Raw genomic sequence first — 57,671 nt, 5'->3', positions numbered from 1 at the left:
CGATGTTGAAACCTTCGAGGTACTGCTTGACCCGATTGGTGTCGGGCTTGACGTTGCGCGAGCCGTGTTTCTGGCCGGCAAGATCGACCTTGACCTGTCGGGAAAACGGGCTTCGCAAATTGGCAGCGTTGTAGGTGAATGTGGGGTAAGACCGGAATGTCGGCGTTGGTTCAATCTTGCCCGGCGCACGCAAACGCATTTCGTTCATGTACGCGTCCAGGTCACTGAAGTCATTGCCACTCCCGCAACCTGCCAGGCTGGCGAACAACACAAGCATCGAAAAGCAACGGATCGGGCTCATTTTTGCAGCCCTTTGTCGTTGTAACGGTAGGTCTTGGCCAGGATGCTCATGCGCAATTTCGGCCCGCCCTCGGGGTTGGCCGGCGCAAGGTCAAAGTCATGCAGGGTGACGATTCGCGGCAAACCGGCCACGCCACTGACGAAAGTGGCCAGGTCGTGATAGGCGCCGGTGACAGTGATCTGGATCGGCAACTCGATGTAGAACTGCTGGGTGACCTCGGGCAGCAGTTTGATCTCTTCGAATTCGAGGCCACTGCCCAGGCCCGTGCGAGTGATGTCCTCCAGCAATCCGGGCACTTCAGTGTCACTCGGCAATTGGCGCAGCAGCACGCCAAAGGAATTTTCCATCTCCTTCATTTGCTGGGTATACAGCTCCAGGTTCGCCGCCATGTGCGCTTTGTTGGCAAATTGCTCCTTGAGCGTTGACTCTTCCTCGCGCTTTTGATCGAGCTGGCCCTGAAGGTCGCTCGTGGAAAAGCTGTAGCCCAGCGCCAACACCAGAGTCATCAGCAGGACACCCGCCAACGCCTTGATCGCCGGGGGCCAGGAGCCGATGTTGTTGGTGTCCAGGTCGTTGATATCAATTTTGCGCAGCGCTTCTAACCAATTGGACAGACTCATTGGCCGCCCTCCACAGCGGCAGGCTGAGTCTGACGAACGGTCAACTGAAAGACGTTGGCCTGATCCAGCTGACCTGCCGTGGTCGCTTTGACTTCCGTGAGACTGGGTGCGTCGAACCAGTCGGAAGCATCCAGGTTGCGCATCAAGTCAGAAACACGATTGTTGGATTCCGCGGCGCCGGCGATGGACAGCGTCTTGCCGACCATTTTTACCTCGGTGAAATACACGCCGTCGGGCAGGGTGCGCGCCAATTGATCAAAAATCCGCCCGCTGATCGGCCGGTTGCCTTGCAGGTCCTGGATGATGCGCATGCGCTCGACCAGTTGTTGGCGACGAGCCTTCAAATCGCCGATCTGCTTGATCCGTTCGTCGACCACGGAAATCTGCTTGCCGATGTAATCGTTACGAGCGACCTGCCGGTCAATGGCGCCGTCAATGACCTGGTTCGCAATCAGGACCGCCGCGACCGAGCCCGCCAGGACACCCACCAACACCAGTAAAAAACGCTTTCGCCGTTGCTCACGCTGTTCTTCGCGCCAAGGTAGAAGGTTGATTCGCGCCATCAGTCGAAACTCCTCAGAGCCAGGCCGCAGGCGATCATCAGTGCCGGCGCATCGCTGGCCAGGGCGCCAGCGTTGACCTTGCTGCTCAGGGCCATGTCGGAGAAGGGATTGGCCACCTGTGTTGGCGTGCCCAATCGCTGCTCGATCAAGCGATCGAGCCCCGGGACTGAAGCGGTACCGCCGGCGAGCAGGATGTGATCAACCGCGTTGTACTGGCCCGAGGCAAAGAAAAACTGCAACGATCGCGATACTTGCTGCACCAGCGCATCACGAAACGGCTGTAATACCTCGCTGACGTAATCGTCCGGCAAGCCGCCCTGCTTCTTTGCGAGCCCCGCTTGCTCGAGGGTCAGGCCATAACGACGCTGAATTTCCTCCGTCAGTTGTCGGCCGCCGAACAATTGCTCACGGGTGTAGATGATCTTGCCGTTATGCAGCACGCTCAGGGTGGTCATGGTCGCGCCGATGTCGACCACCGCCACCGTCAAACGCTCCTGGGACGCTGCCAGCTGGGTCGCCAGCAAACCGAACGAGCGCTCCAGCGCGTAGGCCTCGACGTCGACCACACGCGCCGTCAGGCCGGCGAGTGCCAGGGCAGCTTCACGGACTTCGACGTTTTCTTTGCGACAGGCTGCCAACAGCACATTGACGCGCTCGGGGTTGCGCGCCGATGCGCCCTGGACCTCGAAATCGATGGCGACTTCGTCCAATGGATAGGGGATGTATTGATCGGCCTCGATCTTCAGCTGGTTTTCCATCTCTTCGTCGGAAAGACCGGCATCCATCTCGATGGTCTTGGTGATCACCGCCGAACCGGCGACGGCCACGGCGACGTTCCTGAGGCTGGTCCGGGCCTTGAGCAGCACGCGCGCGAGTGCCTGGCCCACGCCTTCGAGCTCGGCAATGTTTTTCTCAATCACAGCGCTGGCGGGCAGAGGCTCAACCGCGTAGGCCTCGACCCTGTACCGGCCGCCCTGACGGCTTAACTCCAGAAGCTTCACCGAGGTGGAGCTGATGTCGATTCCCAGAAGCGTATTGGCCTTTTTATTGAAGAGTCCTAGCACTACCAATTCCCTATGACTATCCGTGAGTTACGGACTCTGTAATGTCCATTGCGTTCAATCCACCCGTCTTGACAGCAGCGCAAATGACGCTCCCGGCGGAAAAATGCTTATAATGCCCAGCGTTTTTTTCCGGTTTTTACTTCAGGCGCGGGTCGTTCTCCTTTAAACCTGAACCCTGATGCCTCATTCATTCTTTGCCCTGGATATCCAAAAGCCTTGATTCGTCTGCTGAAATTTTTCGGTTGGTCCATCGTCGCCGTTTTCTGCGGACTGCTCCTCGGTCTGAGCGGCGCGTATCTTTACCTTAGCCCTGGATTGCCGTCAGTGGAGGCGCTGAGAAGTATTCAGTTGCAGATTCCTCTACGGGTATACAGCAGCGATAACAAGTTGATCGCAGAATTTGGCGAAATGCGCCGTACACCCATCCGGTTCGCCGACATTCCCCCCAATTTCATTAATGCGTTACTAAGTGCTGAAGACGACAACTTTGCCAACCACTATGGCGTCGATCCCAGCAGCCTGATGCGCGCCGCGACCCAATTGGTGAAAAGCGGACACATCCAGTCCGGCGGCAGCACCATCACCATGCAGGTCGCGAAGAACTTTTTCCTGACCAGCGAACGCAGCTTCTCGCGCAAAACCACCGAAATCCTCCTGGCCCTGCAGATCGAACGGCAGCTGACCAAGGACGAGATCCTCGAGCTGTACGTCAACAAGATCTACCTGGGTAACCGCGCCTACGGTATCGAGGCGGCCGCCCAGGTCTATTACGGCAAGTCGATTCGTGACGTCAGCCTGGCGCAGATGGCGATGATCGCCGGCCTGCCAAAAGCCCCGTCCCGCTTCAACCCGCTGGCCAATCCGGCCCGCAGCAAGGAGCGTCGCGACTGGATCCTTGGCCGCATGTACAAGCTCGGCAAGATCACTGAAGCCGACTACACCACTGCCATCAACGAGCCGCTGAACGCCAGCTACCACGTGCCGACCCCTGAAGTGAACGCGCCGTACATCGCCGAAATGGCCCGAGCCGAAATGGTCGGTCGTTATGGCAGCGATGCGTACACCGAAGGCTTCCGTGTGACCACCACCGTGCCGAGCAATCTGCAGGAGATGGCCAACTCGGCAGTCCACGAAGGCTTGATGACCTACGATCAGCGCCATGGTTACCGTGGTCCCGAGTCGCGCCTGCCGGGCAAGACTCGCGAAGCCTGGACCACCGAGCTGACCAAACAACGCACGATCAGCAGCCTGGAACCGGCCATCGTCACCCAGGTCGACAAGAGCGGCCTGCAAGTGATGACCCGCACCGGTGATGAACACGTTGGCTGGGACAGCATGAAATGGGCACGTCCATTCCTGAACACCAACAGCATGGGCGCCAATCCGAAGCAGCCGTCGGATGTGGCCCAAGTCGGCGATCTGATTCGTGTGCAGCGTCAGCCGGACAACTCGCTGAAATTCAGCCAGATTCCGCAGGCCCAGGGCGCACTGGTTTCCCTCGACCCGCAGAACGGCGCGATCCGCTCATTGGTGGGTGGTTTTGCTTTTGAGCAAAGCAACTACAACCGTGCCATGCAGGCCAAGCGTCAGCCAGGCTCCAGTTTCAAACCATTCGTCTACAGTGCCGCGCTGGATAACGGCTATACCGCCGCCAGCCTGGTGAACGATGCTCCGATCGTGTTTGTCGACGAGTATCTGGACAAGGTCTGGCGCCCGAAGAACGACACCAATACCTTCCTCGGCCCGATCCGCCTGCGTGAAGGGTTATACAAGTCGCGCAACCTGGTCTCGATCCGGTTGGTCCAGGCATTGGGCGTTGATCGCACCATCGACTACATCAGCAAGTTCGGTTTCAACAAGCAGGACCTGCCGCGCAACCTGTCGCTGGCCCTGGGCACCGCGACCCTGACGCCAATGGAAATCGCCACCGGCTGGAGCACCTTCGCCAACGGCGGTTACAAGATCAGCCCTTACATCATCGACAAAATCGAAAGCCGCAATGGCGACACGCTGTTCGTCGCCAACCCGCCGAGCGTGCCCAAAGGTGATGTAGCCAGCAGCGGTATTGCGGCTCCGGCGGCCACTACCTTCACGGTCAATGCAACACCGGGCGAAACGCTGAACGCCCAGCCAGCGCCGCAAGCGCCGGCGGTGGCTGAACGCATCATCGATGGCCGCACCACCTACATCCTCAACAGCATGCTTGAGGACGTCATCAAACTCGGCACCGGCCGCCGCGCCCTGGCCCTGGGCCGCCCGGACATTGCCGGCAAGACCGGTACGACTAACGAATCGAAGGACGCGTGGTTCTCCGGCTACAACGCCGATTACGTGACCACCGTCTGGACCGGTTTCGACCAGCCGGAAAGTCTTGGCAAACGCGAGTTTGGCGGCACCGTCGCCCTGCCGATCTGGATGAACTACATGGGTGCTGCACTTAAAGGCTTGCCGCCCCATACGCAGCCTGAGCCAGAAGGCATTCTCAGCCTGCGCGTCGACCCGGTCAGCGGCCGTGCAGCCAGCCCGGGCACGCCAGGCGCCTACTTCGAGCTGTTCAAGGCCGAAGATACGCCGCCGTCGGTCAACGAGATAGGTAACGGCAATGCGCCGGGCAGCCCGCTGCCGGCGGATGAGGCGGCGCCGATCGATTTGTTCTGATCGCATGGCGCAACGCCAAAGCCCCGCCTTCGCAAGAAGCGCGGGGCTTTTTGTTGCAGGGCCAAGATCAAAAGATCGCAGCCTGCGGCAGCTCCTACAGTTGGAATGCGTACCCCTGTAGGAGCTGCCGAAGGCTGCGATCTTTTGATCTTGGCCCAATAAAAAACCCGGCCATGGCCGGGTTTTTCATAAAACGGCTACTTAGCCGTTGAACACATCATCCACGCTTTTCAGCGGGTAGTTCTTCGGATACGGCAGGGTCGCTACGCCGGTCTCGATGGCGGCTTTAGCCACGGCATCGGAGATCACGGTGATCAGTCGTGCATCCATTGGTTTCGGAATGATGTACTCACGACCGAATTCCAGCTTGATGCCGCCGTAGGCGTCGCACACTTCCTGCGGCACTGGCAGTTTGGCCAGTTCACGCAGGGCGTTGGCCGCAGCCACTTTCATTTCTTCGTTGATGCGCTTGGCGCGAACGTCCAGGGCACCGCGGAAGATGAACGGGAAGCCCAGTACGTTGTTGACCTGGTTCGGGTAGTCCGAACGGCCGGTGGCCATGATCACGTCATCACGGGTAGCGTGCGCCAGTTCCGGGGAGATTTCCGGATCCGGGTTCGAGCACGCGAACACGATCGGGTTGGCCGCCATGGATTTCAAGCCTTCAGGGCTGAGCAGGTTCGGGCCGGACAGGCCCACGAACACGTCAGCACCGGTCAGGGCGTCAGCCAGGGTGCGCTTGTCGGTCGCGTGAGCGAAGACAGCCTTGTACTGGTTCAGGTCGTCGCGGCCGGAGTGGATCACGCCAGTACGGTCAACCATGAAGATGTTTTCGATGTTAGCGCCCATGCTCACCAGCAATTTCATGCAGGAGATGGCGGCCGCACCGGCGCCCAGGCAGACGATCTTGGCGTCAGCGAGGGTTTTGCCAGCGATTTCCAGGGCGTTGATCATGCCGGCCGCGGTAACGATTGCGGTGCCGTGCTGGTCATCGTGGAACACCGGAATGTCGCACTGCTCGATCAGGGCGCGTTCGATCTCAAAGCACTCAGGGGCCTTGATGTCTTCCAGGTTGATGCCACCGAAGGTGATGGAGATACGCTTGACGGTGTCGATGAAGGCTTGCGGGCTTTCGGAGTCGACTTCGATGTCGAACACGTCGATGCCGGCGAAGCGCTTGAACAGCACGCCTTTACCTTCCATCACAGGTTTGGAAGCCAGTGGGCCGAGGTTACCCAGGCCGAGAATCGCGGTGCCATCGGAAATGACTGCAACCAGGTTGCCTTTGCCGGTGTATTTGTAGGCCAATTCAGGATCGCGGGCGATTTCGCGTACTGGTTCGGCTACGCCGGGGCTGTAGGCCAGCGACAGGTCGCGGGCGGTAGCGGTGGCCTTGGTGAGCTCGACACTCAGCTTACCTGGACGAGGATGGGCGTGATATTCGAGAGCGGCAGTTTTCAGATCAGACATGGGGGCATTCCGCTTTTTACTGTTGGACAGACTGGTCAGCGAGGATACGCGCCTCGCAAAATCCCCACAAGACTGACCGGTCACCCCTGTCAAGCGCCCTGCCCTAAGACTTTGGCCCAAGAGCCACGGAACACAAGGGATAGACTGTTCACAATTGACAGAAAAAATGTCTACAATTTTTTATCAGGGCGCCGCTTGAAGCATTGCCGGGTCGGTCAACGGTAACAGCCAGCGCGCCTGCCCTTCTTTAAGTCCACCGCGACGTGATCGATCCAGCACCCAGCCGCGCGCCTCGATCCGCTTGCCCTTCAGCTGCTCAAGCGACGCGCCATCGAACCGCCCCAATACATTGGGGGCAACGCGCAATACAACCGAATCCTGCAATTCGATCCAAACCCCGCCGCGATTGCGCTGGATCTTGCTCACACGACCACTGAGCACGGCAAAACCGGACGCGCTGATCTGCTCCGCTTTCAGTACAGGTGATTGCCGCCAAACCCCGAGCCCGGCCTGGCGGGCGCTGCGCTCAGCGGTTTGCTGGCAACTGACCAAATCGACATTCGGCGCGACCGCCACTTGAAACCCCAGGCCTTCAGCAAGCATCTGCGCTTCGAGATTGGCTCCATCGGCGCCGTAGACATGGGCCAGCGTGCGGCCGTAGCGATCTCTGCCCTCTTTACCCGGCAGTAAACCGACCCGCCCGTCGCTCGAGGCCACCAGCGCTTCCAGGCGTTTGCGCGCGACCACCGCAAAGGGCTCGTCGGAACGCCCCTGCTTGCCCAGTTCCGGCGTATTCAAACCGATCATGCGCACACTGCGGCCATCGGTCAGGCGCAACGTGTCGCCATCCACCACCCGCAACACCGTGACCGACGCCAGCCCGCTCGGAGCCGGACAGAAGGCCTGGGCGCCGGAAAGCCAAATCGCGGACACAAAAAAGGCGCCCACCAGGGACGCCTTTTTTATCAGCCTGGAAAAGCCCATCGGGCTTTTCAGCCTTACTCTGCAGCAGCAGGAGCTTTCTTGCCGAAAGCGCCAAAACGGTCTGCGAAGCGCTGTACACGGCCGCCAGTATCCAGAGTCTTCTGCTTACCGGTGTAGAACGGGTGGCACTCGTTGCATACGTCAGTACCCAGTGGCTTGCACAGGTTCGAACGAGTTTCGAACTTGTTGCCGCAGCTGCAAGTTACTTCGATGGTTTCGTATGCTGGATGGATATCGGCTTTCATGGTGTATTCCTCAGGCTAGCGTGCCGCCACTCAACACTATTGTTGAATACCGCACGTAATTAGGCCGCGGATTCTACCAGACAATGCCAATCACGCAAGCTGTCGCTTCTACCGACCGTCTGCTAGGCTCCCGGTCCAAAGCACATCCCCCCTGTGGGAGCGAGCCTGCTCGCGAATGCGGTATATCAGCGGCATAAATGCTGACTGACACACCGCATTCGCGAGCAGGCTCGCTCCCACAGGACATGCCTTCTATTATTCGCTGACCGAGATCCCCCCGCGTGCCCGACGCCATTTTGCGCCTCGCCCTCCCTTCGCCGCTGCGCCGCCTGTTCGATTACCGTGCCCCGGCCGGAGTCCTGCGCGCCCAGTTGCAACCGGGCATGCGCTTGCGAGTGCCGTTCGGGCGACGGGAGATGATCGGGATTCTGGTCGAAGTCACCGACACCAGCGAAGTGCCGATAGAAAAGCTCAAACCGGCCATCGCTCTGCTCGATGCAACGCCACCGCTGCCGCCCGCGCTGTTCAAGCTGTGCCTGTGGACCTCTCAGTATTATCAGCACAGCCTTGGCGACACGTTGAGCTGGGCGCTGCCGGTGTTGCTGCGCCAGGGTGAACTGGCCGAAGCGCGCCAGGAACGTTTCTGGTCCGCCGCCCCCGGCGCCAGCCTTGATGACCCGCGCATCGCCCGCGCCCCGCGCCAGCGTGAAGCGCTGGCGACCCTGGCCCAGCATCCCCACGGCGTCGCCCATCAGTTGCTGAGCAAACTGATGCTGAGCAAGGACAGCCTCGATCTGTTGCTGGCCAAGGATCTGGTGCAGGTGGAAATCCGCAAGCACGCTCCCGGCGCACGTCACGAACATTGGCTGGCCCAGCCGGAGTTGCCGCTCAACCCCGAACAGCGCGCAGCCTATGAAGCGATTCGCGCCGGGTTCGACAGTTATCACGCGTTCCTGCTCGCCGGTGTCACCGGCAGCGGCAAGACCGAAGTCTATTTGCAGCTGATTCGCGAAACCCTTGAATCCGGCAAGCAAGCACTGGTGCTGATCCCGGAAATCAACCTCGGCCCGCAGACCCTGGCGCGCTTCGAGCAGCGCTTCAATGCACGGATCGCGCTGATTCATTCGGCGGTCAATGATCGCGAACGCCTGGAAGCCTGGCTCGCCGCCCGTGACGGCGATGCCGACATTATTATCGGTACCCGTTCGGCGCTGTTCACGCCAATGAAAAATCCCGGCCTGATCATCATCGACGAAGAGCACGATGGCTCCTATAAGCAGCAGGAAGGCTTGCGGTATCACGCCCGCGACCTGGCATTGGTCCGCGCCCGACAGGAGAACATCCCGATCGTGCTCGGTTCCGCCACGCCTTCGCTGGAAAGCCTGCATAACGCCTACACCGGCCGCTACGGCCTCCTGCGACTGAATGAGCGCGCTGGTGGCGCGAAGCAGCCACGCTTCCTGCGTCTGGACGTGAAAAGCCGTCCGCTGGACAGCGGCATTTCCGGGCCGATGCAGCAAGCCATCGGTCAGACGCTGGCGGCCGGCCAGCAAGTACTGGTTTTTCTCAATCGCCGCGGTTTCGCCCCGACGCTGTTGTGCCACGACTGTGGCTGGATGTCCGAGTGCCAGCGCTGCGATGCACGGATGACCGTGCACCAGCGCTCCGGCGAACTGCGCTGCCACCACTGCGGCTATGTCGAACGCGTGCCACGGCATTGCCCAAAGTGCGGCAAGGTCGATTTGCGACCCGTCGGCGCGGGCACCGAGCGCGCCGAAGAGCGATTGGCGATCCTGTTCCCGGACGTCCCGGTGCTGCGGGTCGACCGTGACAGCACCTCGCGCAAGGACGCGATGAATCAGCTGTTCGCGACTATTCAAAAGGGCCAGCCGTGCATTCTGGTGGGCACGCAAATGCTCGCCAAAGGGCATCACTTTCCACGGGTGACGCTGGTGTCGATTCTCGATGCCGACGGCGGGCTGTTCTCGGGTGACTTTCGCGCCAGCGAGCGCATGGCGCAGCTGATTGTGCAGGTGGCCGGACGCGCCGGACGCGCCGAAGAACCAGGCAAAGTGATTATCCAGACACACCTGGCCGACCATCCGCTGCTGGTGCAACTGACGGAACAAGGTTATTTCGCCTTCGCCGAGCAGGCGTTGAGCGAACGCCGCACTGCCGGCCTGCCACCGTTCGCGCATCTGGCGCTGCTGCGCGCCGAAGCGCACAAACCCGGGCAGGCTGAAGGTTTTCTCGATGAGGCGTGCAGTGAGGCCGAGCGTTTGCTGGCGGAGCAGAACTTAAGCGGGATCGAGTTGCTGGGGCCGGTGCCGGCGCCGATGGAACGTCGGGCCGGGCGTTATCGGGCGCAGCTGTTGTTGCAGGCTACGGCCCGGGCGCCGTTGCATCGGTTGTTGAGCAGTTGGTTGCTGGTTTTGGAGCAGATGCCGAGTGGGCGGGCGGTGCGTTGGTCTCTCGATGTCGATCCTGTGGATTTGTATTAAAGATCAAGATCAAAAGATCGCAGCCTGCGGCAGCTCCTACAGGGGAATACGATCAATGTAGGAGCTGCCGCAGGCTGCGATCTTTGCCGCTTTTGTCACCACATATCCATAACCTGCCCGCTATAGTTGGCAAGCCCGCCTTCGCAACGGATAATGCCCAGTTTTTCCACTAGCGCATCGAAGCGCCGCCGCGCTTGCGGTCGAAAGAGAACACCATGAAAGACACCATTCGCCAGCTGATCCAACAAGCCATCACCCAACTCGTCAACGAAGGTGTGTTGCCTGAAGGCCTGTCGCCGGCGATCCAGGTGGAAAACTCCCGTGACAAGAAGAACGGCGACTTCGCCAGCAACATCGCCATGATGCTGGCCAAGCCTGCGGGCATGAAGCCGCGCGACCTGGCCGAGAAAATCATCGCCGCGCTGCCGGTTGACGAGAACGTCACCAAGACCGAAATCGCCGGCCCTGGTTTCCTGAACTTCTTCCAGAACACCCAGGCGCTGGCCTCGCGCCTGGACGCCGCCCTGGCCGATGAGCACATCGGCGTGCGCAAGGCCGGCCCGGTGCAGCGCACGGTCGTCGACCTCTCGGCGCCGAACCTGGCCAAAGAGATGCACGTCGGCCACTTGCGCTCGACCATCATCGGCGACGGCGTGGCCCGCGTTCTGGAATTCCTCGGCGACGAAGTGATCCGTCAGAACCACGTTGGTGACTGGGGCACCCAATTCGGCATGCTGATGGCTTACCTCCAGGAAAACCCGATCACCAGCGACGAGCTGTCGGATCTGGAAAACTTCTACCGTGCGGCGAAGCAACGCTTCGACGAATCCGAAGAGTTCGCCGATCGCGCCCGCGGTCTGGTGGTCAAGCTGCAGGCCGGCGACGCCGATTGCCTGGCGCTGTGGACCAAATTCAAAGACATCTCGCTGTCGCACTGCCAGAAAATCTACGAACTGCTGAACGTCAAACTGACCATGGCCGACGTGATGGGTGAAAGTGCCTACAACGACGACCTGATCAACGTGGTCAACGACCTCAAGGCCGCCGGTTTGCTGGTCGAAAGCAACGGCGCGCAATGCGTGTTCCTCGACGAGTTCAAGAATGCCGACGGCGACCCGCTGCCGGTGATCATCGTCAAGGCTGACGGCGGCTACCTCTACGCCACCACCGATCTGGCGGCCGTGCGGTATCGCAGTGGCAAGCTCAAGGCTGATCGCGCCCTGTATTTCGTTGACCAGCGCCAGGCGCTGCACTTCCAGCAAGTGTTCCAGGTCGCGCGCCTGGCCGGTTTCGTGACCCATCCGATGGAAATGGAACACATGGGCTTCGGCACCATGAACGGCGCCGATGGCCGCCCGTTCAAGACCCGTGATGGCGGCACCGTGAAGTTGATCGACCTGCTGACCGAAGCCCAGGAACGCGCCTACACCCTGGTGAAGGACAAGAACCCGGAGCTGGCCGAAGCCGAGCTGCGCAACATCGCCAAGGTCGTGGGCATTGGCGCGGTTAAATACGCCGACCTGTCCAAGCACCGCACCAGCGACTACAGCTTCAACTTCGACCTGATGCTGAATTTCGAAGGCAACACTGCGCCGTACCTGCTGTATGCCTACACCCGCGTGGCCGGTGTGTTCCGCAAACTCGGCAAGGACTTCAGCGAAGTCGAAGGCCAGATCGTCCTCGAAGCGGCGCACGAACACGAACTGGCGGCCAAACTGGCGCAATTCGGTGAAGTGCTGAACAACGTTTGCGACAAAGGAACGCCGCACATCCTTTGCACCTACCTGTACGATGTGGCCGGCCTGTTCTCCAGCTTCTACGAGAACTGCCCGATCCTCAGCGCCGACACCCCGGCGCAAATGCAGAGCCGCCTGCGCCTCGCCGCACTGACCGGCCGCACCCTCAAGCAAGGCCTGGAACTCTTGGGTCTGGAAACTCTGGAGCGTATGTAAGTTGGCTGCCAAGAAAAAACCTGCACCCAAGCGTGGCGCCAGCCGTTACCAAGCTCCTGCAAAGCAACCGATCCCGGGCTGGCTGTGGATGGCCATCGGCCTGACGGTCGGTGCGTTCATCGTGTTCCTGATGAAGCTGGAACCGGGCAAGGGCAGCGAAAGCGTCAAGCGCGAGAAGATCGAGCAGCAAAAAGCCACCAAGATCGCCGAGGCCAACAAGACCCCGCCGAGCCCGACGCAGCCGGTGAAGCCGAAGTACGACTTCTACACCCTGCTGCCGGAATCGGAAGTGATTGTGCCGCCGGATGCCGTGCCGGAGAAAACCCTGCCGACGCCACAAGTTCCGGCCGTTCCAACGACGCCGGTGACACCTGCGGAAGCAGCGAAGATCGACACTGCCCGCGCTCAGGCAGCCTTGGCCGGGATCACCCCGCCACCGCCACCGCCAGTGTCCAAAGCGGCGCCGGTGACCAGGTTCTTCCTGCAGGCCGGGTCGTTCCGCAAGGAAGCTGACGCGGACAAGGTCCGGGCACAGATCATTTTGCTGGGTCAGGCAGTGGCGGTCGAGTCCGGCACCGTGAAGGACGAAACCTGGTATCGGGTGCTGGTCGGGCCGTTCAGCAATCGCGAACAACTGACCACGGCGCAGAAACAACTGTCCGGCGCCGGCTTTAGCAACCTGTTGTTACAACAACGCCAAAACCGCTGATTTCGTCAGCGGTACCGCGTTAACGTTCTTCGCGGGCAAGCCTCGCTCCTACAGGTAATGCATCGTTCGCGATATTGTGAACGCCGTAAAATGCACCGTTCACCGTATTTGTGAACGATGCATGACCCCTAGGAGCGAGGCTTGCCCGCGAAGGCGTCAGAACAGATACCCCCGCTTGCAAAAACACCGCTCGTCCCCCACCGCGTCCTACAGTTGAAAAATGCTCCACCACCCCCATATGAGTTGGCATAAGGCATTTTCGCCCCGCTGCGTGGAGACTCTCCCTTGACCACCATCGTTTCAGTTCGCCGCCACGGCAAAGTCGTCATGGGCGGCGACGGCCAGGTTTCTCTGGGCAATACCGTGATGAAAGGCAACGCGAAGAAAGTTCGTCGCCTGTACCACGGCCAGGTCATCGCCGGTTTTGCCGGGGCCACCGCTGACGCCTTTACCCTCTTCGAACGTTTCGAAGGCCAGCTTGAGAAGCATCAGGGGCACCTGGTTCGCGCCGCCGTCGAACTCGCCAAAGAATGGCGCACCGACCGCTCCCTCAGCCGCCTCGAAGCCATGCTCGCGGTCGCCAACAAAGACGCCTCCCTGATCATCACCGGCAACGGCGACGTGGTCGAACCCGAAGAAGGCTTGATCGCCATGGGTTCCGGTGGCGGTTACGCCCAGGCCGCTGCCAGCGCGCTGCTGAAGAAGACCGATCTGTCGGCCCGCGAAATCGTCGAAACCGCCCTCGGCATCGCCGGCGACATCTGTGTATTCACCAACCACACCTTCACCATTGAGGAGCAGGACCTCGCCGAGTAAGCCTGTTCCGGCCTTTGCGCCACGGCTCACTTTTGCTTGAGGACCACCAATTACTATGTCCATGACTCCCCGTGAAATCGTCCACGAACTCAATCGCCATATCATCGGCCAGGACGATGCCAAGCGCGCCGTCGCCATCGCGTTGCGTAACCGCTGGCGCCGGATGCAGCTGCCCGAAGAGCTGCGCGTTGAAGTAACCCCCAAGAACATCCTGATGATCGGTCCGACCGGTGTCGGTAAAACCGAGATCGCCCGTCGCCTGGCCAAACTCGCCAACGCACCGTTCATCAAGGTCGAAGCGACCAAGTTCACTGAAGTCGGCTACGTCGGCCGTGACGTCGAGTCGATCATCCGCGACCTGGCTGATGCGGCGATCAAGCTGCTGCGCGAACAGGAGATGACCAAGGTTCGTCACCGTGCCGAAGACGCCGCTGAAGAGCGCATCCTCGACGCATTGCTGCCTCCGGCACGCATGGGTTTCAGTAACGAAGACGCCGCACCGTCGGCCGACTCCAACACCCGCCAGCTGTTCCGCAAGCGCCTGCGCGAAGGTCAGCTGGATGACAAGGAGATTGAAATCGAAGTCGCTGAAACGGCCGGCGTCGATATCTCCGCGCCACCGGGCATGGAAGAAATGACCAACCAGTTGCAGAGCCTGTTCGCCAATATGAGCAAGGGCAAACGCAAGAGCCGCAAGCTCAAGGTCAAGGAAGCGCTGAAACTGGTGCGTGACGAAGAAGCCGGCCGCCTGGTCAACGACGAAGAGTTGAAGGCCAAGGCCCTGGAAGCGGTCGAGCAGCACGGCATCGTGTTCATCGACGAAATCGACAAAGTTGCCAAGCGCGGCAATTCCGGCGGCGTCGATGTATCCCGTGAAGGCGTACAGCGCGACTTGCTGCCGCTGATCGAAGGCTGCACCGTCAACACCAAACTGGGCATGGTCAAGACCGATCACATCCTGTTCATTGCCTCGGGTGCGTTCCACTTGAGCAAACCGAGCGACCTGGTGCCTGAACTGCAAGGTCGCCTGCCGATTCGTGTCGAGCTCAAGGCGCTGACGCCTGATGACTTCGAGCGCATCCTCAGCGAGCCGCACGCATCGCTCACCGAGCAATATTGCGCGCTGCTGAAAACCGAAGGCCTGGCCATCGAGTTCCAGCCGGACGGCATCAAGCGCATCGCCGAGATCGCCTGGCAGGTCAACGAGAAAACCGAGAACATCGGTGCCCGTCGCCTGCACACCTTGCTCGAGCGCCTGCTTGAAGAGGTGTCGTTCAGCGCCGGCGACCTGGCCAGCGCGCATGACGGTAAAGTGATTTTGATCGACGCCGATTACGTCAACAGCCACCTCGGCGAATTGGCGCAGAACGAAGACCTGTCCCGTTATATCCTGTAGGTCTCCTGTTCCCCTGTAGGAGCTGCCGCAGGCTGCGATCTTTTGATCTTGCCATTAAAAGATCGCAGCCTGCGGCAGCTCCTACAGGGTGCTCCACCCAGACGGACGACCTTTCATGACTCAGTTGCCCACCGACATCAAACTGCACAAAGCCTCGAAAACCCTGTCGCTGAAATACGCCTCGGGCGAGGAACATCACCTGCCCGCCGAGTTCCTGCGCGTGCACTCTCCTTCCGCCGAGGTCCAGGGCCACGGCAAACCTATCCTGCAATTTGGCAAGATCGGCGTAGGCCTGACCCAGGTAGAACCGGCCGGTCAGTACGCACTGAAGTTGACCTTCGACGACGGCCATGACAGCGGCCTGTTCACCTGGGAATATCTGTACCAGCTGGGAGTCCGCCAGGAGGATCTGTGGAACGATTATCTTGCCGAACTCAAAGCCGCCGGAAAAACCCGCGACCCGAACCAGTCCATCGTCAAACTGATGCTCTAAGTCAGGCCTCTTGCTCATTAGAGGGCATTTTCTAATTCCATCTGTTTGAATGCTCCGCCTCAGGGTCGTCGAATGGCCCGCTTGCGAAAAAAATTAAACTCGGGTAACCAATGGAACTGGCAAGTTCCCTGCAGTGCTCTCTGCGATAAAAAAGCAGCGATGCAGTATTAACGGTCACCCGAGTAGTAGTACCTGGCTTTGGCTGTGTGACTGCACAGTTGGACTCAGGTATTCGTCTCAGGACAATGGAGCGTCGTAGATGAGTAACAAGAATAACGATGACTTGAAGTATCAAGCCTCGGAAAATACCTTGGGGCTGAATCCTGTCGTTGGGCTGCGTGGAAAGGATCTACTGGCTTCTGCTCGCATGGTGCTCAGGCAAGCGATCAAACAACCGATTCACAGTGCCAGGCATGTCGCCCATTTCGGCCTTGAACTGAAGAACGTGTTGTTTGGCAAATCCGAGCTGCAACCCACGAGCGATGACCGTCGCTTCGCCGATCCAGCCTGGAGCCAGAACCCGCTCTATAAACGTTATCTGCAAACTTACCTGGCGTGGCGCAAGGAGCTCCACGACTGGATCGACGACAGCAATCTCCCCCCCAAAGACGTCAGTCGCGGGCACTTCGTAATCAACCTGATGACCGAAGCCATGGCCCCGACCAACAGTGCGGCCAACCCGGCGGCAGTCAAACGCTTCTTCGAAACCGGCGGCAAAAGCCTGCTCGACGGCCTTTCGCATCTGGCCAAGGATCTGGTGCACAACGGCGGCATGCCGAGCCAGGTCAACATGGGTGCGTTTGAAGTCGGCAAGAGCCTGGGCGTGACCGAAGGCGCCGTGGTGTTTCGCAACGATGTGCTGGAACTGATCCAGTACCGGCCAACCACCGAACAAGTGCATGAGCGCCCACTGCTGGTGGTGCCGCCGCAGATCAACAAGTTCTATGTCTTCGACCTGAGCCCGGACAAGAGCCTGGCGCGCTTCTGCCTGCGCAATCATGTCCAGACCTTCATCGTCAGCTGGCGTAACCCGACCAAGGAACAGCGCGAGTGGGGCCTGTCGACCTACATCGAAGCGCTCAAGGAAGCGGTCGACGTGGTCACCGCGATCACCGGCAGCAAAGACATCAACATGCTCGGTGCATGCTCCGGAGGCATCACCTGCACCGCGCTGCTGGGCCACTACGCCGCGATCGGCGAAAAGAAGGTCAACGCCCTGACCCTGTTGGTGAGCGTGCTGGACACGACACTGGAGAGCGACGTGGCACTGTTCGTCGACGAGCAAACCCTCGAAGCGGCCAAGCGTCAATCCTATCAGGCAGGTGTACTGGAAGGCCGCGACATGGCGAAGGTCTTCGCCTGGATGCGCCCCAACGATCTGATCTGGAACTACTGGGTCAACAACTACCTGTTGGGCAATGAGCCGCCAGTGTTCGACATTCTGTTCTGGAACAACGACACCACCCGATTGCCCGCCGCTTTCCACGGCGACCTGATCGAGATGTTCAAAAGTAATCCACTGATTCGCCCCAATGCACTGGAAGTGTGCGGCACGCCGATCGACTTGAAACAGGTCACGGCCGACATCTTTTCCCTGGCCGGGACCACCGACCACATCACACCGTGGAAGTCCTGCTACAAGTCGGCGCAGCTGTTCGGCGGCAAGGTCGAATTCGTGCTGTCTAGCAGCGGGCATATCCAGAGCATTCTGAACCCGCCGGGCAACCCGAAGTCACGCTACATGACCAGCAGCGAAATGCCGGTCAAGGCCGAGGACTGGCAGGAAAACGCCACCAAACACACCGATACCTGGTGGCTGCACTGGCAGGCATGGCAGGCCGAGCGTTCGGGCAAGCTGAAGAAATCCCCGACCAGCCTGGGCAACAAAACCTACACCGCCGGTGAAGCAGCACCCGGCACCTACGTACATGAGCGGTAACTGACACCCCACCTTGTAGGAGCTGCCGAAGGCTGCGATCTTTTGATTTTGCTTTTAAAAACAAGATCAAAAGATCGCAGCCTGCGGCAGCTCCTACAAGGGATCGGGGATGAATTAACCCATAGGGCCTGAAGCATGCCGCAACCGTTTATTTTTCGTACCGTCGACCTGGATGGCCAGACCCTCCGCACGGCGGTACGCCCCGGCAAGCCTCACTTGACGCCCTTGCTGATTTTCAACGGCATCGGCGCCAACCTGGAGCTGGTGTTTCCGTTCGTCGCGGCATTGGACCCGGACCTGGAAGTCATCGCTTTTGACGTACCCGGTGTCGGTGGTTCTTCGACGCCGAATCGGCCGTATCGCTTTCCAGGCCTGGCGAAACTCACCGCGCGAATGCTCGACTATCTCGACTACGGGCAAGTCAACGTGATCGGCGTTTCATGGGGCGGCGCCCTCGCCCAGCAGTTCGCCTACGACTATCCCGAGCGCTGCAAGAAACTGGTGCTGGCGGCCACGGCGGCCGGTGCGGTGATGGTGCCGGGCAAGCCGAAGGTGCTGTGGATGATGGCCAGCCCGCGGCGCTACATCCAGCCGTCCCATGTGATCCGCATTGCGCCAATGATCTACGGCGGCGCGTTCCGGCGCGACCCGACCCTCGCCGCCAGCCACGCGGCAAAGGTGCGCTCGGCGGGCAAGCTCGGTTACTACTGGCAGCTGTTCGCCGGCCTCGGCTGGACCAGCATTCACTGGCTGCACAAGATCAATCAGCCGACCCTGGTGCTGGCCGGCGATGACGACCCACTGATCCCGCTAGTCAACATGCGATTGCTCGCGTGGCGAATTCCCAATGCTCAGTTGCACATCATCGACGATGGTCATCTGTTCCTGATTACCCGTGCCGAAGCGGTCGCACCGATCATCATGAAATTCCTCGAGGAGGAACGGCAGCGCGCAGTGATGCATCCGCATCCGGCGCCACTGGGCGGTTAACCCGACCCTACATCGCTCGGCAGGACGCCGCGCCGCGCAACAACCCGTTACAGCGTCTATGGTGTTCTGGTTCGGTGTGTTTTGTATTTGGCCTGAAGACGAAGGAGTGTTGATTCATGCGCGAAAAACCAGCGAGGGACTTCTTGCCCACTCCCGCCGCGTTCATCAACGCGCAGAGTGCGATTACCGGCCTGCGGGGGCGGGACCTGTTTTCGACCCTGCGCAGTGTGGCCGCCCATGGCTTGCGCAACCCGGTGCACAGCGCCAGACACGCCTTGAAACTGGGCGGTCAATTGGGCCGCGTGCTGCTGGGTGAAACCCTGCACCCGACCAATCCACAGGACACTCGCTTTGCCGATCCGGCGTGGAGCCTCAATCCTTTTTATCGCCGCAGCTTGCAGGCCTACCTGAGCTGGCAGAAACAGGTCAAAAGCTGGATCGACGAGAGCAACATGAGCCCGGACGATCGTGCCCGCGCCCACTTTGCGTTTGCCCTGCTCAATGACGCAGTTTCGCCGTCCAACAGCTTGCTCAATCCGCTGGCGATCAAGGAGATCTTCAACTCCGGTGGCAACAGTCTGGTGCGCGGCCTCGGCCATCTGGTCGACGACTTTCTGCACAACGACGGCCTGCCGCGACAAGTCACCAAACAGGCTTTCGAGGTCGGCAAAACGGTTGCCACCACCACCGGTGCCGTGGTGTTTCGCAATGAATTGCTGGAGTTGATCCAGTACAAGCCGATGAGCGAAAAGCAGTATTCCAAACCGCTGCTGGTGGTGCCGCCACAGATCAACAAGTACTACATTTTCGACCTGAGCCCGCACAACAGCTTCGTCCAGTTCGCCCTGAAAAACGGCCTGCAAACCTTCATGATCAGTTGGCGCAACCCGGATGTGCGCCATCGTGAATGGGGACTGTCGACGTACGTTGAAGCCGTCGAAGAAGCGATGAATGTGTGCCGGGCGATCACCGGTGCTCGTGAGGTCAACCTGATGGGCGCCTGTGCCGGCGGGCTGACCATCGCGGCGCTGCAAGGCCACTTGCAGGCCAAGCGGCAACTGCGGCGGGTGTCCAGCGCGACGTACCTGGTGAGCCTGCTCGACAGTCAGATGGACTCTCCAGCGACCCTGTTCGCCGATGAACAAACCCTGGAAGCGGCCAAGCGTCGCTCCTATCAGAAAGGAGTGCTGGACGGGCGCGACATGGCCAAGATCTTCGCCTGGATGCGCCCCAATGATTTGGTCTGGAGCTATTTCGTCAACAACTACTTATTGGGTAAAGAGCCGCCGGCGTTCGACATCCTCTACTGGAACAACGACAACACGCGCCTGCCGGCAGCCTTCCACGGCGACCTGCTGGACTTCTTCAAGCACAACCCGCTGAGCCATCCCGGCGGACTTGAAGTGTGTGGCACGCCTATCGATTTGCAGAAGGTCACGGTCGACAGCTTTAGCGTGGCAGGCATCAACGACCACATCACACCGTGGGATGCGGTGTACCGCTCGACATTGCTGCTGGGGGGCGAGCGGCGCTTCGTCCTGTCCAACAGCGGTCATGTGCAGAGCATTCTCAACCCACCGAGCAATCCGAAAGCCAACTTTGTCGAGGGTGCGAAACTGAGTAGTGACCCACGGGCCTGGTATTACGATGCCAAGCAGGTCGACGGCAGTTGGTGGACCCAATGGCTGAGCTGGATTCAGGAACGCTCGGGTGCGCAAAAGGCAACCCTGATGACGCTCGGTAACCAGAATTACCCGCCGCAGGAGGCGGCCCCCGGGACTTACGTGCGCGTGCGCTGACTTTCCAACCACCACGGCCGATGCCGGCCGTGGCATGACTCGACCACTAAGAAGACTGGATGAAAACCCGCGACCGGATCCTCGAATGTGCCCTGCAGTTGTTCAATCAGAAGGGCGAACCGAACGTCTCCACTATGGAAGTTGCCAACGAAATGGGCATCAGCCCGGGCAACCTCTACTACCACTTCCACGGCAAGGAACCGCTGATTCTCGGCCTGTTCGAGCGCTTTCAGGGCGAAATGGCGCCACTGCTCGATCCGCCTTCCGACGTGGAACTGGCACCAGAAGATTATTGGCTGTTCCTGCACTTGATCGTCGAGCGCCTGGCTCACTACCGGTTCTTGTTCCAGGACTTGTCGAACCTGGCCGGACGACTGCCGAAACTGGCCAAGGGCATACGCAACCTACTCAATGCGCTAAAGCGCACATTGGCTTCATTGCTGGCTCGGTTGAAGGCTCAGGGGCAATTGGTCAGCGACACGCAGGCGTTGGGGCAACTGGTAGAGCAGATCACCATGACGCTGCTGTTCTCGCTGGACTATCAGCGGATTCTGGATCGCGAAGGGGAAGTGCGATTGGTGGTTTACCAGATCATGATGCTGGTAGCGCCGCACTTGTTGCCGCCGATCAAGGTGGCGACCGAGCAGATGGCGATGCAGTATCTGGAGGAGCATTAAGATCAACAGATCGCAGCCTGCGGCAGCTCCTACAGGGGATGCGATCTTTTGATCCTCAAACAAAAACGCCCGACCTTTGCAGGCCGGGCGTTTTTTTGAGTCCTGGAATCAGGACTGACTGGTTGGCGTCGATGGAGCTGGCGCGGCAGTCGGGGTGACAGCAGGGGTCGGCGCGGCAGCAGAGTTCGTTGTGCTGGCCGGAGTCGACGGGGTTGCCGGTTTCGCGGCAGCCACTGCTGGTTTTGGTGCAGCGGCTTTCGGCGCTGCCGGTTTTTTCACCGCAGGCTTCTTCGCTGCGGCAGGTTTTGCCGCTGGCTTGGCTGCTGCGCTTTTCACTGCAGGTTTAGCCGCTGCGGTTTTGGCAGCCGGTTTGGCTGCGGCTTTGGCGGCGACCGGTTTGGCTGCTGCCTTGGCTGCGGCAGGTTTTGCTGCGGCAGTTTTAGCAACAGACTTGGCTGCGGACGCGACTTTCGCTGCGGTTTTGGCAACCGGTTTAGCGGCAGCTTTTGCCAGTGGCTTGACTGCGCTTTTGGTGGCCGGTTTGGCCGCCGCGGTTTTCGCCGCAACAGGCGCAACCTTGGCACCGGTGAGTTTCTCGATTTGCTTGGTCAGGGTATCGACCTTGCTGTGCAACGCTTTGACTTCGTTGCGGCTCGGTACACCCAGGCGCGAAATGGCGCTGTTCAGGCGCTTGTCGAAAGCGCCTTCCAACTCATCCCACTTGCCCAGCGCACGATCCTTCACGCCAGTGATGCGCGACTTGGCCGACGAAGCGGAGTCCTTGGCGGCATCGACTTTTTTGCCCACAGCGCTCTTGGTGAGCTTCTCGGCTTTCTCGCCGTCTTTAACCAATGTATCGAAGAGCTTGCTGCCGTCAGTGTCGATCTTCGAGTACACGCCTAAACCAGCCAGCCAGATTTTGCGGGAGTAGTCTTCGACTTTCCCGATCCACGAGCTGCCTTCTTTTTCGACGTTCTTTTTACCAGCCATCCCGTTCTCCTTAAGATTTACGCGCGACGCGTTCGAGCAATGCCGTCAGCTCATCGAGCTTAGCAGAGAGTGTCTCAACGTCATGTTTAGACGGAATGCCGATACGATTCAAGGCACTTGCGACACGCGAGTCAAAAGCCTTCTCGACCTTGTCGAGTTGAACTTCGACCTTGCCTTTGAAAGTACTGACTTCACTCTTGGCGTCATCGATCTCGGCGTTAGCGGCTTCAAGTTTCTCGGCAACTACCTTTTTGCCTTTAGTTTCAACAGTTTGACCAGCCTTGATCAACTCTTGAAAGTATTCGCTGCCCTCTTGTCCGACCTTGGTGTAAGCACCCAGGCCTGCCAGCCAGATCTTGCGGGCATAGGATTTGACGTCGCCCAGAGCAGTGGTCGATGCGTCGATTTTTTTCTTCAAAATAACTTTGGCCATGGTGCACCTCACGCGCAGAAGGTTTGAGGAACTGCCCGCGAAAGTGTCGGGCTCAGGCACAAAGTAGGGAGAAAAATTAGAAACGGCACCCTAACAACTGACATATACCGGTGGTGCCCTTGGGAAAAGATCGCAGCCTTCGGCAGCTCCTACAGGTGTACACCAATCCCTGTAGGAGCTGCCGAAGGCTGCGATCTTTTAACGATCAAGCCAACGCTTTATCAAGGGCCTTTTCAATTTCCGATTTGATCGTGCCGCTCATGGCGGACATCAACAGACCCAGTTCGACATCAACCTTGATCGAATTCTCGCCCACATGCACCGCCCCTTTCACACCGGTGCGCTTGAGGTTCAGGGTGTCGCCGGACCACTGCGGCTCCAGGCCATACTGATCGGACAGTTTCTGCGCCAGCTTGTCGGCCTTCTCGCGGGCCGCTTCCTTGCCCAGGCCGTGGGCACGTTCAACACTAATACGGGCCATCGAATGACTCCTGATTTATGGATACTTTCCTGAAGCATCTTGACCGCTGCTGCGGCAAAACGTCCCGGTGGTTGCCTATCTTACCTTCAGCCTTGCCAAGACAAAGCAGGCCACCGGGATTAGAATGTCCCGCATTCTCTTCTGGTGACAGCGATATGACTGATCAGCGCAAAGGCAGCGATGCCGAACCCACCACTCACTTCGGTTTCAAAAACGTTCCGGAAAGCCAAAAAGCGGAAAAAGTCGCTGAGGTTTTCCACTCGGTAGCCGCCAAGTACGACTTGATGAACGACCTCCTGTCGGGCGGCATGCACCGTCTGTGGAAGCGTTTCGCGATCGAACTGTCGGGCGTACGCACGGGCAACCGCGTGCTGGACATCGCCGGCGGTACGGGCGACCTGACCAAGAAATTCTCGCACCTCGTAGGCCCGACCGGCCAGGTGGTGTTGGCCGACATCAACGAATCCATGCTCAAGGTCGGTCGTGACCGCCTGCTGGACCTGGGTGTCGCCGGCAACGTCGATTTCGTCCAGGCCGATGCGGAAAAGCTGCCGTTCCCGGATAACCACTTCGACTGCGTGACCATCGCTTTCGGCTTGCGCAACGTGACGCATAAAGAAGACGCCTTGCGTTCGATGCTGCGCGTCCTCAAGCCAGGTGGCCGCCTGCTGGTGCTGGAATTCTCCAAGCCCACCAACGCGCTGATGTCCAAGGCCTACGACGCCTACTCGTTCGCCTTCATGCCGCTGATGGGCAAGTTGATCACCAACGACTCGGAAAGCTATCGCTACCTGGCCGAATCGATCCGCATGCACCCGAATCAGGAAACCCTGAAGTCGATGATGGTCGAGGCCGGTTTCGACCGCGTGACTTACCACAACATGACCGCAGGCATCGTTGCCCTGCACCGCGGCATCAAGCCCTGATGCTGCTGACCGGCCTGCTTGCCAGCGTCGAACTCGGCCTGAACCGGGTGCTGCGTCTCGACAGCACGGCGCTGCCGCGGCTGGCGCATTTGCGCGGCAGGGTGATTGCCGTCGACTGCCGCAGCCCGGCGCTGCAAGTGTTCATCCTGCCCAGCGACGAAGGCCTGATGCTGGCGTCCCACTGGGAAACCGGCGCCGACTGCACCTTGCGTGCACCGGCCTCCAGCCTGTTGAAACTGGCGATGAGCAAGGACAAGACCTCGATCCTGCATGGCCCTGAAGTCGAACTCGACGGCGACAGCGGCGTGCTGCTGGAACTGGCGGCCATCCTGCAGGACCTCGAGCTGGACTGGGAGTACGAACTCTCCCGCTGGCTGGGGCCTGTCGCCACGCATTTGGTCGGCGGTCACCTGCGCAGCCGCGCGCGCTGGTATCAGCAAGGGTTCGCCAGCCTCAATCAGAACCTTGGCGAATACCTGGCCGAAGAATCGCGCACCCTCGTCGGTCAGCGTGAAGCCGAAGCCCGATTCAGTGAACTGGACCAGATCAAACTCGATCTGGAACGTCTCGAGGCGCGTTTCGAGCGCCTTTCCCGATCCCTCGACCCAAGCGATAACGCATGAAGCTGCTTGCCGTCCGCCGTTTGTTGCGCATCCAGCGCGTTGTGATTCGCTACCGCCTCGATGACCTGTTGTTCGCCCTGCCGCTGCCGTGGTTTCTGCTGGCGCTGCGTTATGCCTTGCCGTGGCGCTGGTTCCCGCGCAAGACGCTGGACCTGAGCCGTGGCGCACGATTGCGCCTGGCGTTGCAGGACCTGGGGCCGATTTTCATCAAGTTCGGGCAGATTCTCTCCACCCGCCGCGACCTGCTGCCGGAAGACATCGCCGATGAGCTGATGAAACTTCAGGACCGCGTGCCGCCGTTCGACTCACAAGTGTCGGTCAAGCTGATCGAAGAACAGCTCGGCAAAAAAATCAGTGAAGTCTTCAGCCGTTTCGACGTCGAGCCCCTGGCCTCCGCGTCGGTGGCACAGGTGCATGCCGCGCAACTGAAAACCGGTGAAGAAGTGGTGGTCAAGGTGATCCGCCCGGGCCTGAAGCCGATCATCGCGCAGGACCTGGCGTGGCTGTTCATCCTCGCCCGCGCCGCCGAAAAACTCTCGGCCGACGCACGCTTGCTGCACCCGGTGGACGTGGTCCTGGACTACGAAAAAACCATCTACGACGAACTCGACCTGCTGCGCGAGGCTGCCAATGCCAGCCAGTTGAAGCGCAACTTCGAAGGCTCGCCGCTGCTGTACGTGCCGCAGGTCTACTGGGACTGGTGCCGGCCGAAAGTGCTGGTGATGGAGCGTATCTACGGGATCCAGGTCACCGACCTGACCACCCTGGCCGACCAGCGCACCGACATGAAAATGCTCGCCGAGCGCGGTGTGGAAATCTTCTTCACCCAAGTGTTCCGCGACAGCTTCTTCCACGCCGACATGCACCCGGGCAACATCTTCGTCAGCACCGTGAACCCGTGGAGCCCGCAATACATTGCGATCGACTGCGGCATCGTCGGCAGCCTGACCCCGGAGGACCAGGATTACCTGGCGCGCAACCTGTTCGCCTTCTTCAAGCGTGATTACCGTCGCGTCGCGCAGCTGCACATCGATTCGGGCTGGGTGCCGGCGGAAACCAAACTCAACGAATTCGAAGCGGCGATCCGCACCGTGTGCGAGCCGATCTTCGAAAAACCGTTAAAAGATATTTCCTTCGGTCAGGTGCTGATGCGCTTGTTCCAGACCGCCCGACGTTTCAACATGGAAGTGCAGCCACAGCTCGTGCTGCTGCAAAAAACCCTGTTGAACATCGAAGGCCTGGGCCGTCAGCTGTACCCGGACCTTGATTTGTGGAACACCGCCCAGCCGTTCCTCGAACGCTGGATGCGTGAGCGCGTCAGCCCCAAAGCCCTGCTTGGCAACGTGCAGAGCCAGTTTGAACAACTGCCGCACCTGGCCAACATGGCGCGCGACCTGCTCGAGCGCATGTCGCAGCCCCACGCCTACGATCCGCCGCCACCGTGGCATCGACGCCGGGATGATTGGTTCCTGCGGCTGCTCGGCACCGCTCACCTGGCCGGCGGCGCGATACTGGCCGTTGGCGGTCCGCTGAACGAACTGGCTTACTGGCCGGCCGGAATCATGATGGCTGTCGGTTTGTATCTGGTCGTTCGCCGATAGCCGGATTGAGCTGCAAGCGATAAGCTTCAAGCTTCAAGCGCTTCGTTCACACGACGCAGATAGTTTTTTACTTGCAGCTCGAAGCTTAATGCTCGCCGCTGCTCCGGGACGGAACATGAAAAACTGGCTGGACGAGATCAAGTGGGACGCCAACGGCCTGGTGCCGGCGATCGCACAGGATCACAAGACCGGGCGCGTCCTGATGATGGCCTGGATGAACCGCGAAGCGCTGGAGCTGACCGCTGCCGAGAACCGTGCCATTTACTGGTCGCGTTCCCGTGGCAAGCTGTGGCGCAAGGGTGAAGAGTCCGGCCACGTGCAGACCCTGCATGAGATGCGCCTGGACTGTGACGCCGACGTGATCATCCTGATGGTCGAGCAGATCGGTGACATCGCTTGCCATACCGGCCGCCAGAGCTGCTTCTATCGCGTCTTCGAAAACGGCGACTGGACAACCGTCGACCCAATTCTGAAAGATCCGCACGCTATCTATTCCGCAGGACACACACATGAGTGACACTCTGACCCGTCTGGCCCAGGTGCTGGAAGAACGCAAAGGCGCCGCCGCCGATAGCTCGTATGTCGCCAGCCTGTACCACAAGGGCTTGAACAAGATTCTGGAAAAAGTCGGCGAAGAGTCGGTCGAAACCATCATTGCCGCCAAGGACGCCGCCATCAGTGGTGACTGCAGCGATGTGATCTACGAAACCGCCGATTTGTGGTTCCACAGCATGGTCATGCTCGCCCAACTGGGGCAGCATCCACAGGCTGTACTTGATGAACTGGACCGTCGCTTCGGTCTGTCCGGACACGCCGAGAAAGCCTCGCGCCCGTCCGCCTGAACAATTATTAGAGAGGAGCAGCAACATGGGCATTTTTGACTGGAAACACTGGATCGTCATCCTGGTTGTTGTCGTGCTGGTGTTCGGCACCAAGAAACTGAAAAACCTCGGCACTGACGTCGGCGAGTCGATCAAGGGCTTCAAAAAAGCCATGAACGATGACGAAAAACCGGCTGATCCGACCGTCACCCCGGCCCAACCGGTTCCGCCTGTTCAGCCACAGACCACGCAGTCCGTGAACCAGCCGCACACCATCGACGTGCAGGCACAAAAAGTCGAAGAGCCGATCCGCAAAGACGTGTGAGCACTGACTAATGTTTGGTATCAGCTTCTCTGAACTGCTGCTCGTCGGCCTCGTTGCCCTGCTGGTGCTGGGTCCCGAACGTCTGCCGGGTGCTGCGCGCACCGCCGGCCTGTGGGTCGGGCGCCTGAAGCGCAGCTTCAACGCGATCAAACAGGAAGTTGAACGTGAAATCGGTGCCGACGAGATTCGTCGGCAACTGCACAACGAGCACATTCTGTCCCTGGAGCAGGAGGCGCGAAAAATCTTCACGCCGACCCAGCAGGAAGCCACACCGGTGCAGCCGGTCGAGCCCGTGGCAACGCCGACGATTCATTCGCCAGTGGTGGAAGCTGCGCCTGCCGAACCTGCGCCCGTTGCTGCACAGACAACGGTTGAACCTGTTACACCCGCGGCTGCGCCTGTTGCGCCGGCCCCTCATGACCCAACACTGCCGCCGCGAGCCCCATGAGCGATCTTCCTGAAAACGACCAGCACATGCCGCTGGTTTCGCACCTCACCGAGTTGCGTACCCGCCTGTTGCGCTGCGTAGCGGCGATCTTCATCATCTTCGCCGGGTTGTTCGCCTTTACCCAGCAGATCTACACCTTCGTCTCGACACCGCTGCGCGCCTACCTGCCGGCCGGCGCGACGATGATTGCCACCGACGTGTCGTCACCGTTCCTGACGCCGCTGAAGCTGACCATGATGGTCTCGCTGTTCCTGGCAATTCCCGTGATCCTGCATCAGATCTGGGGCTTCATCGCGCCGGGTTTGTACAAGCACGAGAAGCGCATTGCCGTGCCATTGCTGATGTCCAGCATCGTGCTGTTCTACACCGGCATGGCGTTCGCCTATTACCTGGTCTTTCCGCTGATCTTCAAATTCTTCGCCGCCGCCACCCCGGCCGGCGTGGAAATGATGACCGACATCACCAGCTACCTCGATTTCGTCATGACGCTGTTCTTCGCCTTCGGCGTGGCGTTCGAAATCCCGGTAGCCGTGGTGCTGCTGGTGTGGATCGGCGTGGTCGACGTCAAATACCTGAAGAAGATCCGCCCGTACGTGGTCATCGGCTGCTTCGTGGTCGGCATGATCCTGACGCCGCCGGACATCTTCTCGCAGACGTTGCTGGCCGTGCCGATGTGGTTGCTGTTTGAAATCGGCGTGCTGTTCGGCGGCCTGATCAGCAAACGTGGCGAGCACCCGGACGACCAGCCGGCTGACGATCACAACGACCAGCCGCCAGCGACCCAGCCGTGAACCTGCTACTCCTCGAAGAGGCCGACTTCATTGCGGCTGACCGGGCGATCCTGCGCGATCGCCGGTTGACGCACATGCAGGAAGTTCACCGCTGTGAAGTGGGTGACAGCATGCGCGTCGGGCGAATCGGCGGTCTGATGGGATCGGCCGAAGTGCTGCGCCTGGACGCCGATGAAGCCGAATTGCGTGTCGTCCTCGACCAAGCACCACCGGCCAAGCTGCCGCTGACCCTGGTATTGGCCCTGCCACGCCCGAAAATGCTGCGCAGGGTGTTTCAGACTGTCGCGGCCATGGGTGTGCCACGGATCGTGCTGGTGAACAGCTACCGCGTCGAGAAGAGCTTCTGGCAAACGCCGTTCCTGGAGCCCGAGGCGATTCGCGAGCAACTAATCCTCGGCCTCGAGCAGGCTCGGGACAGCGTGCTGCCGGAGATTGTCATCGAGAAGCGCTTCAAGCCGTTCGTCGAAGATCGCCTGCCGGCGATCACCGAAGGCACCCTCGGCCTGGTCGGTCATCCCGGCAATTACCCGCCCTGCCCCCGTGGACTGGACGAACCGGTGACCCTGGCCATCGGCCCCGAAGGCGGGTGGATTCCTTACGAGATCGAGCTGCTGGGCAAGTCCGGCCTGCAACCGGTGCAACTGGGCGAACGCATCCTGCGCGTCGAAACCGCCGTCACCGCACTGCTCGCCCGCCTCTTCTGATTTCACACCTCCCGGTGCTGCTCGCCCGCCTCTCCTGATTTCATACCGACCGGTACTGCTCGCCCGCCTCGCCTGATTTCACACCGACCCTGTGCTGCTCGCCCGCCTATCCTGATTTCATACCGACCTGTGCTGCTCGCCCTCCTATCCTGATTTCATACCGACCTGTGCTGCTCGCCCTCCTATCCTGATTTCACACCGACCTGTGTAGGAGCTGCCGAAGGCTGCGATCTTTTGATCTTGGCGATCGTGAGATTGCCGAAGATCAAGATCAAAAGATCGCAGCCTTCGGCAGCTCCTACAGAATCCCGCCCGCCTGCCGATACAGACCCCATAAATCCAATTTGTGGTCCTGGGGAGTTGCAGCATGTACCGATGGCTAGCCGAGAATCTGGGGAACATCAGCGTTAATCGCAAACTAAGCGTCGGCTTTGGACTCGTGCTGTTGCTGACCTTGTTGATCACCTTCACCGGCTGGACCGGGCTGACGGGCGTAATGAGTCGCGGCGATAAGCTGGGCTTCATTTCCGATCTCAATGGGCTGACCAAAGACCTGCGCATCGCCCGCATGGATTACGAAATGCGTCGTGGCGAACAGGGCCCGGGCGCCGTCAACGAATTGCTCGGGCAACTCGACACCGGCCTGCAAACCGCACGCAAGATGATCGAGCAACCCGCCGATGTGGCGATGATTGATCAGCAACTGGCGGCCGTCAGTGAATACAAGCAAGCCTTTACCGTCATGACCCAGGCCGGCGCCAACCGCGAAGATGCTCGCAGCAAACTCGGCGCCACTGCCGACAACGCCGTGGCCCGCGTCGCTGAAGTCGAGAAGTCCATGTTGCAGGGCGACAGCGTCGCCGACTTCAACAGCGTGATCGACCTTAGCAAACTGATCCAGCAGGCGCGTTTCCAGGTCCGCGGCTACACCTACAGCGGCAAGACCGAGGCCGAGCAACCCGCACTGGATGCCATCGACAGCGCGCTGAAAAACCTTGATAGCCTGCCGTCCAAACTGCCGGAACAGCATATTGCCAACCTGCAACAAGCTACCAACTCGCTCAAGGCTTACCGCGCCGCCGTCAGCCAATACCGTGATTCTCAGGTAGCCAGCGCTGCGTCACTCAAACGCATGGCTGAGCAAGGCGACATCCTGCTCGACGTCAGCAACAAACTCACCGTCTCGCAAACCAACGTCCGGGATACAGACGCCGCCAGCGCCAAGAACATGCTGCTGCTGGCCACCGGCCTGGCGCTCGCCTTTGGCATGCTCGCCGCCTGGGCCATCACCCGCCAGATCGTGATCCCCCTGAACCAGACCCTGAAAGTGGCCGAGCGCGTCGCGGCTGGCGACCTGACCCAGAACCTTATTTCCCAGCGTCGCGACGAACTCGGTCAGCTCCAGCGTGCCATGCAGAGCATGACCCTGGGCCTGCGGGAACTGATCGGCGGCATCAGCGATGGCGTCAGGCAAATCGCCAGCGCCGCCGAAGAGTTGTCGGCCGTCACCGAACAAACGAGTGCCGGGGTCAACAGCCAAAAGGTCGAGACCGACCAAGTGGCCACCGCCATGAACGAAATGACCGCCACGGTGCAGGAAGTCGCGCGCAACGCCGAAGAAGCTTCCGAAGCGGCCGTTGCAGCGGACCAGCAGGCTCGCGAAGGCGACAAAGTGGTCGGCGAAGCCATCGCCCAGATCGAGCGCCTGGCCTTGGAAGTCGGCAACTCCACCGCCGCCATGGGCGACCTGAAGCGTGAAAGCGACAAGATCGGCAGCGTGCTCGACGTGATCAAATCCGTGGCCCAGCAAACCAACCTGCTGGCCCTCAACGCCGCCATCGAAGCCGCACGTGCCGGTGAAGCCGGTCGCGGTTTTGCCGTGGTCGCTGACGAAGTTCGCAGCCTCGCCCAGCGCACCCAGAAGTCCACCGAAGAAATCGAAGAGCTGATCGTCGGCCTGCAAGCCGGCACCCAACAAGTCGCAACCATCATGGACAACAGCCGCGCCCTGACCGACAGCAGCGTCGAACTGACCCGCCGCGCCGGTGGCTCGCTGGAAAGCATCACCCGCACGGTGTCGGCGATTCAGACGATGAACCAGCAGATTGCTGCCGCCGCCGAACAGCAAAGCGCAGTGGCCGAAGAGATCAACCGCAGCGTGCTGAACGTGCGAGATGTGTCCGAGCAGACTTCGGCAGCGAGTGAAGAGACAGCGGCGTCCAGCATTGAGCTGGCGCGGTTGGGGACGCATTTGCAGATGTTGGTAGGCAAATTCAGGACCTGAAGTGTGCACTTTCTAAAAAGGGGATAGTTCTGAACAACTACCCCCTTCGTTGAGGCGGCACTAGCAGAAAATCTGTTAACCGCCACTATCAGTTCTGCTAGTTACGCCAGCAATCAAAACGGCGCAGGATTAACTATCCATACATGCGGCGAGAAAATTGTCATGGACAACGACACAACCGACACGCCCTCAAATTCGCTGGCAACCCACTCTAACGATGCCGGGCCAGATACCAACTATAACTACAATCGGTGGATGACGCAGATAGCGCTGAATATTGCGCACATGAAAATGCATCAACTCGCCATTCCTGGCGCGCATAACGCGGGTGTTGACCTAGATGGTAAGTTTGATATCGGATTGCGGTTTGGGGCTTGCCAATACAAAAGCTTTCCCGAACAACTGGCCGCCGGCGCACGTTATTTAGACTTGCGACTAGTGGATAGCAGTTATAAAAAAACAATAGGAAACAAATTTCCAACTTATAAATTTATAGAAGTCTTTGAATTCAAGCATGGACCCGTTAGCGCAGGTCGAAGCCTGGATTACCTAATCACTACGGTAAAAAATTTTACCACCGCCAACCCAGGCGAGATTGTATTTCTAGACTTCCACCACTATGACAAAGGGGCTAATTACTCCTATAACAGTCTTGAACGCTGCCTACCTAAATTCAACCCTATCAAAGATCGTTTAATTCCGCCTTCAGCTAAAGACTTAAGTATTGCAGAAATTCGTCAGAAGCATCCGGGCTGTAGCATAATTTTGGCCCTTGCCCCAGGCCCTGTTGATAATTGGCCAAGCGGGGTAGTACGGAGAGATCAGTTATGGTCCCCTCTTCCACATGCATGGCGCGAGCACGATTCCGATGAAGAGATATTATCGCTCACCGTTGAATCCATGATCGCTCCCCTAACAAGCCAGTATTGGGTACTTTCTGCTGCCACGTCCAATTCGCTACGAATACCACAGAATCTGAGCCGGAATAGCTCAATACGAATAGAAGCGTTTAAAGCAGGGTATCAAAATGTAAAAACCCTCATGGTCAACTTCATTGAGAGCGAAGATTCCAGAATCAGCGTAGTAGATCGCTGTATCGAATTAAATATAAAAAGATCCGTCGACACCTCTCCGCCGACCATTCCTACCAATTTTGTTGTAACACCAGTGGACGAAGATATTATTGATGGTGAGCGCCAAAACACACTGCGGTTTACATGGAACGCTTCCACCGATAATCTGGGCATGAAATATTATGAAGTCTTTCGTGATGGTGTATTCTATTTTGAAACAGGCAAGACAACCGCTGAAAAAAAGAACCTACCTCTTAAAAACTATTCGTTCGCAGTCAGAGCCATTGACAACTTAGAAAACAAATCTGACTTTGCCAGCTTCGAATTAATACAAGACAAGACTCCCCCGACCCTTCCAGAAAACTTGAGATTCGGCAGAACAGGATTCACCTCAGTGGTTCTGGAATGGGAGCCTTCGTTCGATGAAGCAGGCGTAGAGTCTTATGAGATATATAAAAATGGAAAATACATTACAAACACAACCGAGCTTACGTTTCGGCCCGATCTGCTAGATCCTGCTGAAAAAGTTGAGTTTTCGGTTCGTGCCAAAGACATGAACGGACTCTACTCAGAGTATACAAATTTAACACTTTGGCCACGCCCGCGACTTATAAACCCTAGAATATCTATAATTGACTACGACGATGATAACTTACTATATACTGTGCTTTATATGTGGGACATCGATACACCTTCTCAATTTATTCTATATTACGTAGGCGAAATCAAAAGCCATCTTAGTTATTTTATTAGCAAGCATATTGATGGGGTAACTCCTAGCCTCAGCCTCAAAATCAAGCAGGGTGAACTCATATCTTTCAAGTGCTCTCTTCGGCTATGGGACTCTCAAGATTACGCTCCAACATATGAATATGATGTTGTTTTCGAAGGCTTCCCCCCTTCACCTATCCCCAATTTGAAACTAACTTCTCAAACACCAACCGAAACCTCGATCTCCTGGACACCCTCAACCAGCAAAAGTTTAACAAACCAGGCAATTTCACTTAATGAAGGGCCTCCGATACTCATCTTACCGACAGTACGTGAATTTGTATTTGAAGGGTTGCCAATAGACGAGGCATTCACCATCGAAATTTGGGTCATTAACGCCTTTGGTGCAACCTCAACTATAGAATCCATCACCTTTGATCCCATAGCCCCCAGCAAACCTGGCATCCCCCAAATCAACGATATTACCCACGCATCGGCAGAAATTCGCTGGGCGGCCGCAAGCGGCCTGGAGGTTCAGTACAAGGTTTCTCTAAATGGATACCTCGTTGCTCATACCAACGAACCACGCTACCTCGCAACCCACCTGAAAAGCCTGTTCGACTATCACGTAGAAATCCGTGCCTTCAACTCAAGTGGGGTGTCCGAGCCGACTACCGCGGCGTTCAAAACCTTGCTCAGTCCACCGGCCAACCTGAGGTTCAGCCACGTCAATGGAAATTGCAGGTTGGCGTGGGACCCTGTTTTCAGCAAATTCCCATCGCATGAGGTGTCGATCAACGACAAGAAGTTTACGACGGTCCCGGGGCGCTGGGGTTACAACTTCAGACTGTCGGATCTGTCTCCAGGTCCTGTCCCGCACCACTTCAAGTTTGCGGTTCGCGCTCATCTGGACGGCGCAAGTTCCGAAGTCAGCCTGTTGGAGAAAACGCTGGCTGATGGTGTGCCGCCAAGCCGGCCCGGAGCGCCTGACGCCAGCGAAATTACCGATACTTCGGTGTACCTGGCCTGGGAACCATCGAGCGACAACGTCGGGGTCGCTGGTTATCGGGTGGTCCTCAATGGATTGCTTCTTCTCAATACTCCGTATCCGTACATCAGGTTCACCGCGTTGACACCGGGGGCTCATCACTATGTGTTCGTGCGGGCCAAGGACGCGGACGGGAATCTCTCCTGCCGTAGCGCGATCACCACGTTCAAGACCACCGGGCAGGCGCCATTCCCGCCTCCTGTTGCGCCCGTCGTGAATATCGTCGATCAGACATCCACCTCCGTGAAAATTGGGTGGTATTTCATAGAAAACTCCGACACGTTCGCGTCGGGGGTAAGAATCATGATCAACGATGAGTTCTACCGCGACATCCTGTTCGCTTTGCAAACCGATACGTTATACGAGTTGATCCCTGGCAATGAGTACAAGATCAGCGTGTCGAGTTTCGATATGATTGGGCAGCTGTCTGAACCTGTAATCCTGACTTATGAACCCAAAGACACCACAGCCCCCAGTGTTCCTGGCAATCCGCGAATCACAGATAAGGCCCCAGACTCGATCACGCTGGCCTGGGAGGCATCGACGGATGATATCGGGGTCTGCGAATACGCTCTCTACAACGATCAGGTGTACTTCGACAGTACGCCACTTACCCAATACAGCGTCACAGGCTTGATGCCGGGAAGTTATTCTTTTGAGGTGCGCGCGCTGGACTATTCCGGCAATGCCTCTGAGCCTGCCAAAATCGCCGTTGAAGTCGGTCCGCCACCTGCCCCGCCCACCAACTTCCGCTTCACGCGTGGACTGATCCCGACATTGGAGTGGGATGCACCCGATGAGCCAGTAACCGGCTATCAAATCATCCTGACAGGCCCACAAGGGACCGATCTTCCTCCCTACGACTCGATACAACCCATCCTTAAACCGGTGCTGCTACCACTCACTCGCTATCAGGTACGGATTTCAGCACGTAACGCTGCGGGGTACTCGCTACCTTTGTTCGCTGAAATAACGACATAAGTAGAAAGACGATCATCCGCTCAAAAAAAACCCCGCTTTCGCGGGGTTTTGTTTTTTATCAGGCCGGTTGTACCTGCACGCTCAACGGTTTGAGCGGCAGCAGCGGCGCATGGGGATCGGCTTTCACCGATTTGCGCCAGGCTTCGAGCCACTCGGGGTGGCCTTCGCTCCAGACCTGCTCATGCAAGCGAGCCAAAGCCACCGGGTCACTCAATAGCTGCACACGCTCGTTGTTGGTCAGGCCTTCAGGCCCGACTTTCAACGCATGGCGAACCCGCTCGACCCGCAACCACTCGATCGGCTCGGCCTGACCGTGGCGCGATGTCGCCAGCGAACACGCTAGAGCGTTCTGCTGCGGATCAACCACCGAACGGACAAAGCCGTCTTTCAGCGCATGCCAGCGGTTTTCATGGGTGTACTGGTCAGTGGCCAGCAACGCCTGTGGCGGATTGTATTCCTCGGGAATCAGGAACAGGCTCTCGTCGCGGGACTTAAGGCCCAGGCCGACACGGCTGGAAATCACCGACACCGGGATCGACAGCATCAACGAACCGACGATCGGCACCAGCCACCAAAGGAAGCTCGGGTTCAGCCAGATCACCAGCAGCGCCCAGAAGAAACCCAGCAAGGTTTGTGGACCGTGGCGCTTGACCGCTTCGCTCCATGGCGTGGAGTCGTCGTCACGTTGTGGCGAGTTCCAGGTCGCGGCCCAGCCGAGGAACGCGGCGAGGACGAAACGGGTGTGGAAAATCATACGCACCGGCGCCAGCAGCATGGAGAACAGCATCTCCAGCAGCATCGACAACGTCACCTTGAACTTGCCACCGAACTCCTTCGCACCCTTGGCCCAGATCAGGATGATGCTCAGCAACTTAGGCAGGAACAGCAGCACGATGGTGGTGGAGAACAGCGCAATCGCCTTGTCCGGGTGCCATTGAGGCCACAGCGGATAGAGCTGGCGCGGTTCCAGGAAGTACTGTGGTTCCATCAGCGTATTGACCGCCAGAAGCGCCGTCGACAATACGAGGAAGAAGAACCACAACGGCGCGGACAAGTAAGACATCACGCCGGTCAGGAACACCGCACGGTGCACCGGGTGCATGCCCTTGACCAGGAACAGGCGGAAGTTCATCAGGTTACCGTGGCACCAGCGACGGTCACGCTTGAGTTCGTCCAGCAGGTTCGGCGGCAATTCTTCGTAGCTGCCCGGCAAGTCGTAGGCAATCCACACGCCCCAGCCAGCACGGCGCATCAGCGCCGCTTCAACGAAGTCGTGGGACAGAATCGCGCCAGCGAATGCGCCTTTACCCGGCAATGGCGCGAGGGCGCAGTGCTCGATGAACGGCTTCATGCGGATGATCGCGTTGTGGCCCCAGTAGTGGGATTCGCCCAACTGCCAGAAGTGCAGGCCGGCGGTAAACAGCGGACCGTAGACGCGGGTCGCAAACTGCTGCATGCGTGCATACAGGGTGTCCATGCCCGACGCACGTGGCGCGGTCTGGATGATCCCGGCGTCCGGTGTGGCTTCCATCAAGCGCACCAGACTGGTCAGGCATTCGCCGCTCATGACGGAGTCAGCGTCGAGCACGACCATGTATTTATAGTCACCGCCCCAGCGACGGCAGAAGTCGTCGAGGTTGCCGCTTTTACGCTTTACGCGACGGCGACGGCGGCGATAGAAGATCTTGCCGAAGCCCCCGGCTTCACGGCAGACGTCCAGCCAGGCCTGCTGCTCGGCGACACAGATATCGGCTTCGTTACTGTCACTGAGGACGAAGAAGTCGAAGCGATCCAGGTCACCCGTGGCCGCGACCGACTCGAAGGTCGCCCGCAGGCCGGCAAACACCCGTGGCACGTCTTCGTTGCAGATCGGCATCACCAGTGCGGTGCGCGCGTCCTTGGCGATCGGCTCATTGCCGGCGCTTTTGCCGGAAATGCGGTATTTATCGTGGCCGGTGAGCAACTCGAGGAAGCCCATCAGCGCCGTCCAGAAACCGGCGGATACCCAGCAGAACAGAATCCCGAACAGAATCAGGATGCTGGTTTGCAGTGCATACGGCAGCACTTGCGTGGCCGTTTGCATCAACGGTTGATGCAGCACTTCGTTCAGGTCAACGAACGACCAGCCCTGGTACGGCATGATGCCTTTCATGTACCAGCCGGCAATGATGGTCTGGCCGAGCATCAGCACCAACAGGATGTAGCGACGGATCGAACCGACGGTGCGCCAGCGAGCGGCCGGCAACACGCGCTCATCCTTCGGCGGGGCCGGCGGATTGGTGCGACCGGTCATGCGACGCCAGCCACGCACCAGGATGTTGGTACGCCATGGCTCCGGCACTACTTTGGTCCGGCGGATCGGTGGAGTCGCCTTGAGGACGATCCGACCACTGGCGTCGACCGCCAGCATTTCCGCGTCCTGCAACTCTTCGGCGGTGTTCAGGGTCAGGCGCTTGCCGACCGAAGCCTGGGCGGCCTCGGCCGGGGCGTCGAACGTCGAAGACGACAGACGCTGGTGCAGTTCGCTGAAGGACTTGCAGCCCGCGAGTTCCGCGCGCTGCTCGTCGGTCATTGGCAAATGCGCCAGATACTCGGACAGAGTCTCTGGCTGTACTTGAGGATTACTCATCGGCAGGCAACTGATAGCTCCAGGTCTCGGTCAGGACTTCTTCAGTCGCTGTCGATTCCGGTGTGGCTGGGGCCGCGTCGGCAGCAGCAGGCTGCGTGGCGTCTTTGTTGGCCTTGTCCTTGGCATCCGCAACCGGGTTGGCGTCAGCCTTTTTGTCCTCGGCTTGCTTCGCTTCTTTGTCCACTTTCTCTTGCTGTCTGGCGGCAACTTTGTCGGCCTTGGCAACGGAAGAGGTGGACGCTGGCACGGATGACTTGGCCAGGTCTTCAGGCACGATGTTCTGGACCAGTGCAGCACGCATTTCGGTGGATTTGCCCGGGTCCTTGATCTTCATGCGCAAGGTCAGGCGCCAGCCCTTGGTTTCAGGGTTATAGCGTACGCTGTTCTCGACCAGTTCGGCATTGTCGCCAACGCTGACCTGGCTGCGAACGTCCGCATCTGCCGGCAATGCCGCCAGGGACGGGCCTTCGAAGTCCACCAGGTAAGCAACGCTACCGTCCGGCTGACGGATCAGGTTGGACTGTTTGACGTCACCGGTGGAGCGCAATGTCTGTTTGACCCAGGCACTGTCCGGCGCATGAATCGCGGCTTCGTCCATGGTCCAGTGCATGCGGTAGCCGAATTCCAGCGGCTGGCCAGGCTCAGGCAGTTTTTCCGGGCTCCAGAAGGCAACGATGTTGTCGTTGGTTTCGTCGGCAGTTGGAATTTCCACCAGGTCTACAGAACCCTTGCCCCAATCGCCTTTTGGCTCGATCCAGGCACTTGGGCGCTTGTCGTAGCGGTCGTCGAGGTCTTCGTAGTGGCTAAAGTCACGGCCACGTTGCAGCAAGCCGAAGCCGCGCGGGTTCTCGATCGAGAAGTTGCTGACTGCCAGGTGTTTCGGGTTGTTCAACGGACGCCAGATCCACTCGCCGTTGCCGGCATGGATCGACAGGCCGCTGGAGTCGTGCAACTCGCGGCGGTAGTTCAGCACTTTCGACGGCTGGTTGGCGCCAAACAGGAACATGCTGGTCAGTGGCGCAACGCCAAGCTTAGTGACCTTGTCACGCAGGTACATCTGCGCCTTGACGTCGACAATGGTGTCGCTGCCCGGACGCAAAGTCAGGCGATAGGCACCGGTAGCACGAGGCGAATCCAGCAGGGCGAAGATCACCAGGTGTTTGTCACCCGGTTTCGGCTGTTGAATCCAGAATTCGCGAAAACGCGGAAACTCTTCGCCGGACGGCAAGGCAGTATCGATGGCCATGCCACGAGCGGACAGGCCATAGGTGTGACCCTTGCCGACAACGCGGAAGTAACTCGCGCCGAGCATGGTCATGATTTCGTCTTGCTTGTCGGCCTTGTTGATCGGGTAAAGCACACGGAAACCGGCATAACCCAGTTGTTCGGTGGCTTTAGGATCGAATTTCAAGTCGCCGAAATCGAAACGAGTTGGGTCGTACTTGATCTCTTCGACGTTGTTGGCCGTGATTTCGTTGATTTTCACCGGAGTATCGAAATGCATGCCCTGGTGATAGAACGACAACTTGAACGGAGTTTTCTGATCCGCCCACTCGGCTTTTTCGGTCAGGAAACGAATTTTCTGATAGTCCGCGAATTTCATCTCGCGGAATTCGTTCGGCAGGTTACTGCGCGGGGCTTCGTATTTCTGCCCGGCCAGCTCTTTTGCCTTGGCCGATACATCATCCAGACTGAATGCCCAGAGTTGACCGGCGCTGAGCAGGCAGAGCAGTGCAGAGCCTGCTACCAGAGCGCTTCGTAACCGTTTGGCAGACAATCTTGGTGCATTACAGGGACTAACAATCACGAGCAACCCTCGCCGAAAACAGATCAAAAAACCAACGGCCAGTTAAAGGGCCTGTGAGGCAGGCGGCATGAAAAAACCACCCCTACAGACCACTCTTGCCAAGTTGGCGAGCATTGTTCCGACTCCGATGGGGCTAAATGATTCCCCAAACGGTCCAGGACAAGTCTCTACCTAAGTCAAAATGGACCAACGAACGCTGATCCCCGTAGCGCGCGATTATCTAGTAGGCCGCGTTACAACGCATCAGGGGTAACAAAGTATTTATCGCGAAAAACCCCTGTTTTCAGTCGAAAAGGGCTTAAAAACTCGTTTTAAGCCCTTTCAGGTCTGTAACAGGAAGGTTACCGGGCCATCATTGACCAGGTGCACCTGCATATCCGCGCCGAATCTACCTGATGCCACAGTGCCATGCACCTGTTTTGCCTTGCCTAATAGATAGTCGAAAAGTTCCTCGCCCAGGGCCGGAGGGGCCGCGGTCGAAAAACTCGGGCGCAACCCGCTCTTGGTGTCCGCGGCCAAGGTGAACTGCGAGACCAGCAGCAACCCTCCGCCGACATCCGCCAAGGACAGGTTCATCTTGCCCTCGGCGTCACTGAATACTCGATAGTTAAGCAGCTTATTGAGAAGTTTGTCGGCGCTGGCCCGAGTGTCCTCGGGCTCGACGGCCACCAGCACCAGCAAACCCTGATCGACTGCGCCAACCACCTCCCCCGCTACCTCGACTCGCGCACCACGCACGCGTTGCAGCAGGCCCTTCATGCTTCTTCGGGGGACAGGTCGAGCAGGCGCCGAGCCATCTGATCGGCGGCACGCACCAAAGCATCGGTAATCCCCGGCTCGGCGGCGGCATGACCGGCGTCGCGGATAATTTGCAGTTCGCTGTTCGGCCAGGCCTGGTGCAGTTCCCAGGCGTTATCCAGCGGGCAGATCACGTCATAGCGGCCGTGGACGATCACCCCCGGCAAGTGGGCGATCTTGCCCATGTCGCGAATCAACTGGTTCGGCTCAAGGAAGGCGTCGTTGGTGAAGTAATGACATTCGATGCGGGCGATGGACAACGCGCGCTGCGGCTCGGAGAACCGGTCGACCACCATTGGATTCGGACGCAGGGTCGCGGTCCGGCCTTCCCAAGTGGACCAGGCTTTGGCTGCGTGCATCTGGGCGATTTGATCGTTGCCGGTCAGGCGCTTGTGGAAAGCGCTGAGCAAGTCGTCGCGTTCGTCCTGCGGGATCGGCGCGATGTAGTCCTGCCAGTAATCGGGGAACAGACGGCTGGCGCCAGCCTGATAGAACCACTCGATTTCCTGCGGACGGCAGAGAAAAATCCCACGAAGGATCAGACCGTGCACACGCTCCGGATGGGTTTGCGCGTAGGCCAGGGCCAGGGTCGAACCCCAGGAGCCGCCGAACAACACCCACTTTTCAATGCCCAGGTGTTTGCGAATTCGCTCAAGGTCGGCAACCAGATCCCAAGTGGTGTTGTTTTCAAGATTGGCGTGAGGCGTGGAGCGGCCACAGCCACGCTGGTCGAACGTGACAATGCGATACAGGTTGGGATCGAAATAACGACGGCTTTGCGCGTCACACCCGGCGCCGGGGCCACCGTGAATGAACACGACCGGCAAACCTTCCGGTGAACCGCTTTCGTCGACGTACAGCGTGTGAGTGTCATCGACGGCCAGATCGTGCCGGGCGTGGGGTTTGATCTGCGGGTACAAAGTCTGCATTGCGCGCTCCGTAAGGGGTCGAGGTCATCCCTGGGGGGACTTCTATTATTCTGCCGTTGGGCATCATAAACCCGAATTACGTCAATGAGCATGTCCTGCGCGCGGGAGCCGGTTCCCATAGGCGATATCCGCCCGACCGGCCCTTGTAGGAGCTGCCGAAGGCTGCGATCTCTTGATCTTGAAAAACAGAATCAAAAGATCGCAGCCTCCGGCAGCTCCTACAAGGAGGTTATGCGTTGTAGCGGTGCTTGCCCCAGGCCAGTAGCCCTTGCAGCAATTCCTTGAGCACCACCTGCGTCGGTGCGGCCAGGTCCGGTCGATAACGGAACGGTTCAAACTCTTCCATGTACGTGCACTGCCCCAACTCCAGCTGCACGGCGTGGATATTCTCCGCCGGGTTGCCGTAATGCCGGGTGATGTGCCCGCCCTTGAAGCGCCCGTTCAGCACATGGCTGTAGTCGGTGTGCTTCGCGCAGATGGCTTCCAGTTGCGTGGCCAACTGCGGATCGCAACTGGCGCCGTTGAAGGTGCCGAGGTTGAAGTCCGGCAGTTTGCCGTCGAACAGGTGCGGAATGATCGAACGAATCGAGTGCGCATCGAACAGCAGCGCATAGCCAAACTCGGCTTTGAGTCGTGCCAGCTCGTTCTGCAACGTGCTGTGATACGGCGTCCAGACCTGTTCCAGATACGTTGCGCGCTCTGCAGCCGACGGTTCCATGCCCTCGCGGAACAACGCAATACCGTCGAACAATGTCGCCGGGTACAGACCGGTCGTAGCGCCGACGTACAACGGTTTGTCGTCGGACGGACGGTTCAGGTCGATGACAAACCGCGAGTACTCGGCAGCCAGCGTACTGGCGCCCAGTTCGGCGGCGAACTCATAAAGCGTGGGGATGTGCCAGTCGGTGTCCGGCAGGCTTTTCGCGTCGGGAATCAACCCGGCTTCGACGGCCGGGGTCAGGCGCAGGCCGGCGTGGGGCATGCTGATCAGCAGCGGCACGCGGCCTTGTTTGAAGTTCAGAACCTTATCCACAACTGCTCTCCTACAGACTTGTTTCGACGCCGTGACGCACGACGCGTTTTTCCAGGTCACCACCCAGCCAGTACGACAGGTCGGCGGGACGATCGATTTGCCAGGCCACAAAATCTGCGACCTTGCCCACTTCCAGCGAACCATGGGTGTCGGCCATACCCAGCGCTGTGGCCGCATGAATCGTCGCGCCGGCCAGGGCTTCTTCCGGGGTCATGCGGAAACAGGTGCAGGCCATGTTCAGCATCAGACGCAACGACAGCCCTGGCGAAGTGCCGGGGTTGAGGTCGCTGGCGATGGCGATCTTCACGCCGTGTTTGCGCAGGGCGTCCATCGGCGGCAATTGAGTCTCGCGCAGGAAGTAGAATGCACCGGGCAGCAGCACTGCGACCGTGCCGGACTTGGCCATGGCGATGGCGTCGTCTTCAGTCATGAATTCCAGATGATCGGCCGACAAGGCGTGATAACGCGCCGCCAGACTCGAACCGTGCAGAGACGAGAGTTGCTCGGCGTGCAGCTTCACCGGCAAACCGAGTTCTTGCGCGGTGATGAACACCCGCTCGACCTGTGCCGGGGAAAACGCCAGGTATTCGCAAAACGCGTCCACCGCGTCCACCAGCCCTTCGGCGGCCAGGGCCGGGAGCATTTCGGCGCAGATGTGATCGATGTAGTCGTCAGCGCGATCGGTGTATTCCGGTGGCAAGGCGTGAGCGGCCAGACAGGTGCTGCGCACGCTGACCGGCAGTTCGGCGCCAAGACGACGGGCCACACGCAGCATCTTGCGCTCGTTGGCCAGGTCCAGGCCGTAGCCGGATTTGATTTCGATGCTGGTGACGCCGTCGCGCATCAGGCTCTTCAGACGCTTGGCCGCGCTGGCGAACAATTCGTCTTCGCTGGCCGCGCGAGTAGCACGCACGGTACTGGCGATGCCGCCACCGGCCGCCGCGATTTGCGCATAGCTCACACCTTGCAGGCGCTGTTCGAATTCACCGCTGCGGTTACCGCCAAACACCGTGTGGGTGTGGCAGTCGATCAGGCCCGGGGTCACCCAGGCCCCCTTCAAGTCATTGACGGCCGGGTATTCGCCGGCCGGCAGTTCAGCGCGAGGGCCGATCCACTCAATGTGCGCACCTGACGTCACGATGGCCGCATCCTCGATGATCGAGTAGGCGCCTTGCGCCATGGTTGCGACGTGGCAGTGTTGCCAGAGCGTTTTCATCCGTGGCCTCCGTTAGGTTATCGATGTGAAAAAGAAGGTTCTTGCTCCACCAATACCGCCTTGCCTGCCGCGGGCTTAACCCACGTCAGATAGGCCAGCACCAGCAATGCAATCCAGACTACGCCGACGATCAGCGCTGCCTGGGTGTCCGGGAAATAGCCCAGCACGCCGAAGACGAACAGCATGAAGGCGATCGCCGCCATTGGCGCGTAGGGCCAGAGCGGCACCGGGAATTTCAACTGTTTGACCTGCTCGGCGCTCATGGAGCGACGCATGGCCACCTGGGTGACCAGAATCATCAGCCAGACCCACACCGTGGCAAAGGTCGCGATGGAAGCGATCAGCAGAAACACGTTTTCCGGAATCAGGTAGTTCAACAATACGCCCAGCAACAGCGCACTGCTCATCACCACCACGGTCAGCCACGGCACGCCGTTGCGCGACAAGCGGGCGAAGCCTTTCGGTGCGTGGCCTTGCTGAGCCAGACCGTACATCATGCGGCCCGCGCCGAAGATGTCACTGTTGATGGCCGAGACCGCCGCCGAGATCACCACGATATTGAGGATGGTCGCCGCCGAACTGATTCCCAGGTTGTCGAAAATCTGCACAAACGGGCTGCCTTGGCTGCCGATCTGCTGCCAGGGAAAGATCGACATCAGCACCAGCATCGTCAGCACGTAGAACAGCAGGATGCGCAACGGTACCGCGTTGATCGCCCGAGGCAATACGTGCTGCGGGTCTTTCGCTTCACCGGCCGTGACACCGATGATTTCGATACCGCCAAAGGCAAACATCACCACCGCGAACGAAGCGATCAGTCCGCCCACACCATTGGGCATGAAGCCGCCCTGGGTCCACAGATTGCTGATGTCGGTCGCTTGGGCGCCGGGCGCGCTGCTGATGCCAAAGAGCATGATGCCGAAGCCGCCAAGGATCATCGCGACGATGGCCGCGACTTTGAGCAGCGACAGCCAGAATTCCATTTCGCCGAAGACTTTGACGTTGCACAGGTTCAGGCCACCGACCACCGAAACGATGCCCAGCACCCAGATCCAACGTGCGACCTCCGGAAACCAGAAGCCCATGTAAATGCCGAACGCGGTCACGTCGGCCATACCGACGATGACCATTTCAAACGCATAGGTCCAACCGAGGATGAAACCCGCCATCGGTCCCAGGTAGGTGCTCGCGTACTGGCCGAATGAGCCGGCCACCGGGTTGTGCACCGCCATCTCGCCGAGGGCGCGCATGACCATGAAGACCGCCGCGCCGCCAATCAGGTAAGCAAGCAGGACCGCAGGGCCGGCCATTTGAATGGCCGAGGCAGAACCGTAAAACAGCCCGGTGCCGATCGCCGACCCCAGCGCCATGAAGCGAATATGTCGGGCAGAGAGCCCGCGTTTGAGTCCTTTTGATTGCTGTTGCATTGCTCGTCCTTAATTATTCTTGTCCGACGCAAAATCGATTCGCGAGCAGGCTCGCTCCCACCGGGGTACGCATTCCCCTGTAGGAGCTGCCGAGTGCAACGAGGCTGCGATCTTTAAAAGCAAGATCAAAAGATCGCAGCCTGCGGCAGCTCCTACAGGGGAACAAGGTTGCGGTGATTACAGGCTAGGCAGCAACTTCGCCGTCACCAGCTCGTTCAGGCAACGCGTGGCCAACAACTCGCTCGCCGCGTTGATGTCCGGGGCGAAGAAGCGGTCCTTCTCATAGAACGGCACTTCGTTACGCAGGATGGCCCGAGCCTTTTCCAGTTTCGGCGAGGTTTTCAGGCCGTCGCGCAGGTCCAGGCCCTGTACCGCCGCCAGCCATTCCACCGCGAGAATGCCGCGCGTGTTCTCGGCCATTTCCCACAAACGCTTGCCCGCAGCCGGGGCCATGGACACGTGGTCTTCCTGGTTAGCCGAAGTCGGCAGGCTGTCCACCGAATGTGGATGGGACAACGCCTTGTTCTCGCTGGCGAGTGCCGCCGCAGTCACCTGGGCGATCATAAAACCGGAGTTCACGCCGCCATTGGCCACCAGGAACGGCGGCAGTTGCGACATGTGCTTGTCCATCATCAGCGAGATGCGGCGTTCACTGAGGGAGCCGATTTCAGCGATGGCCAGTGCCATGTTGTCAGCGGCCATGGCCACCGGTTCGGCGTGGAAGTTGCCACCGGAAATCACGTCGCCTTCAGCGGCGAACACCAGCGGGTTGTCGGAAACCGCGTTGGCTTCGATAGCCAACACTTCGGCAGCCTGACGGAACTGGGTCAGGCAGGCGCCCATGACTTGTGGCTGGCAGCGCAGGGAGTACGGGTCCTGGACCTTTTCGCAGTTCTGGTGCGAGTCGGAGACTTCACTGCGCTCGCCCAGCAGATCGCGGTACGCGGCAGCGGCGTCGATCTGGCCTTTCTGGCCACGCGCGGCATGGATGCGCGCATCGAACGGCGAGCGCGAACCCAGCACCGCTTCGACGGTCAGGCCGCCCAGCGCCAAGGCACCGGCGAACAGGTCTTCACCTTCGAACAAACCGCGCAACGCGTAAGCGGTGGACACTTGGGTACCGTTGAGCAGCGCCAGGCCTTCTTTCGCGGCCAGGGTCAGCGGGGTCAGACCGGCGACTTTCAGCGCTTCGGTCGCTTCCATCCACTCGCCTTTGTAACGCGCCTTGCCTTCACCCAGCAGCACCAGCGACATGTGGGCCAAAGGCGCCAGGTCACCGGATGCACCGACCGAACCTTTCAATGGAATGTGCGGGTAAACCTCGGCGTTGATCAGGGCGATCAGCGCGTCGATCACCACGCGGCGGATACCGGAGAAACCACGGCTCAGGCTGTTGACCTTGAGCACCATGATCAGCCGTACCAGCGCGTCGCTGATTGGCTGGCCGACACCGGCGGCGTGTGACAACACCAGCGAGCGCTGCAGGTTTTCCAGGTCTTCGCTGGCGATGCGGGTCGAGGCCAGCAGACCGAAACCGGTGTTGATGCCGTACGCGGTGCGGTTCTCGGCGAGGATCTGTTCCACGCAGGCAACGCTGGCTTCGATCTGGGCCGATGCGCTGTTGTCGAGGGTGATGTTGACCGGTTGCTGATAAACATCACGCAGTTGGGCAAGGCTCAGTTGGCCGGGAATCAGGTTTAGCGCAGTCATTTCATGCTCCTTGTGAGAGTTTGTTATTAACTCACCAGACGCTCCGGAGATGTCCGTTGTCCGTCGCGTCTCGCTTTTGGGGAGCCGCGCCTTGGCACGCTGGTGTTTTGTAGAAATCAGTTCAGGTCAGGTCAGGTAACGTGTTGTGCAGCAAAATCGGGTCTTTCAATACACCGGCAGCGGCGGCGATGTCCGGGGCTAGCCAGCGGTCCTGGTCGTAGGCCGGAACCCGCTCGCGCAGCAGGCGCCAAGCCGCATCGGTGCCGGCACCGAAGCGTTGTTCCTTGAGAAATTCAAACGCCTGGGCCGCCAGCAGGTACTCGATGGCGAGGATCTGCGTGCAGTTCTCCAGGGCACGGTGCAGCTTCAGCGCGGCGTTGGTGCCCATGCTCAGGTGGTCTTCCTGCAGGCCCGAGGTGACGTAGTTGTCGAGTACCGCCGGCTGCGCCAGTTGGCGGTTTTCGGCACACAGCGAAGCGGCGACGTACTGGACGATCATCATCCCGGAATTCACCCCCGGGTTAGCCACCAGGAATGCCGGCAGGCCGCTGACGTGCGGGTTGATCAAGCGGTCGAGGCGACGCTCGGCGATGGAGCCGATTTCCGCCATGGCTATCGCGAGCAAATCCGCCGCCAATGCCACTGACTGGCCGTGCGGGTTGGCTTGGGACATCACGCGGAAGCTGTCCGGCGTGCCCAACAACATCGGGTTGTCGGTGACGGAGTTGAGTTCGGTTTCGATCTGCTTTCTGGCGTGCTCAAGCTGATCGCGTGCAGCGCCGTGGACTTGCGGAATCGAGCGGATGCTCAGCGCATCCTGGGTGCGGATGCCTTTGCTGCTGGCAATCACTTCACTGCCATCGAGCAACGCCCGCAGGTTGATGCCGACTTGCTGCATACCTGGGTGCGGTTTAAGCGCGATGATTTCGGCATCGAACGCGGCGATCTGGCCGCGCTGGGCTTCAAAACTCATGGCACCGATCACGTCGGCCCACTGCACCAGACGCGTGGCGTCAGCGAGCGCGAGGCAGCTGAGGCCGGTCATGCACGGCGTGCCGTTGACCAGGCACAAGCCATCTTTGGCACCGAGTTGCACTGGCTGCAGACCTTCTTCAGCCAAGGCTTGCTGCGCGGAAACGATTTGCCCGCGATAGCTGACATTACCGACGCCCAGCAGCGCGATGCTGATGTGCGCCATGTGAGTCAGGTAACCGACCGAACCCTGGGATGGCACTTGCGGCGTGATGCCGCGATTGAGCAGCGCCAGCAGCGCTTCGACCACCCGGCGATGAATGCCGGATTTGCCTTGGCTGTAATTGAGGATCGCAGCGCAGAGGATCGCGCGGGTCTGCTCGTCGGCCAATGGCGCGCCAACGCCACAGGCGTGGCTGAGCAAGGTGTTACGTGACAGTTGGCTGAGTTGTTCGTCTTTGAGCGAGACGTTGCACAAGGCGCCGAGGCCGGTGTTGACGCCATAGGCGCGTTCGCCGCTGGCGACGATGCGCTGGACGATGGCCTGGGCATTTTCGATGCGCGCCCAAACCTCGGCCGACAGTTCGAGCTGTGCGCCATGGCGGGCTACGGCAACCACATCCTGCCAACGCAACGGGGCGTTGGCGATTACGATTTTTTCAGCCTGGGACATCTGGAGCCTCATACCAATTCTGTTGATCAATGAAACCCTGTGGCGAGGGGGCTTGCCCCCGTCGGGCTGTGGAGCAGCCCCAAAAAATCTGCGACCGCTGCGCGGTCGAACGGGGGCAAGCCCCCTCGCCACAATGGATTTCACAACTTGCCAATCATCAACCTCAAACCACCGCCGCCCGCCGCTGTACGAACCGGTCCACATACTCATCCGCCGGCGAATGCAGGATCTCTCGCGGCGTGCCGACCTGAATCAGGCGGCCGTCCTTGAGGATCGCAATGCGGTTGCCGATGCGCACGGCCTCGTCGAGGTCATGGGTGATGAAGACGATGGTCTTGTGCAGGGTTTTCTGCAGTTCCAGCAACTGATCCTGCATCTCGGCACGGATCAGCGGATCGAGCGCACTGAACGCTTCGTCCATCAAGATGATGTCGGTGTCTGCCGCCAAGGCACGCGCCAGGCCCACACGCTGACGCATGCCGCCCGAGAGCTGGTGCGGGTATTTGTTTTCGTAGCCCTTGAGGCCCACGGTATTGATCCAGTGCAGCGCACGTTCGGAGCACATTTGCTTGCTCTCGCCACGCACCTTCAAGCCGTAAGCGACGTTATCCAATACGGTCTTGTGCGGCAGCAGGCCGAAACTCTGGAACACCATGCTGATCTTGTGCCGGCGAAATTCGCGCAGGGCTTCCATGTCGTATTGCAGGATGTCCACGCCGTCCACCAGGATCGCGCCGCTGGTCGGGTCGATCAGGCGATTGAAGTGGCGCACCAGGGTCGATTTACCGGAACCCGACAGGCCCATGATCACGAAAATCTCGCCAGTGCCTATGCTCAGCGACAGGTCGTTCACACCGACCACACAACCGGTTTCGGACAGCACCTGATCCTTGGTTTTGCCCTGACCGATCATCGCCAGTGCATCCTTGGAACGATTGCCAAAAATCTTGAAGACGTTTTTGACTTCGATCTTGCTGATGGCTTCGTTGCTCATTTGCTCACCTCATGCCGTGGCCGACCATACGCCTGAGTAATGCGGTCGATGACCACTGCCAGAATCACGATCGCCAGACCGGCTTCAAGGCCACGTCCGACGTTGAGGGTCTGAATCCCCACCAACACGTCTTCGCCCAGGCCACGGGCACCGATCATCGAGGCGATGACCACCATCGACAGGGCCATCATGGTGGTCTGGTTGATCCCGGCCATGATGCTCGGCAGGGCCAGTGGCAGTTGCACGCCAAACAGTTGCTGCCAGCGGTTGGCACCGAAGGCGTTGATCGCTTCCATCACCTCACCATCGACCTGGCGGATGCCCAGATCGGTCAGGCGAATCAGCGGCGGCGCGGCGTAGATCACGGTGGCGAAGATCGCCGGGACCTTGCCCAGGCCAAACAGCATCAGCACCGGGATCAGGTACACGAAACTCGGCATGGTCTGCATGATGTCCAGCAGCGGCATCAGCACCGAACGCAGGCGATTGCTGCGCGCCGAGAGAATGCCCAGCGGGATGCCGATCAGCACCGAAATGACGGTTGCCACCATCATCAGCGCGAGGGTCTGCATCAGCTTGTCCCACAGGCCGACCGCGCCCACCAGGAACAGCAAACCGACGATAACGGCCGTGGTCACGACTTTGCGGGTTGCATGCCAGGCAACGCCCGCCACGATTGCCAGCATCAGCCACCAAGGGGCCGCACGCAGCAGGCTTTCAAGATTGACGATGGCCCACAACAGGGTATCGGAGATGTGCCGAAACACGTCGCCGTAGTTGGTGACCAGCGAATCAACCCAACCGTTGACCCAGTCGGCGATAGAAAAGGTAAAGCTTTCGGGAAACATAAGAGACTCTCAATCAAGGGGTTGCGATCAAGCGTCCGGCTGCCGTCGCTGGCAGTCGGAAAGGCTCAACCTACAAGGCCGCGTCGATTTTCTTGGCTGCGTCGTCGCTCACCCATGCGTGCCAGACTTCAGGATGTTCCTTCAAGAAGATCTTGGCCAGTTTTGGCGATTCGATCCGCTCTTTGGTCATGCGCCCAAGGTTCTGGTTCAAGATGTCGATCGGCAGGTTGACCTTTTCCAGTACGGCCACCAGTTCCGGGGCTTCGTCGTGGAAGGTCTTGGACAGGCCGACCTTGATGGTCACGCTCTTGTCCACGCCTGGCTTCTCTTCCAGTTTCACCAGATCAACCTGGCCCATCAGCGGCGTTGGCGACCAGTAGTAGAACAGGATCGGCTCGCCACGCTTGTAGCTCGACAGCACCGCCGCATCCAGCGCCGGGCCGGTGCCTGGGCGGAAGTTGGTGTAGGTGCTTTCCAAGCCATAGCTTTTCAGCATTTCGCTGTTGTCCAGCTCACAGGTCCAACCGGCCGGGCAGTTGTAGAAACGGCCCTTGGACGGTTCTTCCTGATCCTTGAACACGGCGGAGTACTTGGCCAGGTCAGCGATGTTTTTCAGGTCCGGCGCCTTCGGCTCCAGCTTGCGCTTGGCGTCGCCTTCGATCACGTAGCGCGGCACGTACCAGCCTTCGATTGCACCGACCACCGGAGCGCCGACACCGACGACTTTGCCGGCCTTCTCGGCCTTGTTCCAGACTTCGCTGCGGCCGACCCACTCTTCGGCGAACACTTGAATATCGTTGCTGCTCAGGGCGTTTTCCATGGTGATCGAGTTGCCCGGCAGGCTGTCAGTCTTGCAGTCGTAGCCTTTCTCCAACACGACTTGCAGCACGTCGGTCAGCAGCATGGCGCTTTCCCAGTTCAGGCCGGCGAATTTCACCGGTTTGCCCGACTCGCACCAACCCGCCGCCTGAGTGGCGCCGGCACTGGCGAGCAGGCCCATGGAAAGCAATGTGGTCAGCAGGGTCTTGTTCGATTTCATTGTGTGACGCTCCTAATCATGAATTGGCTTACGGCAGTCAAGAGGCATCCAGCCCTGTCCACGTCCAATCAGGCCTGCGCCGCAGCGCGACCGACATTCGGCTTTTGTCCGGTAATCGCGTCCTGCTCGACCGGCAGGATCAGTTGATCGGGCACTGCTCCGTGCCATTTTTTCGCGCACACGTAATACAGGGCTGCGGGAAGCACCAGACCGATGATCCAGGAAATATCCACATCGCCCAGTGCCGCCACCAGCGGACCGGTATAGAACTTGGTAGAAATGAACGGCAGTTGCACCAGCACACCGAAGACATAGACGCTGATACCGAGGGGATTCCAACGGCCGTAGCGACCGTTCGGATCGGCCAGTGCCGGCACGTCATAGCGCTCGCGAGTGATGCAGTAGTAGTCCACCAGGTTGATCGCGCTCCATGGCGTAAAGAACGCCAGCAAGAACAGGATGAAAGACTTGAACGCGCCGAGGAACGAGTGCTGACCGAGCAACGCCATCAGGGTCGCCGTACCGACGATGACCAGCACGAAGACCAGACGCTGCAAGCGCGATACCTTCAGCTCACCGCGGAAACCGCTGATGACGGTCGCGATGCACATGAAGCTGCCGTAGGAGTTCAGCGTGGAGATGGTGACCTTGCCGAACGCGATGCTGAAGTACAGCAGCGCAGCGGTGGCACCGGTACCGCCCAAGCCAACGATGTAGGCCACTTCGTGACCAGCGAATTGCCCATTGGCCGAGGCTGCGGCAAACACGCCGAGGATCATCGCCACCTGTGCGCCGATGACCGAACCCGCGCCAGCGGCGAAAAAAGTTTTCACCGAGGAAGTTTTGCTGGGAAGGTAGCGCGAATAGTCAGCCACGTAAGGGCCGAAGGCGATCTGCCAGGATGCCGCGAGCGACACCGCCAGCAGGAAGCTGCTCCAGCTGAAGTGGCGGATTTGCAGCAGTGCGCCAACGTCGGTCTGGCCCACGAGACGAGTGAACAGGAAAACAAAGGCAATCACGCCAATGACACTGGCAACACGGCCAATCCAATGGATCACCCGATAACCGAGCACCGTTACCAGCACGATGACACTGGCGAAAATAAGGATACCGACACTGTCGCTGACGCCAAACAGCTGGCCCAGCGCCTGGCCGGAAAGCACGGTTCCCGTTGCGGTGAAACCGAGGTACATCAAACACACCAGCACGATCGGGATGGCCGCGCCATACACGCCGAACTGGACCCGGCTGGAGATCATCTGCGGCAGGCCAAGCTTTGGACCTTGCGCCGCATGCAGCGCCATCACCCCGCCGCCCAGCAGTTGACCGATCAACAGACCGATCAACGACCAGAACACATCACCGCCCAGCACCACGGCCAGGGCCCCGGTGACAATCGCAGTGATCTGCAAGTTGGCGCCCATCCACAGGGTGAACTGGCTTAATAGACGACCGTGTCTTTCCGCTTCCGGGATGTAGTCGATCGAGCGCTTCTCGATCAACGGTTTACTGCCTGCACGATCGCTGTTAACAGCCATGATTCAACCTCTGTGGATTGTTGGTCGGTGTTGTTTTGTTTCTATGTAGGAGCTGCCGCAGGCTGCGATCTTTTGATCTTCGGCGTCACTGATGACGCCAAAAGATCGCAGCCTGCGGCAGCTCCTACAGGTTTTGTATCGAGCCAAAGCCTGTTTTACTTGCCGGTAATCATCGGCAGGTTCAGGCCTTGTTCCTTGGCGCAGTCGATCGCGATCTGGTAACCCGCATCGGCGTGACGCATGACACCGGTGGCCGGGTCGTTGTGCAGCACGCGAGCGATACGCTCGGCCGCTTCGTCAGTACCGTCGCAGACAATCACCATGCCCGAGTGCTGGGAGAAGCCCATGCCGACGCCGCCGCCATGGTGCAGGGAAACCCAGGTCGCGCCGCTCGCGGTATTGAGCAGGGCGTTGAGCAGTGGCCAGTCGGACACAGCATCGGAACCGTCTTGCATCGACTCGGTTTCGCGGTTCGGGCTGGCAACGGAGCCGGAGTCCAGGTGGTCGCGACCGATCACGATTGGCGCGGACAATTCACCGCTGCGGACCATTTCGTTGAACGCCAGGCCGAGCTTGGCGCGCAGGCCCAGGCCAACCCAGCAGATACGTGCCGGTAGACCCTGGAAGCTGATGCGCTCGCGCGCCATGTCCAGCCAGTTGTGCAGGTGGGCGTCGTCCGGGATCAGCTCTTTGACCTTGGCGTCGGTTTTGTAGATGTCTTCAGCGTTACCCGACAGTGCAGCCCAACGGAATGGGCCGATGCCACGGCAGAACAGTGGACGGATGTAGGCCGGTACGAAGCCTGGGAAGTCGAACGCGTTTTCCACGCCTTCTTCCTGGGCCATCTGACGGATGTTGTTGCCGTAGTCGAAGGTTGGAATGCCCATTTTCTGGAATTCGAGCATCGCTTTAACGTGTACAGCCATCGATTGCTTGGCGGCTTTCACTACTGCAGCGGGTTCGGTCTTGGCGCGAGCGCGGTACTCTTCCCAGGTCCAGCCGGCCGGCAGGTAACCGTTGAGCGGGTCGTGGGCGCTGGTCTGGTCGGTGACCATGTCCGGGCGCACGCCGCGCTTGACCAGTTCCGGCAGGATTTCAGCCGCGTTACCCAGCAGAGCGATGGAAATCGCCTTGCCTTCCTTGGTGTATTTGGCGATGCGGGCCAGCGCGTCGTCGAGGTCGGTGGCTTGCTCGTCGACATAACGGCTGTTCAGGCGGAAATCGATACTGACCTGCTGGCATTCGATGTTCAGCGAGCAAGCACCGGCCAGGGTCGCGGCCAGAGGTTGTGCGCCGCCCATGCCGCCCAGACCTGCGGTCAGGACCCAGCGACCTTTCAGGTCATCGTTGTAATGTTGGCGACCGGCTTCGACGAAGGTTTCGTAGGTGCCTTGAACGATGCCCTGGCTGCCGATGTAGATCCAGCTGCCGGCAGTCATCTGGCCGTACATGGCCAGGCCTTTCGCGTCGAGTTCGTTGAAGTGTTCCCAGCTCGCCCAGTGTGGCACCAGGTTGGAGTTGGCGATCAGTACACGCGGGGCGTTGCTGTGAGTCTTGAACACGCCGACCGGCTTGCCGGATTGCACCAGCAGGGTCTCGTCGTCGTTCAGGTTGGTCAGGCTTTCAACGATCTTGTCGTAGCATTCCCAGTTACGCGCTGCACGACCGATACCACCGTAAACCACCAGTTCTTTAGGGTTCTCGGCGACTTCCGGGTCGAGGTTGTTCATCAGCATGCGCAGCGGCGCTTCGGTCAGCCAGCTCTTGGCGGTCAGCTTGTTACCGCGTGCGGCACGAATTTCAACGTCACGAAACTTAGTAGGTTTCTGGGTATTGTCAGTCACGAAAAAGACTCCTCAGCGATCAATTCAAACCAGCCCTGGCAGTGGGCAAGCCAGCCTGTGCGCGTCAAAGCGCCACAAGCGAATCAGTGGACGCTGCGAGGAGTCTCGATCGACTCATACGCATACGTCTTTACTTGTACATACAAGCATATGCAATCAAGCGGCCAACTTGTTGGATGGGCGTTCAAGAAAAGTTTTGGAAGGGCTGGAAAGCGCTTGGATCAAGGGTTTCGGCGAAGATGAAATTTTTCAGGGGGATTTTGCGGGGAGAGTGACAGATGTTACTTGAGCGTGGTTTTGCGCCACGCTGGGGCGTTAGGTAACAAAGTGGTGCGCGCTGAGAAACAGGAACAGGTGGCTGCTATTGTGGCGAGGGGATTTATCCCCGTTGGGCTGCGCAGCAGTCCTATTTTTTGGGGCCGCTTCGCGGCCCAACGGGGATAAATCCCCTCGCCACATTAGATTTCTAGAGCAGTTAACCGCGTGTAGTCAGCTCAATCACACAGCACGAGCCATTACTGGAGACTTCCAGCAGGCCAGTGTTACCGACGAGCTGCAGGCAATCATGGTGACCGAGTTGCGAGACACTGTTGCCGACCTTCACTTCCAGCGCTTCGGATACGCTGAAAATCAACAAGGTTGTGGCCTCGCTGAAAAACCGCTGGTCGCCATTCAACCACTGCAACCGCGCGCTGTAACGCTGCGGCGCATAGATCAGGTTGAAATCGCGAATCGGCCCGCCGAGCAATGTGCAGGACACCTGGCTCTCACCGCTGAAGGCGAACGGATCAGTCGGTAACAACGGCCGCGTGGCCTGGCCATCAACCGACAAGGTCATTCCGTCGCCCTGCAAGACGGTGATGATCCGCTCGTAACCGGCAAACGTGGAAAACCCACCCGACTCTTCAATATCGGCAATCGACAGGCGCCAGCCGAAACCATCAAGGCCGGTGCCTGCATCGCGGGTAATTTCTTCAGTGCTGCCGCCGCCGTTTTTCCATGGCATGCGTGGGTAATCTTTTGCGCGTAAAACCTTCAAACCATTCATTTATGAAAGCGTCCTTCCAGACGATGACGGGAACCAGGGTGGATCAAACGTGCGGCGGTCACCGGCTGACGGCCGGACCAGGTGCGGCGGCGAATCAGCAGGCACGGCTCGCCTTTTTCAATCTGCAACAACTTGCACTCGCTGGCCTCGGCCAGAATCGCCTCGACCACGTGCTCGCCTTCGGTCAGCGGCGCGACCTGGTTCAAATAGGCGTAAGGCGTTTGCAGGGTGAAATCCTGCTTGAGGTAATCCGGAGCCACCAGCGCGTTGACGAAACGATCTTCGATTTGCACCGGGATGTCGTTTTCGAAATGCACGATCAGCGAGTGGAACACCCTCTGGCCTTCGCGCATGTCCAAGGCCAAGGCACGCTCGGAACCGGCAGCCTCTTCTTCAAGGGTGATTACCTTGCACGTGTGGCGATGACCACGGGAGGCGATTTCGTCGGCGATGTTGTGCACTTCGAACAGCGCGGACTGGCTTTTCGGCTCGGCGACGAACGTGCCGACGCCTTGCATGCGCACCAACAGACCGTCGGCGGTCATCTCGCGCAATGCGCGGTTGATGGTCATGCGGCTGAAACCCAGTTGGTTGACCAGCTCGCTTTCCGACGGAACGCGGTAGTGCGGTGGCCAGTTTCCACTGTCGATTTGCTGGGTGATCATCTGTTTGACGCGGGCGTACAAGGGCGCCGGACTGTCGCCCATGTGTGCGGCCAACGGAGAGACTGCAGGCGGAGTCGGCACAGTTAATCCTTGTTCGTTTAGTAGAGGTTGCTAGCTTGCCGGAGTTTACCGAGCAGGCAAACGTCTGTATATGTATATACAAATAACACACGATGGGGTGCTGAACCATGTCCGCCTTCTTTGCCGAACGCGCGCTGCTGCCTAGTGGATGGGCCAACAATGTACGTCTTGAGGTCAGCGCCGACGGCGTTTTGACCCATATCCAGGCCGATTCCCATGCAGATGGTGCCGAACGGCTAAGCGGTCCGCTACTGCCTGGCATGCCGAACCTGCACTCCCACGCCTTCCAGCGCGCCATGGCTGGATTGGCGGAAGTGGCGGGCAATCCGAACGATAGTTTCTGGACCTGGCGCGATTTGATGTATCGCCTCGTCGGAAAAATCAGCCCGGAGCAACTAGGCGTCATCGCCCGTCAGCTGTACATCGAAATGCTCAAGGCTGGTTACACGTCGGTCGCGGAATTTCATTACGTGCACCATGACACGAGCGGCCAACCTTACGCAGATCCAGCCGAACTGGCTCTGCGCATCAGCCAGGCAGCAAGCTCCGCTGGAATCGGTTTGACCCTGCTGCCGGTGCTCTACAGCCATTCCGGTTTCGGCGGCCAGGCCCCGAACGAAGGCCAGCGGCGTTTTATCAACAGCACTGAAAACTACCTGAAGCTTCAATCGCGCTTGCAGCCGATCCTGGCGCAGCAACCGGCGCAGTCGCTCGGTTTGTGTTTCCACTCGCTGCGCGCGGTAACACCGCAGCAGATCAGTGAAGTGCTCGCCGCCAGTGACAAACACTGCCCGATCCACATTCACATTGCCGAACAGCAAAAGGAAGTCGACGACTGCCTGAGCTGGAGTGGTCGTCGTCCACTGCAATGGCTGTATGAAAATACCGACGTCGATCAGCGCTGGTGCCTGGTCCACGCAACCCACGCCAATGCTGAAGAAGTCAGCCTGATGGCGAGGAGTCGCGCCATCGCCGGCCTGTGCCTGACCACTGAAGCGAACCT

At 59.3% G+C, this 57,671-nt stretch carries 49 protein-coding genes and 1 pseudogene (2 of these 50 cut by a window edge); 24 read left to right on the top strand and 26 right to left on the bottom strand.

Going from position 1 to position 57,671, the window contains the following annotated elements:
• The 4 genes in view from ACA052_RS01890 to ACA052_RS01875 are tightly spaced (each overlapping or abutting the next) and all read right to left on the bottom strand, a layout consistent with a single transcriptional unit that may run on beyond the window.
• On the bottom strand, positions 1 to 301 hold the 5' portion of the coding sequence (locus tag ACA052_RS01890; protein ID WP_497648147.1) for a pilus assembly protein PilP. It extends 227 nt beyond the left edge of the window; only the first 301 of its 528 coding nucleotides appear in the window; the start codon lies at positions 299 to 301; its stop codon lies beyond the left edge, outside the window.
• A complete protein-coding gene (gene pilO, locus ACA052_RS01885; protein ID WP_497648146.1) occupies positions 298 to 921 on the bottom strand; it encodes a type 4a pilus biogenesis protein PilO in 624 nt (207 codons plus the stop codon). The genes ACA052_RS01890 and pilO overlap by 4 nt, the downstream gene beginning before the upstream one ends.
• Entirely contained in the window at positions 918 to 1,484 is a 567-nt protein-coding gene (locus ACA052_RS01880) for a PilN domain-containing protein (protein ID WP_497648145.1), read from the bottom strand. Before ACA052_RS01880 ends, pilO begins: the two co-directional genes overlap by 4 nt.
• Positions 1,484 to 2,548, bottom strand: coding sequence for a pilus assembly protein PilM (locus ACA052_RS01875; RefSeq protein ID WP_497648144.1), 1,065 nt, complete (start codon positions 2,546 to 2,548; stop codon positions 1,484 to 1,486). The genes ACA052_RS01880 and ACA052_RS01875 overlap by 1 nt, the downstream gene beginning before the upstream one ends.
• A gap of 219 nt (positions 2,549 to 2,767) precedes the next feature.
• On the opposite strand from ACA052_RS01875, the gene ACA052_RS01870 reads away from it, so the two are divergent.
• Complete coding sequence (locus ACA052_RS01870; RefSeq protein WP_497650254.1) at positions 2,768 to 5,206, top strand: penicillin-binding protein 1A; 2,439 nt, start codon at positions 2,768 to 2,770, stop codon at positions 5,204 to 5,206.
• A gap of 201 nt (positions 5,207 to 5,407) precedes the next feature.
• Here the strand turns inward: ACA052_RS01870 and ACA052_RS01865 are convergent, their stop codons facing one another.
• The 3 genes from ACA052_RS01865 to rpmE form a co-directional block, all read right to left on the bottom strand.
• A complete protein-coding gene (locus ACA052_RS01865) occupies positions 5,408 to 6,676 on the bottom strand; it encodes a malic enzyme-like NAD(P)-binding protein (protein ID WP_497648143.1) in 1,269 nt (422 codons plus the stop codon).
• A 183-nt stretch (positions 6,677 to 6,859) separates the two neighbouring features.
• Positions 6,860 to 7,660 carry a thermonuclease family protein gene (locus ACA052_RS01860; protein WP_497648142.1) on the bottom strand — a complete coding sequence of 267 codons (801 nt, stop codon included), beginning with the start codon at positions 7,658 to 7,660 and terminating at the stop codon, positions 6,860 to 6,862.
• A 14-nt stretch (positions 7,661 to 7,674) separates the two neighbouring features.
• Positions 7,675 to 7,905 (bottom strand): 50S ribosomal protein L31, encoded by a 231-nt coding sequence (gene rpmE, locus ACA052_RS01855; RefSeq protein ID WP_008080648.1) that lies wholly within the window; start codon positions 7,903 to 7,905, stop codon positions 7,675 to 7,677.
• A gap of 281 nt (positions 7,906 to 8,186) precedes the next feature.
• On the opposite strand from rpmE, the gene ACA052_RS01850 reads away from it, so the two are divergent.
• The 10 genes from ACA052_RS01850 (at position 8,187) to ACA052_RS01805 (ending at position 21,177) form a co-directional block, all read left to right on the top strand.
• The gene (locus tag ACA052_RS01850; protein ID WP_497648141.1) at positions 8,187 to 10,406 is read left to right on the top strand and encodes a primosomal protein N'; all 2,220 of its coding nucleotides are present in this window, start codon (positions 8,187 to 8,189) and stop codon (positions 10,404 to 10,406) included.
• A 215-nt stretch (positions 10,407 to 10,621) separates the two neighbouring features.
• A complete protein-coding gene (gene argS, locus ACA052_RS01845; RefSeq protein WP_497648140.1) occupies positions 10,622 to 12,358 on the top strand; it encodes an arginine--tRNA ligase in 1,737 nt (578 codons plus the stop codon).
• 1 nt (position 12,359) lies between these two features.
• Complete coding sequence (locus ACA052_RS01840; protein ID WP_497648139.1) at positions 12,360 to 13,067, top strand: SPOR domain-containing protein; 708 nt, start codon at positions 12,360 to 12,362, stop codon at positions 13,065 to 13,067.
• A gap of 285 nt (positions 13,068 to 13,352) precedes the next feature.
• The gene (gene hslV, locus ACA052_RS01835; protein WP_007899242.1) at positions 13,353 to 13,883 is read left to right on the top strand and encodes an ATP-dependent protease subunit HslV; all 531 of its coding nucleotides are present in this window, start codon (positions 13,353 to 13,355) and stop codon (positions 13,881 to 13,883) included.
• A gap of 55 nt (positions 13,884 to 13,938) precedes the next feature.
• Positions 13,939 to 15,279: an ATP-dependent protease ATPase subunit HslU gene (gene hslU, locus ACA052_RS01830; RefSeq protein WP_497648138.1), complete on the top strand. Its 1,341-nt coding sequence runs from the start codon at positions 13,939 to 13,941 to the stop codon at positions 15,277 to 15,279.
• A 115-nt stretch (positions 15,280 to 15,394) separates the two neighbouring features.
• Complete coding sequence (locus ACA052_RS01825; protein WP_497648137.1) at positions 15,395 to 15,772, top strand: gamma-butyrobetaine hydroxylase family protein; 378 nt, start codon at positions 15,395 to 15,397, stop codon at positions 15,770 to 15,772.
• A 259-nt stretch (positions 15,773 to 16,031) separates the two neighbouring features.
• Positions 16,032 to 17,711 (top strand): class II poly(R)-hydroxyalkanoic acid synthase, encoded by a 1,680-nt coding sequence (gene phaC / locus ACA052_RS01820; RefSeq protein ID WP_497648136.1) that lies wholly within the window; start codon positions 16,032 to 16,034, stop codon positions 17,709 to 17,711.
• A 135-nt stretch (positions 17,712 to 17,846) separates the two neighbouring features.
• Complete coding sequence (gene phaZ / locus ACA052_RS01815; RefSeq protein WP_497648135.1) at positions 17,847 to 18,701, top strand: poly(3-hydroxyalkanoate) depolymerase; 855 nt, start codon at positions 17,847 to 17,849, stop codon at positions 18,699 to 18,701.
• A 116-nt stretch (positions 18,702 to 18,817) separates the two neighbouring features.
• Positions 18,818 to 20,500 (top strand): class II poly(R)-hydroxyalkanoic acid synthase, encoded by a 1,683-nt coding sequence (gene phaC / locus ACA052_RS01810; RefSeq protein WP_497648134.1) that lies wholly within the window; start codon positions 18,818 to 18,820, stop codon positions 20,498 to 20,500.
• 59 nt (positions 20,501 to 20,559) lie between these two features.
• On the top strand, positions 20,560 to 21,177 hold the full coding sequence (locus ACA052_RS01805; protein ID WP_497648133.1) for a TetR/AcrR family transcriptional regulator: 618 nt from the start codon (positions 20,560 to 20,562) through the stop codon (positions 21,175 to 21,177).
• 108 nt (positions 21,178 to 21,285) lie between these two features.
• Here ACA052_RS01805 and ACA052_RS01800 read toward each other — a convergent pair whose 3' ends face one another.
• From ACA052_RS01800 to ACA052_RS01790, 3 genes are all read right to left on the bottom strand, one after another.
• Positions 21,286 to 22,167, bottom strand: a complete 882-nt coding sequence (locus ACA052_RS01800; RefSeq protein WP_497648132.1) for a phasin family protein — start codon at positions 22,165 to 22,167, stop codon at positions 21,286 to 21,288.
• A 10-nt stretch (positions 22,168 to 22,177) separates the two neighbouring features.
• Complete coding sequence (locus ACA052_RS01795; protein ID WP_497648131.1) at positions 22,178 to 22,600, bottom strand: phasin family protein; 423 nt, start codon at positions 22,598 to 22,600, stop codon at positions 22,178 to 22,180.
• Positions 22,601 to 22,805: 205 nt separating this feature from the next.
• A complete protein-coding gene (locus ACA052_RS01790; RefSeq protein ID WP_497648130.1) occupies positions 22,806 to 23,081 on the bottom strand; it encodes a polyhydroxyalkanoic acid system family protein in 276 nt (91 codons plus the stop codon).
• A 155-nt stretch (positions 23,082 to 23,236) separates the two neighbouring features.
• Here ACA052_RS01790 and ubiE point away from each other — a divergent pair, with 155 nt between their 5' ends.
• The 12 genes and pseudogenes from ubiE to ACA052_RS01730 all read left to right on the top strand — a co-directional run bounded on the left by ubiE (position 23,237) and on the right by ACA052_RS01730 (position 35,417).
• The gene (ubiE, locus tag ACA052_RS01785; protein ID WP_497648129.1) at positions 23,237 to 24,007 is read left to right on the top strand and encodes a bifunctional demethylmenaquinone methyltransferase/2-methoxy-6-polyprenyl-1,4-benzoquinol methylase UbiE; all 771 of its coding nucleotides are present in this window, start codon (positions 23,237 to 23,239) and stop codon (positions 24,005 to 24,007) included.
• Positions 24,007 to 24,630, top strand: coding sequence for a ubiquinone biosynthesis accessory factor UbiJ (locus ACA052_RS01780; RefSeq protein WP_497648128.1), 624 nt, complete (start codon positions 24,007 to 24,009; stop codon positions 24,628 to 24,630). The genes ubiE and ACA052_RS01780 overlap by 1 nt, the downstream gene beginning before the upstream one ends.
• Positions 24,627 to 26,231: a ubiquinone biosynthesis regulatory protein kinase UbiB gene (gene ubiB, locus ACA052_RS01775; RefSeq protein WP_497648127.1), complete on the top strand. Its 1,605-nt coding sequence runs from the start codon at positions 24,627 to 24,629 to the stop codon at positions 26,229 to 26,231. Before ACA052_RS01780 ends, ubiB begins: the two co-directional genes overlap by 4 nt.
• A gap of 115 nt (positions 26,232 to 26,346) precedes the next feature.
• Positions 26,347 to 26,748: a phosphoribosyl-AMP cyclohydrolase gene (gene hisI, locus ACA052_RS01770; protein ID WP_497648126.1), complete on the top strand. Its 402-nt coding sequence runs from the start codon at positions 26,347 to 26,349 to the stop codon at positions 26,746 to 26,748.
• Complete coding sequence (locus tag ACA052_RS01765) at positions 26,741 to 27,073, top strand: phosphoribosyl-ATP diphosphatase (protein ID WP_007899279.1); 333 nt, start codon at positions 26,741 to 26,743, stop codon at positions 27,071 to 27,073. The genes hisI and ACA052_RS01765 overlap by 8 nt, the downstream gene beginning before the upstream one ends.
• Before the next feature lie 25 nt (positions 27,074 to 27,098).
• Entirely contained in the window at positions 27,099 to 27,377 is a 279-nt protein-coding gene (locus tag ACA052_RS01760; RefSeq protein ID WP_010464483.1) for a twin-arginine translocase TatA/TatE family subunit, read from the top strand.
• A 10-nt stretch (positions 27,378 to 27,387) separates the two neighbouring features.
• Positions 27,388 to 27,825, top strand: coding sequence for a Sec-independent protein translocase protein TatB (gene tatB / locus ACA052_RS01755; protein ID WP_497648125.1), 438 nt, complete (start codon positions 27,388 to 27,390; stop codon positions 27,823 to 27,825).
• Positions 27,822 to 28,616 carry a twin-arginine translocase subunit TatC gene (tatC, locus tag ACA052_RS01750; RefSeq protein WP_090176639.1) on the top strand — a complete coding sequence of 265 codons (795 nt, stop codon included), beginning with the start codon at positions 27,822 to 27,824 and terminating at the stop codon, positions 28,614 to 28,616. The genes tatB and tatC overlap by 4 nt, the downstream gene beginning before the upstream one ends.
• Positions 28,613 to 29,320: a 16S rRNA (uracil(1498)-N(3))-methyltransferase gene (locus ACA052_RS01745; RefSeq protein ID WP_497648124.1), complete on the top strand. Its 708-nt coding sequence runs from the start codon at positions 28,613 to 28,615 to the stop codon at positions 29,318 to 29,320. Before tatC ends, ACA052_RS01745 begins: the two co-directional genes overlap by 4 nt.
• 367 nt (positions 29,321 to 29,687) lie before the next feature.
• Positions 29,688 to 30,746, top strand: a pseudogene (locus ACA052_RS01740) (methyl-accepting chemotaxis protein); the annotation flags it as partial.
• On the top strand, positions 30,732 to 31,604 hold the full coding sequence (locus tag ACA052_RS01735; RefSeq protein ID WP_497650253.1) for a methyl-accepting chemotaxis protein: 873 nt from the start codon (positions 30,732 to 30,734) through the stop codon (positions 31,602 to 31,604). The pseudogene ACA052_RS01740 and the gene ACA052_RS01735, both read left to right, overlap by 15 nt.
• Positions 31,605 to 31,766: 162 nt before the next feature.
• Complete coding sequence (locus tag ACA052_RS01730; protein ID WP_497648123.1) at positions 31,767 to 35,417, top strand: hypothetical protein; 3,651 nt, start codon at positions 31,767 to 31,769, stop codon at positions 35,415 to 35,417.
• Positions 35,418 to 35,475: 58 nt separating this feature from the next.
• On the opposite strand, the gene mdoH is transcribed toward ACA052_RS01730, so the two are convergent.
• The 16 genes from mdoH to hutC form a co-directional block, all read right to left on the bottom strand.
• Positions 35,476 to 38,046: a glucans biosynthesis glucosyltransferase MdoH gene (gene mdoH, locus ACA052_RS01725; RefSeq protein ID WP_497648122.1), complete on the bottom strand. Its 2,571-nt coding sequence runs from the start codon at positions 38,044 to 38,046 to the stop codon at positions 35,476 to 35,478.
• Positions 38,039 to 39,853 carry a glucan biosynthesis protein G gene (locus tag ACA052_RS01720; protein ID WP_497648121.1) on the bottom strand — a complete coding sequence of 605 codons (1,815 nt, stop codon included), beginning with the start codon at positions 39,851 to 39,853 and terminating at the stop codon, positions 38,039 to 38,041. The genes mdoH and ACA052_RS01720 overlap by 8 nt, the downstream gene beginning before the upstream one ends.
• 321 nt (positions 39,854 to 40,174) lie before the next feature.
• Entirely contained in the window at positions 40,175 to 40,612 is a 438-nt protein-coding gene (dtd, locus tag ACA052_RS01715; RefSeq protein ID WP_034148582.1) for a D-aminoacyl-tRNA deacylase, read from the bottom strand.
• A complete protein-coding gene (pip, locus tag ACA052_RS01710; RefSeq protein ID WP_497648120.1) occupies positions 40,609 to 41,580 on the bottom strand; it encodes a prolyl aminopeptidase in 972 nt (323 codons plus the stop codon). The genes dtd and pip overlap by 4 nt, the downstream gene beginning before the upstream one ends.
• A gap of 229 nt (positions 41,581 to 41,809) precedes the next feature.
• Positions 41,810 to 42,613, bottom strand: a complete 804-nt coding sequence (gene hutG, locus ACA052_RS01705) for an N-formylglutamate deformylase (protein ID WP_497648119.1) — start codon at positions 42,611 to 42,613, stop codon at positions 41,810 to 41,812.
• A gap of 10 nt (positions 42,614 to 42,623) precedes the next feature.
• The gene (gene hutI, locus ACA052_RS01700; RefSeq protein ID WP_497648118.1) at positions 42,624 to 43,829 is read right to left on the bottom strand and encodes an imidazolonepropionase; all 1,206 of its coding nucleotides are present in this window, start codon (positions 43,827 to 43,829) and stop codon (positions 42,624 to 42,626) included.
• Between the two features lie 17 nt (positions 43,830 to 43,846).
• A complete protein-coding gene (locus tag ACA052_RS01695) occupies positions 43,847 to 45,256 on the bottom strand; it encodes an amino acid permease (RefSeq protein ID WP_497648117.1) in 1,410 nt (469 codons plus the stop codon).
• Between the two features lie 177 nt (positions 45,257 to 45,433).
• Positions 45,434 to 46,966 (bottom strand): histidine ammonia-lyase, encoded by a 1,533-nt coding sequence (hutH, locus tag ACA052_RS01690; protein ID WP_497648116.1) that lies wholly within the window; start codon positions 46,964 to 46,966, stop codon positions 45,434 to 45,436.
• A 121-nt stretch (positions 46,967 to 47,087) separates the two neighbouring features.
• Positions 47,088 to 48,611, bottom strand: coding sequence for a histidine ammonia-lyase (gene hutH / locus ACA052_RS01685; protein WP_497648115.1), 1,524 nt, complete (start codon positions 48,609 to 48,611; stop codon positions 47,088 to 47,090).
• 163 nt (positions 48,612 to 48,774) lie between these two features.
• Entirely contained in the window at positions 48,775 to 49,605 is an 831-nt protein-coding gene (locus ACA052_RS01680) for a quaternary amine ABC transporter ATP-binding protein (protein WP_497648114.1), read from the bottom strand.
• Positions 49,602 to 50,453, bottom strand: coding sequence for an ABC transporter permease (locus tag ACA052_RS01675; RefSeq protein ID WP_338584271.1), 852 nt, complete (start codon positions 50,451 to 50,453; stop codon positions 49,602 to 49,604). Before ACA052_RS01675 ends, ACA052_RS01680 begins: the two co-directional genes overlap by 4 nt.
• A gap of 70 nt (positions 50,454 to 50,523) precedes the next feature.
• Positions 50,524 to 51,492 carry an ABC transporter substrate-binding protein gene (locus tag ACA052_RS01670; RefSeq protein ID WP_213940163.1) on the bottom strand — a complete coding sequence of 323 codons (969 nt, stop codon included), beginning with the start codon at positions 51,490 to 51,492 and terminating at the stop codon, positions 50,524 to 50,526.
• Between the two features lie 68 nt (positions 51,493 to 51,560).
• The gene (locus ACA052_RS01665) at positions 51,561 to 53,030 is read right to left on the bottom strand and encodes a purine-cytosine permease family protein (RefSeq protein ID WP_497648113.1); all 1,470 of its coding nucleotides are present in this window, start codon (positions 53,028 to 53,030) and stop codon (positions 51,561 to 51,563) included.
• 155 nt (positions 53,031 to 53,185) lie between these two features.
• On the bottom strand, positions 53,186 to 54,874 hold the full coding sequence (gene hutU / locus ACA052_RS01660; RefSeq protein WP_046052162.1) for a urocanate hydratase: 1,689 nt from the start codon (positions 54,872 to 54,874) through the stop codon (positions 53,186 to 53,188).
• 475 nt (positions 54,875 to 55,349) lie between these two features.
• On the bottom strand, positions 55,350 to 55,922 hold the full coding sequence (locus ACA052_RS01655; protein WP_497648112.1) for a HutD/Ves family protein: 573 nt from the start codon (positions 55,920 to 55,922) through the stop codon (positions 55,350 to 55,352).
• Positions 55,919 to 56,629, bottom strand: coding sequence for a histidine utilization transcriptional repressor HutC (gene hutC / locus ACA052_RS01650; protein ID WP_178082336.1), 711 nt, complete (start codon positions 56,627 to 56,629; stop codon positions 55,919 to 55,921). Before hutC ends, ACA052_RS01655 begins: the two co-directional genes overlap by 4 nt.
• Before the next feature lie 146 nt (positions 56,630 to 56,775).
• Between hutC and ACA052_RS01645 the strand changes: the two genes are divergently transcribed.
• A protein-coding gene (locus tag ACA052_RS01645; RefSeq protein WP_497648111.1) for a formimidoylglutamate deiminase crosses the window boundary here: on the top strand, positions 56,776 to 57,671 show its 5' portion. It continues 469 nt past the right edge of the window; the window shows 896 of its 1,365 coding nt (coding positions 1-896); the start codon lies at positions 56,776 to 56,778; the stop codon falls past the right edge of the window.

It is taken from the genome of Pseudomonas sp. LBUM1644, assembly GCF_059716195.1.
The sequence above is the reverse complement of the archived record's forward strand: the minus strand, read 5'-3'. Positions and strand labels throughout refer to the sequence as shown.

Excerpts from the sequence above, each read along its gene's own strand:
- pilO (WP_497648146.1), bottom strand. The coding sequence starts at position 921 with ATGAGTCTGTCCAATTGGTTAGAAGCGCTGCGCAAAATTGATATCAAC.
- ACA052_RS01880 (WP_497648145.1), bottom strand. The coding sequence starts at position 1,484 with ATGGCGCGAATCAACCTTCTACCTTGGCGCGAAGAACAGCGTGAGCAA.
- ACA052_RS01865 (WP_497648143.1), bottom strand. The coding sequence starts at position 6,676 with ATGTCTGATCTGAAAACTGCCGCTCTCGAATATCACGCCCATCCTCGT.
- ACA052_RS01860 (WP_497648142.1), bottom strand. The coding sequence starts at position 7,660 with ATGGGCTTTTCCAGGCTGATAAAAAAGGCGTCCCTGGTGGGCGCCTTT.
- rpmE (WP_008080648.1), bottom strand. The coding sequence starts at position 7,905 with ATGAAAGCCGATATCCATCCAGCATACGAAACCATCGAAGTAACTTGC.
- argS (WP_497648140.1), top strand. The coding sequence starts at position 10,622 with ATGAAAGACACCATTCGCCAGCTGATCCAACAAGCCATCACCCAACTC.
- hslU (WP_497648138.1), top strand. The coding sequence starts at position 13,939 with ATGTCCATGACTCCCCGTGAAATCGTCCACGAACTCAATCGCCATATC.
- ACA052_RS01825 (WP_497648137.1), top strand. The coding sequence starts at position 15,395 with ATGACTCAGTTGCCCACCGACATCAAACTGCACAAAGCCTCGAAAACC.
- phaC (WP_497648136.1), top strand. The coding sequence starts at position 16,032 with ATGAGTAACAAGAATAACGATGACTTGAAGTATCAAGCCTCGGAAAAT.
- phaZ (WP_497648135.1), top strand. The coding sequence starts at position 17,847 with ATGCCGCAACCGTTTATTTTTCGTACCGTCGACCTGGATGGCCAGACC.
- phaC (WP_497648134.1), top strand. The coding sequence starts at position 18,818 with ATGCGCGAAAAACCAGCGAGGGACTTCTTGCCCACTCCCGCCGCGTTC.
- ACA052_RS01805 (WP_497648133.1), top strand. The coding sequence starts at position 20,560 with ATGAAAACCCGCGACCGGATCCTCGAATGTGCCCTGCAGTTGTTCAAT.
- ACA052_RS01800 (WP_497648132.1), bottom strand. The coding sequence starts at position 22,167 with ATGGCTGGTAAAAAGAACGTCGAAAAAGAAGGCAGCTCGTGGATCGGG.
- ACA052_RS01795 (WP_497648131.1), bottom strand. The coding sequence starts at position 22,600 with ATGGCCAAAGTTATTTTGAAGAAAAAAATCGACGCATCGACCACTGCT.
- ACA052_RS01790 (WP_497648130.1), bottom strand. The coding sequence starts at position 23,081 with ATGGCCCGTATTAGTGTTGAACGTGCCCACGGCCTGGGCAAGGAAGCG.
- ubiE (WP_497648129.1), top strand. The coding sequence starts at position 23,237 with ATGACTGATCAGCGCAAAGGCAGCGATGCCGAACCCACCACTCACTTC.
- ACA052_RS01780 (WP_497648128.1), top strand. The coding sequence starts at position 24,007 with ATGCTGCTGACCGGCCTGCTTGCCAGCGTCGAACTCGGCCTGAACCGG.
- ubiB (WP_497648127.1), top strand. The coding sequence starts at position 24,627 with ATGAAGCTGCTTGCCGTCCGCCGTTTGTTGCGCATCCAGCGCGTTGTG.
- hisI (WP_497648126.1), top strand. The coding sequence starts at position 26,347 with ATGAAAAACTGGCTGGACGAGATCAAGTGGGACGCCAACGGCCTGGTG.
- ACA052_RS01765 (WP_007899279.1), top strand. The coding sequence starts at position 26,741 with ATGAGTGACACTCTGACCCGTCTGGCCCAGGTGCTGGAAGAACGCAAA.
- ACA052_RS01760 (WP_010464483.1), top strand. The coding sequence starts at position 27,099 with ATGGGCATTTTTGACTGGAAACACTGGATCGTCATCCTGGTTGTTGTC.
- tatB (WP_497648125.1), top strand. The coding sequence starts at position 27,388 with ATGTTTGGTATCAGCTTCTCTGAACTGCTGCTCGTCGGCCTCGTTGCC.
- tatC (WP_090176639.1), top strand. The coding sequence starts at position 27,822 with ATGAGCGATCTTCCTGAAAACGACCAGCACATGCCGCTGGTTTCGCAC.
- ACA052_RS01735 (WP_497650253.1), top strand. The coding sequence starts at position 30,732 with ATGCAGAGCATGACCCTGGGCCTGCGGGAACTGATCGGCGGCATCAGC.
- ACA052_RS01730 (WP_497648123.1), top strand. The coding sequence starts at position 31,767 with ATGGACAACGACACAACCGACACGCCCTCAAATTCGCTGGCAACCCAC.
- mdoH (WP_497648122.1), bottom strand. The coding sequence starts at position 38,046 with ATGAGTAATCCTCAAGTACAGCCAGAGACTCTGTCCGAGTATCTGGCG.
- dtd (WP_034148582.1), bottom strand. The coding sequence starts at position 40,612 with ATGAAGGGCCTGCTGCAACGCGTGCGTGGTGCGCGAGTCGAGGTAGCG.
- pip (WP_497648120.1), bottom strand. The coding sequence starts at position 41,580 with ATGCAGACTTTGTACCCGCAGATCAAACCCCACGCCCGGCACGATCTG.
- hutI (WP_497648118.1), bottom strand. The coding sequence starts at position 43,829 with ATGAAAACGCTCTGGCAACACTGCCACGTCGCAACCATGGCGCAAGGC.
- ACA052_RS01695 (WP_497648117.1), bottom strand. The coding sequence starts at position 45,256 with ATGCAACAGCAATCAAAAGGACTCAAACGCGGGCTCTCTGCCCGACAT.
- hutH (WP_497648116.1), bottom strand. The coding sequence starts at position 46,966 with ATGACTGCGCTAAACCTGATTCCCGGCCAACTGAGCCTTGCCCAACTG.
- hutH (WP_497648115.1), bottom strand. The coding sequence starts at position 48,611 with ATGTCCCAGGCTGAAAAAATCGTAATCGCCAACGCCCCGTTGCGTTGG.
- ACA052_RS01680 (WP_497648114.1), bottom strand. The coding sequence starts at position 49,605 with ATGAGCAACGAAGCCATCAGCAAGATCGAAGTCAAAAACGTCTTCAAG.
- ACA052_RS01675 (WP_338584271.1), bottom strand. The coding sequence starts at position 50,453 with ATGTTTCCCGAAAGCTTTACCTTTTCTATCGCCGACTGGGTCAACGGT.
- ACA052_RS01670 (WP_213940163.1), bottom strand. The coding sequence starts at position 51,492 with ATGAAATCGAACAAGACCCTGCTGACCACATTGCTTTCCATGGGCCTG.
- ACA052_RS01665 (WP_497648113.1), bottom strand. The coding sequence starts at position 53,030 with ATGGCTGTTAACAGCGATCGTGCAGGCAGTAAACCGTTGATCGAGAAG.
- ACA052_RS01655 (WP_497648112.1), bottom strand. The coding sequence starts at position 55,922 with ATGAATGGTTTGAAGGTTTTACGCGCAAAAGATTACCCACGCATGCCA.
- hutC (WP_178082336.1), bottom strand. The coding sequence starts at position 56,629 with ATGGGCGACAGTCCGGCGCCCTTGTACGCCCGCGTCAAACAGATGATC.